Here is a 57671-nt window from a genome sequence, read left to right on the forward strand (position 1 = left end):
ACCCGATAGTCCGCCACCACAGCTTGTTTCATTTTGATAAAAACGCCAATCTATATTGTTCTTTTCCAACAACTCGGGAAAGGTTTCCCAGGTCATTTTACCATAACCGAAATCATCATTACGAATATTGACCTTCTGCAATCCATCTTTTATTTCGGTGATCTTACCTGTCCAAAAGAACGAACGATTGGGGGTTGTACTGGTCATGCCTGAACAGAAATTCTGATCACATACGGTAAAAGCATCCGCCAGTGCATAGTGGAAAGGTAAATCTTCACGTGTGAAATAACCCAGCGTCAGCGGCATTGCTGCATATTGCTTGTTACCCGATTGCTTCGCAGTCAACCATTGGTCGTATTTCCCCTGGTTATAGGCGTCCACCTGACTCGCCCTGCTATGGGGAAGTGAGCCCATCCAAGTCACCTTGCTCTCTTTGAGATTTAGCCGAAAAGGAGCAAATACTTTCCCCGCCTTATCTGTCTGATACCATACCGGTAGGTCGTTGGGTAACCGTACTGCACGTGGATCATTGAACCCCCGTACGCCGGAGAGACTCCCCAACGTATGATCAAAGGAACGATTTTCCTGCATCAGGATCACAATATGTTCCGCATCCAGAAAACTACTTCCCGGCACCGGATCTATTGCAAAGGCTTTCTGAATGGAGGCCGGCATAAAACTAGCGATACCAGCAGCTCCGGAAAATAACAAGGTCTTTCGAAGAAATTCTCTTCTGCTTTCCATAATGTTTATCTATAATTTCGATTTGAATCTACTTAGATTTCTTTTTGTTTCATATTTCTTCGTGTAAATCTTGTGTTACTAAATTATTTGCAGGAGAAGAATATGTCAAAAGGGTGGAGAATTTGTCAAGAGAAGAATATCGTAAATGGATGCGATGGATAGGGTTTGCAAAATTTGCTTACTTTTACAAAACGACAATGCATACATTTATGGTGGACATTTTGCTACTCGAAGATGACAGGGTTCTTTCTACTGAAATTAAATCCTTTTTACTAAGTCAGGGTTTCTCTTGCGACCAGGCCTTTGATGGCATTGAATTTTTGGCGCAGACGCATCAAAAAAAATACGGCTTTTACTTGTTGGACATCAATGTTCCCAAGATAAACGGTCTAGAAATCTGCAAGAAAATACGCAGTCATGATGCACTGACCCCGATTATCATTCTCTCCGCCTATGATGATATCGACGACAAAAAGGAAGCATTTCTCCGTGCCGCAGATGATTATTTAGTCAAGCCCTTTGTGCTGGATGAGTTGCTGATGCGCATCAATTCACTTCTTCGCCGGCAGCAACACAACGAAAGCAATAGCGCCAAAACGTTGGTCATCGATGATCTGATCATTTATCCTGAAGAGGCCAGGGTGCTGCGGTCAAATGAAGAAATCAACCTGACGCAGAAGGAATTTCAGTTGCTATTAATATTGGCACAGGCCAATGGACGCACCTTATCCAAACAACATATTTCCGAAGAAGTATGGCAAAATCAATTTCAGACAACACAAAATACCATCGAAGTTTACATCAATTTTTTACGTAAAAAAATTGATAAGAATTTTGAAAATAAGCTTATCCACACCAGACCTGGATTTGGCTATTACCTCGCTGCGGATAAATGACTTTAAAAAAGAAAATAGCGATCAGTTTTAGTATTGCGTTCTCCATCCTATTCGGAATCGCAATGCTCATCATCTATTATGCTAGCGTTGATTTCAGAAATGATCAATTTCGTCAGCGGCTGGTTGATAAACTGGATTATATTTCACATTATATTGCCAATACGCCTTCTTTTGATCGTGAATCGTATAAAACTTATTTTCAAGATATTGAAGATGGACTCTTTTATGAGGATGTCATCATCCTGGACAAACATAAAAAACTTATTTTCAGCACGGTAAAAGACAAAACAATTACCTGGAATCAGGCGATTATCAACCGTCTGGACAATGAAAAACGAATCTTCTACAAACAGGACCAATATGAAATATTGGGCAAATACTACCTGATCAACAAACAGGCTTACTACCTTTTGGTCAAAGCCCAGGATTATTCCGGCAACGAGAAACTAGATCACCTGGCGATCGTATTAACGATCCTATTCTTACTCAGTACCTTGCTAATCTGGATCTTTAGCTACAATCTCATTCTTCGTTTATTACATCCGTTGGACAGACTCAAAAAGGACATTACACAAATCAATGCCAGTAAGTTGACCAACCCGGTTAAATATGGCGGAAATACAGATGAGATCGCGGTATTAACCCAAGCATTCAATACCATGCTGAAACGGCTGTCCAGTGCATTTGAATCCCAAAAAGAATTTAACTCAAGTGCTTCCCATGAGCTGCGCACACCACTGGCGAGAATGTCATTCCAATTGGAGAACCTCCGGCATCAACAACAGCTTGATGAAGATGTCAGCCATGTACTTGACAATATCGCAAAAGAAACACTCCACCTTTCGGAAGTAACAAACTCGCTGATGCTGCTTTCAAAATTTGATTCGGCAACACTCCAAACCACTTATCAGGAAGAACGGATTGACGAAATCATTTTCACGGCATACGAAAAGGTCGCAAAAGCCTTCCCCGATCTGCAGCTTGATTTTTCTATTAAAGGCATCGCAGATCCTAAATTGACCCTCGTTTGTTCGACGCAGCTGATTGAAATCGCCTTTGTCAATCTATTCAAAAATGCAGCGCTGTACTCCTATCACCCTGAAGTAAGTGTTGTTATCCATGAATCTTCGACGCAACTGAAAGTACTGGTAACCAATCATGGAGCTGCGCTAAGCAGCACTGATCAAAAGCGTATTTTCGATGCGTTCAGCCGCGGCGAGAATGCCGCAGAAACCACCGGATCGGGCTTAGGGCTGCGGATCGTCAAACGCATTATGGATTCTCATCAGGCCAGCGTCGAATACAAAGCCAATACACAGCATTCGTCCCATACATTTACACTCCGATTCCCCAAGTCGACCACCGAAAACAGCGATCCCCTACCCATCCAATAGGCAGCTGAGGTAAAGAATGATCAAATTTTAAGCTTTTTTTAAGTATTTATTAAGGGGCTTTTAATCTGTGCCCGCGTTCTTTGTTGCATAAGATTCGATCATGATGACAAAGAAATCCTTACTATTTTTGCTGTTTTTAAATTCCGTTGCATTTGCACAACAGAACCCTACAATTACCTTCGATGCTATGCATTCGGAAAATACAACTGCTCGTTCTGAAAATACAACTGGCAAAACAATACAGCAGTCTTCTGGCAGAAAAATGACGCTTCTTGAATGTGAAGAAGCCTTCCGAAAAAACAACCTCTCTTTATTGGCGCAACAATATGATATCAGTCAGGCCGAAGCAGATGTCATTCAGGCCAAAATTTGGGAGCTTCCACAATTGGAAGTCGCCGTCAATGCTTATGATCCACAAAATAAAAAGGCATTCCATGTGGGAGGATCAAAAGATGCCAGCGTATCCCAATTGCTTTATCTAGGTGGAAAAAAGAAAAATGAGGTTGAGTTTGCCAAATCAAATGTTGAGCTTTCAAAATTTCAATTCAGCCAGTTGTTGGCCAGTCTACGGGCACAACTAAGGACAACATTCTATTCTCTTTATTTCGAACAGCATAAACTGGCAGACATCAATGTGCAATTGGATTACCTCAACAGTCTGTTGACCGCTTACAAGGAAGAAGGAAAAAAGGGAAACGTTTCACTTCGGGACCAAGTTCGTCTGCAAACCATGGCCATCGATCTCACCAATGAAAAAACGAGTGCCACCAATACCATTATCGGTATGCAACAACAATTAAGGGTACTGCTCTCCAATCAGGAAGATGTGCTCCCCAATCTATCGGATACCGAGGCAGATCGGGAATTAGCAATCAGACCTACAATGAGCATGGACAAGATGTTCGACCTCGCACTTGAAAATAATGCCGACTATCAATTTGCGTTAAAAACTGCCGAAAGCTCACAGCTTTTTACCAAATGGCAAAAATCGTTGAATACACCCGATATTAATCTCGGATTAGAATACAGTCAAAACGGAGGAACATTTCACAATGAACTGAATCTCAAAGCAGCGATTCCACTTCCATTATGGAAACAAAACAAGGGAAATATCATCAAGGCCAAATATGCCGAAGAAGAAGCCAAAAAGAATATCGAGGTACAACGACAGCTATTGGAATCGCAGATCCGTTCCAACTATCAGTCTTGGGAAAACCAATACAACCAATATTTCACTATTACGGCTGACGACCTGCACAATATTGCTGTTGTCTACGATGGTGTGTTCAGCAATTTCAGAAAAGGAAATATCTCCCTAGTTGAGTTCACCGATTTTATGGATAGTTATCGAATATCTATCCTCAAGCTTTATGATATGAAAAAAGAAATTATCCTCAATGCCGAGCAGCTTAACTACTTGGCGCAAACCCCTATATTCAATTCAAGCCATGCCAACTAAACAACTTCTCCTAAGCACTGTGGCCATCGTATTCTTATACGCCTGCCAGAATCATAAAGAAACCGACAATTCAGCGATTGTCAAAGGTTTTGAAATCAGCGAAACGATGCTCAAATCGACGAGTTTTGCCACTGTAAAAAAAGAAAATGTAACGGAGGAACTAAATTTCTTCGGTAAGATATCGGCTGATCAGAACAATTACATTGACATCTTTCCACTCGTTGGTGGGAATGTTGTATCCGTCAATGTATCCTTGGGTGATTATGTACATAAAGGTCAGGTACTCGCAACAATCAGAAGTACAGAGGTTGCGGGCATACAAAAAGATCTATCCGATGCGAAAACGGATGTGCTGCTTGCCGAAAAGAATTACCGTGTCGCAGAGGATATGTATAACGGTAAATTGAGTACTGACAAAGATATGCTTGAGGCAAAAGGGCAATTGACCAAAGCCAAGGAGCAACTACGCCGTTCAGAGGCCGTCAGTCAGATTTACAATGTTCGTACGGGCAATATTTACTCCGTTGTATCCCCTATTGATGGATATATCGTCCAAAAAAACATCAATAAAGATATGCAATTGCGTAGCGACCGCAGCGACAATATCTTTGATGTTGCCAACACCAAAGACGTCTGGGCGATACTCAATGTCAATGAAACGGATATCGAAAAGATCAGCATGGGCATGCCCGCCGTTGTCTCAACATTGAGCTATCCCGACAAAAAATTCGAGGGCAGTATCGACAAAATCTTTAAAATCATTGATCCACAAACCAATGCCATGCAGGCACGCGTTGTTCTGGACAACAAAGACGGCCTTCTTATTCCGGATAGTAAAGCCACGATCAAGCTGCTTCATCACTCCAATACACAGGCGCTGGCCATCCCTTCAGATGCGGTTATTTTTGATCAGAACAAGTATTTTGTGTTAATCTACAAATCACAGAATGACATCAAGATCCAGGAGATCCAACCCATGAAACAGAATGTAGAAACCACCTACGTCAGTACTGGGTTGCAGGAGGGCGAGCAAGTAATTGTCAACAACAAGCTTTTGATCTATAGAGCATTGAATAATTAACCCGTGTTAGCTTTTTACGAGAATGAACAAATTCATTAAAAATATCATTGCCTTTTCCATAAAAAATAAAGCGTTCACCTTTATTTGGGTTGGTATTTTGGCTATTGCTGGCTTTATAAGTTTCAAAAGTATGCCTATTGAGGCATTTCCAGATGTCACCAATACACAGATTACCATCATCACCCAATGGAACGGCCGTAGTGCCGAAGAGGTAGAACGCTTTGTGACCACCCCTATTGAACTGGGCATGAGTCCTGTTCAGAAGAGAACCAGTATCCGTAGTACGACCATGTTTGGGCTTTCCATTGTTAAAATCATCTTTGATGACGGGGTAGATGATACTTTTGCGCGCAATCAGGTCAACAACTTGCTGCGTTCGGTCAGTCTCCCTGAAGATATAGATCCTGAGGTGCAACCGCCATACGGTCCGACAGGAGAAATATTTAGGTATACCCTACATAGCGACCAACGAAATTCCAGGGATCTATTGACCTTACAGACCTGGGTTATTGACCGGGCATTGAGAGGTGTTCCGGGCGTTGCTGACATCAATGTGTTCGGTGGGCAGGATCTCGTTTATGAGATCAGTACCGATCCCATCAAATTAGACAAATACAATCTTACCCCTTTACAGGTTTACGATGCTGTCAGCAAAAGTAACCTCAATGTCGGTGGCGATGTGATCGAAAAAAGTGGACAGTCCTATGTCGTACGTGGTATCGGTTTGGTCAACTCCATCAATGATATCGAAAACATTACGGTGATCAACGAACGTGGAAACCCTGTATTCGTCAAAAATGTAGCGGAGGTCAAAGAAAGTTCTATGCCCCGAGTAGGGCAAGCTGGTTTTGGCAAAAGCGATGATGTTGTTGCCGGTACGGTGGTGATGCGTAAAGGAGAAAACCCCAGGGAGGTACTGACAGCCGTAAAAGCAAAAATTGCGGAACTCAACGACAAGATATTGCCCAAGGATGTCAAAATGCAAACCTTCTATGACCGCGACAACCTGATGGATTTCACGACCCACACAGTCATGCACAATTTGATCGAGGGAATTGTACTGGTCACCCTGATGGTATTGCTTTTCATGGCCGACTGGCGGACGACAGTAATCGTTTCCATCGTCATTCCCCTGGCCTTGTTATTCGCATTTCTATGTCTTAAACTGGCAGGTATGAGCGCCAATCTGCTTTCTTTGGGTGCAGTGGATTTCGGAATTATTATCGATGGTGCCGTAGTCATGGTCGAGGGTATATTTGTCATGCTGGATCATAAGGCCCATAAACTGGGGATGGAAAAATTCAACAAAATGGCCAAGGCAGGATGGATCAAACAGACCGGTACGGGATTGGGAAAAGCCATTTTCTTCTCCAAACTGATTATCATCACTTCCTTAATCCCTATATTTTCCTTCCAGAAAGTGGAAGGAAAGATGTTCTCGCCGCTGGCTTTTACCCTCGGTTTTGCCCTATTAGGTGCGCTGTTATTTACACTGACCCTGGTACCGGCACTATCCCATATTCTGTTAAACAAAAATGTCAAAGAACGGCATAATCCCTTTGTGGAGTTTTGGAACAGAATCGTGGCCAAAAGTTTTGGATTTACCTTTAGAAATAAACGTTTGAGTTTAATTGTATCATTGGTCATCTTAGGTACAGTGTTATTTTCCGCGAAATTTCTAGGAACTGAGTTCCTACCTACATTAAATGAGGGTTCACTTTGGGTAACCGCCGAAATGCCGATGAGTACTTCCTTAAAGGAATCCATCAAAACAACCAAAGTATTAAAAACGACATTGGAATCCTTTCCGGAGGTAACCGGTGTATTATCGCAAACCGGACGGAGCAACGATGGAACAGATCCAAATGGTTTTGGTTTTGTGCAATTTGCTGTAGCACTGAAACCTAAGGAAGAATGGACACGAAAGATTAACATGGATCAGCTGATCGAAGAGATGGATCATAAGCTCAAGCAGTATCAAGGGATCACCTACAACTATTCCCAGCCCATTTCGGACAATGTCGCGGAAGCTGTCGCGGGATTTAAGGCCGAGAACGGGATTAAGATCTTTGGTGACAACCTCGCTACACTGGACCGCCTATCGAAAGAGGTCTTTGCACAGATCAAGGATATACAGGGGATCAAGGAGCCCGGTATTATCCTGAATATCGGTCAGCCGGAGGTCAGTGTTATCCTGGACAGAACACGCATGGCGGCATTTAATGTGCTACCGGCCGATGCCCAGGCGGTATTGGAAATGGCTTTTGGTGGAAAGACAGCTTCCGTATTATACGATGGGGAGCGCAAGTTTAACATTCGCCTGCGTTATGCACCTGAATACCGGAAGACAGAAAAAGATATTGCCCAGCTGATGGTTCCCTGTGGTGATGGCACCTTGATCCCTCTAAAAAGTATTGCAACAATAGAAAAGGACAATGGTGCAGCCTTTATTTATCGGGATAATATCAAACGCTATATTGGTATCAAATTTTCCATCCGTGATCGTGACCTAGGGAGTACCATTGCCGAAGCACAGCAGAAGGTTAGTAAGATCAAATTGCCCGATGGCTATTCCATTGGCTGGACCGGTCAGTTTGAGAATCAACAACGGGCGACACATCGCCTGGCGCAGGTCGTGCCGATCAGCTTGGTGTTGATCTTCTTCTTATTGTTTATCTTATTCGGCAATATCAAAGACTCTTTGCTCGTTTTAGCCAACGTTCCTTTTGCATTGATCGGCGGAATTATTGCACTACATGTGACTGGCATGAATTTCGGAATCTCCGCGGGTGTGGGCATGATTGCATTATTTGGGATATGTATCCAAAATGGTGTTATCCTGATTTCCGAATTCCATCAGAACAAAAAAGATGGCCTTCCCAACGATCAGTCTATTTACAAAGGGGTCAAATCACGTACCCGGCCTGTGGTCATGACGGCATTAATGGCTTCAATTGGATTGTTGCCAGCCGCACTCTCTACAGGTATAGGTTCAGAATCGCAAAAACCGCTCGCGATCGTCATTATCGGTGGACTGATATCCGCCACCATCTTGACTTTGCTCGTGTTCCCGATCATCTATGATATCTTCAACCGGACTGAAAAAGTACAACGGAGAGTCGCAGATTAATAAAATCATCGATACTGCCTACGCCGTGAGGTGTAAGGCAGTATTTCTTTTCGAGATACATGTTGGTGTAACATTTGTATCTATTCAGGGCATAAAGTTTCAAAAACAACAAAAAGCCCTTAAGTTTACAACAAATTATCGTTCAGCTGGTATTATTCCATGCTGGATCAATAAACAAAATATATGACTATTCTCACCTTTACACTCATCCTCCTTTTGGGTGCTTTTGTTGCGGGACTCTTAGGATCGCTGACAGGCTTGGGGGGAGGGGTCGTCGTCATTCCATTGCTGACCCTTCTATTTCATGTTGATATTCGTTATGCTATTGGGGCCGCACTGCTGGCTTCCATTGCCACCTCTTCCGGGGCTGCTACAGCCTATGTCAAAGAAGGGATTACCAATATTCGGCTCGGCATGTTTTTGGAAATTGCGACCACAATCGGTGCTGTCATCGGTGCTGTTATTGCAATTTATATGCCGACCAATACGATCGCCATTATCTTTGGTGTGGTACTGATCTTTTCAGCCGCAATGACGGTGCGCAAGAAAAATGAGCATGCCTTTTCCGGCGGTTCAGCTTTAGCCGAAAAGCTAAAATTGAACAGTACTTATCCATTGGATGGCAAACTTGTCCCCTACAAACTGACCAATGTGGTCGGTGGTTTTTCATTGATGGGTGTCGCAGGTATTCTATCTGGTTTGCTGGGTATCGGTTCGGGTTCTCTTAAAGTACTCGCCATGGATAGCATGATGAAAATCCCCTTTAAAGTCAGTACCACGACGAGTAATTTTATGATCGGGGTGACAGCCGCAGCCTCAGCTGTGGTCTATCTACAACGGGGTTATATGGATCCAGGGATTGCCTTTCCAGTCATTCTGGGTGTACTTTGTGGTGCCATTACCGGTTCAAAGCTTTTGAAAAGAATGAATCCCAAGACCCTGCGTATTATTTTTGCCGTTGCTATCACATTGGTCGCACTGGAAATGATTTTCAATGGATTTCAACATAAATTTTAGGCGAATAAGCTTTACATAGTTGATATTCACCAGTATCACACAGTCGAATATCAGTTTTGAACAGTGGAAGTTCAATTACATAAAAAAATTAATGCGCTCGTTTATGCCCTTGGCCATAGACATTTAATAAATAATTATTTGCAGATGAAACAAGTATTTTCAAAAAACTATTGGAGCGATAAGGATATCTCACTTTTGGTGGGACAGATTTTACGGACAGGTGTTATCTTGGCCTCCTCCGTGTTAGTGATCGGTGGGATCTGGTATTTGATCGTCCACGGACAAGATGCGGTACCCAACTATAAAGATTTCGTCGGTGAGGGCAAATCCAATACGACCATCAGCGGTATTATCGTAGGAGCATTCAGCAAAAATATTCCCCAAATCATACAACTTGGGGTTTTACTTTTGATCTGTACACCGATTGTACGGGTGATCGGCTCCCTTTTTGGTTTCGTTATCGAAAAAGATAAGCTCTATATCGTCATCACATTGATTGTGCTGACTGTGATTATAGGCAGTATATTGAGCGGAGTCAAGGGATAATCCTGTAAAGAGATCAATCCCTTATCTCTTGGCTCTAAGCCAGGTCGATTTCTCCAGTGCATATTCAAAATTCTTCCGTTCGGGTTCGTTGACATAAGACACCATTTTTTCGGCGACTTTGCTTGCCCCCAAACGTTCGACAGCTTTTTGTGAACGGAAATTTTCAGCACCTACGTGTAAATAGATCTTATCCACAAAATTAAAGGCAAAGTCAAACATCATTTCTTTGACCAAAGGATTGATACCCGCCCCCCAATAAGCCCTTGCATAGAAGGTAAAGCCAACAAAAATAGATTTTTCGGCCTCATTCAAACCATAATATCGGGTGCTTCCAATGCATTCCCCCGTCGTTTTATCCAAAATAAGATAAGCTGCTTTGCTTTCCAATGCAGCATCAAAAAAAGACCGAAAAACCTCCTCCTTCCAGCGGTCTTTGTTGGGATGCTGCTCCCATATCAACGGATCTTTAGCTACTTGATAAAGCGTATCAAAATCACTTGGGTCAATCAACTTTAATACGACCTTATCATTTTCAAGTTTATTCGGTGCTACAAACTTCATTAGAACATGTTTAACGTTGGACTTCTACCAAAATTTTAAATTTCATTAAAAGATACCAATTATTGATGAAACTAAGTTGAATTACGTTTCCTGTTATTCAAATATTACACCAAAATGTCCAATTGACAGATTAGGATAACATATCTTTACTATTACCCTCAATAATAAATTTACCGACAAAGAACAACGAACGATTCAACGGATAAAAGATGTCTGGTTTTTTTGATTTTCATCGTTTTGCAATTGTCTCTGCACTGGAGATACAAATTCGGCTTAGGCATAAGTTTCATAAAATTGTATCATTCTAGCTGCTAATTCTACTTTATAAAGCGCAAATTTTCGTATTTTACACCCTAATGGAACAGTTCAAGGAATTTGTAAAACAACGGATCAATGTCAGCGAAGAAGAATTAAATGATATTGTATCACGTTATCATGTCAGAAAAATCAAGAAGAAGGAATACTTTTTAAGGGCTGGTGAAGTCTGCCATTATGAAGCTTATGTCGTCAGCGGGCTGTTTAAGTCATTCTATGTCACGGCTGATGGGATAGAACATATTCTTCAATTTGCCATTGAAGACTGGTGGGTGGGTGATATTGCTAGCTTCAACTATCAGGAACCGGCTTTACAAAATATTCAGGCACTCGAAGATTCAGTTGTACTCACGTTATCGAAAACGGATAAAGACAAACTCTACGAAGACCATCCGATTTATGAAAAACTTTCCAGAATTATGGCCCAACGTGCACAGATTGCATCCCAGCACCGTATTATCTCCAGCATAGGTTTTACGGCTCAGGAACGCTATCTGGATTTTATCAAGCGCTATCCTAAAATATATCCCAGGATCTCCAATATGCAACTGGCCTCCTATCTTGGGGTGACACAAGAGTTTTTGAGCCGCTTAAAAAGACAAATTTTAAAGCCTAATCGAAATTCTTGACCTACATCAATTTTTTCTATTCAAGTTTATCCCACCTTTGCAGAAGCTTGTTCAAACAAACATTTTGAACAATTAAACGTTTGATAAATAAACAAATAGAAAACAACATGAATAGATTTTTCCAATTTTTGGCAGTGGCAGCGTTAATGGTTAATGTTGCTGTAGCGCAGGTAAAATGGTCTGCTGATCCGGGACATACCAATGCAAGATTTGATGTAAAACACCTTGGTATCAGTTTTGTCGATGGTCAGTTTACCAAAGTAGAGGGAACAGTGGAAACTGCAACCGCTACAAGTTTCAACAATGCAAAAGTAAACTTTTCCATTGATGTCAATAGTGTTGACACGCGTATTGAAGCACGTGACAATCACTTAAAAACAGATGATTTCTTCGCTGCAGACAAATTTCCAAAGATGACTTTAAAATCTGTCACCTTCAAAAATGCGAAAGTGAAAGGTAAATATATTATGGTAGCAGATCTGACCATCCGCGACGTAACTAAAAAAGTAACTTTTGATGTTACTCAAAACGGTGGTGTTATTACCGATCCTTGGGGAAAAACACGTGCAGGCTTTACAGCAAAAACAAAAATTAACCGTCAGGATTTTGGGATCAAATACAATGATAAATTACCTTCAGGTGTAGAAGCAGTTGCCTCTGATGTGGACATTATTGTCAATACTGAATTGGTTTTGAACTAAGCAAAGTTTTTTAAATCACACAAAAAAAAGTGGCTACCCAAGATTTTGGATAGCCACTTTTTTTTAAGGCTTACGACTACTCAGTCATAAGCTCGCCGTTCTCATTCTCGGGCGAATTTCTTTTTTACTTTACAAGCCTTTCAACATACCACCATCCAGCGGAATATTGGCTCCAGTGAGGTAGTTGGCGTAGGTCGAGCAGATAAAGGCGACCAGGTAGCCATATTCTTCAGGCTCACCCAAACGAGCAGCCGGCACCTGTTTTAACCTCAATTGCAAGGCTTCTTCATAGGATATACCCAAGCGCTGTGCATCCATATTGGTCAAAGACTGAATTCTTTCGGTATCAAACAGCCCTGTTAATATACTATTGACTGTCACGCCATCCTTTGCAACATCATCTGAAAGCGATTTGCTCCAGCTTATCAATGCGGTACGGATGGTATTTGATAAAACCAGATTAGATACGGGCTCTTTTACAGTGGAAGACGATACATTGATAATGCGTCCATAACCATTTGCCAACATGTAAGGTAAGGCACAAGATGTCGTATAACAGTGATTTTGAAATAAAAGTTCAAAGGCATGTTGGTAATCCGCCAGATTTTTCTGATCAATCGTTCCCGCTTGTGGTCCGTTGGAGTTATTGACCAGGATATCCACTTTGTTTGATTCAAAATAACGATCTATTTGTACTTTATAGTCTTCATGATCATTGTAATCGACCAGAATATATTGGTGTACCTGCCCTTTCGAGCTGTCCAGGCTTTCCAAAGTATGCTTCAATTTCTCCTCACTACGTGATGCTAGGGTAACCGAGGCACCACAGGATGCCAAAACTTTGGCAATCCCGGCACCGATGCCGGCAGAACTTGCGCCAATCAGGGCTTTTTTTCCAATTAGATTGATTTCCATAACTATTTCGTATGCTATTAGCTTATATCAGCTAATTCGTTGTGTGTATTATTCAAAAATATAGATGAACTAGGGACGGTCATTTAATCATTATCTTTTGCCCGGATCATGGCAATAAATAAATAGACCGCAAAGACCCAGGCCGAGCCCAGGCATATCCAGGCAAAAACGGGAATGCCCCACCATTGCGGTTCAATACGCGCCACAATCACCATTCCCCCCAGTAAGTTGAGGGACATAAACATGATACCGATCACAATACGGTTGACCCCTTTACGGAGTATGGCATTGAAGGACCGGGCACTGATCAGACGATGATTCAAGGTGAAATTTCCCGTACGGAATAAGCGTACCAAAGCTCGCATATCCTCTGGAAGTTTTTCGACATCGCGTGCGAAAGACTCTATCTTATGTTTTCCTTTCTTGAAAATCGCTTCTGGTGACAGCCGCTCCATCATGATCCGTCGGGCAAAAGGCTTAATGCTCTCCATGATATTGAGATCAGGATAAAGCTGGCGGCCGATTCCCTCCATCAAAGAAATACCCCGCATGAGCTGATAGATATATTCCGGAAAATACAAGCGATTATCACCAATGATCTTCCAGAGTTTATTGAACAGCAGATCAAGACTGAGATCACCTAAGGAAACATTATCAATCATGTCAAATATTTCATATAGGGAGCGTTCAAACTGATTTCGGTCAGGGATATGACTCACTACAGCCACATCTTCAATAACATCCGCCAATCGGACTGCATCCTCGGAAATCGCTGATTGGATAAACTCCTCGAGCTGTCGTCGGTCAATTCCGAGCAATTTGCCCATGTTGCCAAAGTCCAAAAAGGCAATACGCCCATCGGGCATCACCATCATATTACCGGGGTGCGGATCACCGTGAAAAAAGCCGTGGATAATCACCTGTTCCAGATATAGATTGATCCCATTTTTCACCAAGGTTTCCACATCCATTCCCCGTCGTTTAATTTCCACGATATCCGTCACTTTGAAACCATCGAGATACTCCATACAGAGCACGCGGTCAGAGGACAGATCAGGGTACACATTGGGCACCTTGATCAGTTTGTTGCCTTTAAAATTTTTAGCAAAGCGCTCAATGTTATGGCGTTCGATGACCAGAGACATTTCCTCTTGCAGGGTCATGGCGAAAGATTCTACGATGAGGGAAAGGTTGAGATTTTCCAGTGCGTCATTGTACATGGTCAGAATCTTGGCGATATCACGCATGAGCGCAAGATCTACACGCATGACCTCATCTATTCCCGGTCGACGCACTTTTAAGACAACACTTGTACCGTCTTTTAATGTCGCCCGATAGACTTGAGCAATGGACGCTGCGGCAAAAGGTTCCGACGCGATGGTCTCAAATTGTTCGGTGATGTCTAATCCAAGTTCTTCAGCGAGGTATTCCTGAATGTCGACTTCAAAGGGCGGGACGTTATCTTCGAGCTTTTTGAGTTCCTCGACAAGATCTTTTGGGAGCAAACCTTCGCGGGTGGAAGCCGATTGTCCCAACTTGATAAAGGCTGGTCCGAGCTCTTCCAAAGCCATGCGAATACGCGTATATACACTGATTTTATCAACATCTATATTACGCTCTAAACTCGCTCTTGGCCCTTTCCATGGCAATCGGGCAATGGCATCTTTGAAACCATATTTTGCTAATATGCTTAAGATTTGGGAACTACGTTGTAACTTCTTGGTCGGATTGTACATCATGGACAAGGATTTTCGATAACAAGATACGAAATATCCAAGTTCGAAAAACACAAAGACCTTACCTTTTTCGCATCAATACCCTTATTCCGCTTCCATCTGATCCAGGTTTTCTTTGATCTGTTTGACATAATCCCCATAATAGGCACGGATCATAAACTCGGTAATCAACACGATAATAACGATCGAAATAAGTGCCGAAAGGATCATCCATAATATAAAATTGGGATCCAGCTGAAGGGTTTGTCTGAAGTTATATAATTTCTCAAACCAAGCCACAGCCCTATTTTGGCCAATCATAATGAGGTAAAGAAATAAGGCTTGCGGAATCATCACATAAGCAACAATACGATAAGTTTCGACCGCATATTTAAGGTCATAATAGAGCTTTAGTAGATGCTCACGGGACGCCAGGAGATCAATCTGCTTGGCACTTTTGATCAGGTAATAGAACCTGCGGTAATACAGCAAGCTCGACAGCGAGATCTGCACAATAAAAAAGTAATACGCAAAAGCTGCATACCCCGAGATTTTATAGATTGGCAGCATGGGTACAGCAATCAGAAAAAACATGCACACCACCCAGGAAACAAATTCAAGTTTGATATTGCGTCTCAGCTTGGCCATGATATTGCCGACCTCCTTATAATGTTTGAGATTTGGATTTTGTAAATCCTCATCTGTTGGCTGTTCCTGCCAAGATTTTTTTAATTCATCAAAATTCATAATTGTATTTTTTAATGATTTGTTGAATCCGTTCTTTTGTACGATTTAATTTGACCCGTGCATTGACTTCAGATATACCAAGGTGTGCCGCGATTTCGCGATGGCTCTGGCCTTCCAAAAACAAAAAGATCAACGCTTTTTCTACGGCATTCAGTTCATGCACCGCTTGATAGAATATTTTTAGCTGTTCGTCTTTATCCGGATTATAAGATTCGTCCGGAAAATCATGTCGTTCTTCCAGGCTATCGTAAATCTGATGTTTCTTCTCTTTCTTTAAAAATACCATCGCGGTATTCAATGCAACACGATACATCCATGTTGAAAATTTACTTTGCTGCTTAAACGTTGCGTAAGACTTCCAGAGCTGATACACAATTTCCTGATAAAGATCTTGCCGTCCATCCTGGTCATCCATATACATACGGCTCACCTTGACGATAATTCCTTTATTTTCGTCAATCAACTGAAGAAATTCTGTTTCCGAATGAGCCAATGGTAAATTTTCTTTTTAAGATCTTTTCAGGTAATAAGTATAGCAAACAAACAAAGTGTTACAGCTTAATTTAAAAATATGTAAATTGTTCATAAAAAGGAGGCAAATCACGATAATAATTATGGAAAATATATTTTATGAGGGACAGGTCATCTGGGCACAAATAGATGCCAATAGGCACATGCGTCATTCCGCCTATGCCGATATCTGTGCACAGGCACGGAGCAACATGTTGAACAAAATGGGCTTTTCTTTGGACAAGTTCGCCCAGTTTCAGATCGGACCGATTCTATTTCGGGAAGAATTGATCTACGCAAAGGAAGTACACCTGGATGAATACGTTCAGGTAAAAGTGGAATTGACTAAATACAATAAGATCAATAGTCGTTTTTCTTTTATCCATCAGGTTTATCGCCAGGATGGCACATTATGTTGTACAGTAAATGTTGATGGCGCTTGGCTTGACTTAAAGCTGCGAAAATTGACCAAATTACCGGAAGAAATGGAGCCCTATCTGGCCAAAGTACCGCGTGCAGAGGGATATGAAGAGATTGGATAAAAAAATCCCTCGGAATATTTTTGTATTCCGAGGGATCAAAACATAAACTAACCTAAAAAACTATCTTATTTGAGTATCAACTGACCATCGGTCAGGATGCGCCTATCATATGATGTTTATCATATGGGCGGCACGAACTATTTTACTTCGATCAAACGCTTTGCGATAATAGCGTCTTCTTTCTTGCCAACAGTTAAAATCAATATTCCACCTTCATAGGCTGCTTCAATATTGCTATAGTCAACCGTTTCAGGCAAGGTAAATGATCTTGAAAATGAACTATAATTGAATTCCTTCTTGCTATATAGTTTTTCTTCACTTACTTGTTCTTCTTTTTTCTCTGCAGAAATAGTAATCAGATTTTTATCCACATTGATTTTAAAATCTGACTTATCCAATCCCGGAGCTGCCATTTCGATCTTAAATGATTTTTCAGACTCCGAAATATTCACCGCTGGAACACGTGAAACTAAACGATCTGAAATAAAATTATCATTGAATAGATTGTCAAATACAGTATTTACAAATGGATTTACTGCGTCGGTATTTAAACTTTTTGTAGGGAATTTAATTAATGCCATTTTTTGTCCTCCTAATTTTTTTATTTTTTGTTAAGCTTTATTTTCTAACTCTTTTCTAGGGGATATTCAATTCACGTACCAGTCGCAAAACAAAGACAAAATGTCATTTTCAAATAATTTAAAGCGACATTTTGACACAATACATTTAAAACCGTCCATAAAAGGGCGCGATATTGTCATTGCTTGGAAGACATGATCCCACTACCCGGTATAGCATTAACGTAGCAGTAGGCAAACTGTTTTCAGGCGGATTTAATTTTACAAAACATTAACCTTGGCGCTTTACCCTTCTGGCTCTGATCTTTCTTCTTGTTCCAATGCCCTAATCAGCAAAAACTTAACAGCATCGTAGATATAATCTTTTGCCTCTGCATAGGAAACATCATAAATTCGTGATACCAATACATCATATTGCGGAAAGGGAGAAAATAGTTTAGCGTAATAGGCATCCAGCTGCGCATGAGTTGGTAATTCAAAAGCTAGGCGAAGCTGAAATCGTCGAATAATTGCTGTATCCAATATCTCGGGATGGTTGGTTGCCGCAATCAATACAGCTTCGTTGGGAAAATAATCGATCAGTTGGATAATCGTGTTCACCAGGCGGCGCATCTCCCCTACATCTTTCTCTTCACTGATCCGCGCTTTTCCAATCTGGTCAAATTCATCGAGAAACAGTACAGCCTTTTCACGTCCTGCCTTATCAAAGACCTGCTTGATATGCTGTGAAGTCTCACCAATGCGGGATGAGATCAAGTTACTCAGATTCAAGATATAGATCGGTTTGTCGAGTGCCGTCGCCAACGCTTTTGCCGTCGTTGTTTTTCCGCAACCCGAATAACCGTGTAATAGAATCTTGTTGCTTACAGGCAGACCATATTGCGAGAGCTCTCGAATATAGCGATGCTCCTTAATCAGCTGCTGCAGTTTCTGCCGGCTATCTTCCGCCAAAAAAACATCTTCTAATGCTATCTTTTCCTTATCGGCTATAACAAGATCGTAAATATTCATCTTAACAATTTGACACTTTTATACAATGGATCCGCAAATTTAGGCAGGTATTTCAAACTTTTGCTGGTCCAGTTTGAAAATTAATCATTCAGGTATTTCAAACCGACCTGCGAATAGGATAAGTCGCCGCCAAAAGGTGGATTCGATTTGCGAATGACAACCTCAATCATTACGGCATGCGGTACCCCTAGCCGAATCTGTTCCAATATTTCTGCCGCTGCAGATTCCAACAGTTTCCGTTTGGGTTGCATCACACGAGCAGTGATCTGATACAGTTCTTCATAATTTAGCGTATTACGCAAATCTTCGGTTTCTGTATTATGAAAAGGGAAAGAGACATCAATAGACACAAAAAATTCATTCCCGAGAATCTGCTCCTCCTCGTAATAGCCAATCGGCGCATAAAACCGCGCTTCTTTCAATGAGACTGTCTGTAAAATGGTTGCCATGCACAAACCTAAGCAAATTGTTCCGAAATCAAAAAATCGACAGTTTCGACGAGTTCAATAGCATCAGACCAGAGAAAAATCTCATCCAGACACAAGCAGACATTTAAATAGATCCTATTCAAAATTATAATTGTATATAAAAGCAAATTTTCCTAAGTTTAAATACACCAAAAACCCAACAGATGAACTTTTCTTTATCTTCGGCACTATGCCTAGCGATCTTATGCGGTTCCAGCGCAATCCATGCCCAAACAAATATGAAACCCAGCGATACAGAGTATTACAAACCTGTTCCGCCAACGGTAACACTCAACAAGGGAATCCCAAGTGATGCCATTGTTCTTTTTGATGGCAAGGACCTGAGCAAATGGAAGAGCGAAAAGGGGAATGCAAACTGGACAGTTGCCAATAATACGCTTGAAGTAAAACCCGGAACTGGAAATATCGAGACAACCGAGCATTTCGGCGACTTTCAGCTCCATATTGAATGGAAGAGTCCCGAGCTCATCAAGGGCGAAGGACAAGGCAGAGGGAATAGCGGCATTTTCCTGCAGGGGCTCTATGAAATTCAGGTATTGGACAACAATAACAATCCGACCTATGTCAATGGTGGCGCAGGAAGTCTTTATAAACAACGTCCGCCGTTGGCTCAAGTCATTGTAACGGACAAATGGCATGTATACGATATCATTTACAAGGCTCCCCAGTTTAACAAAGACAGTCTATTGATTAGCAAAGGCACAGTGACTGTGCTCCACAATGGCGTCCTTGTCCAGAATAACACCCAGATTGATGGCACAACAGAGTACATTGGACTTCCGAAACAGGTGAGCCATGGTCCCGGCCCCATTATCCTGCAAGATCATGGTGATCTGGTCCAGTTTAGAAATATCTGGCTCCGCAAACTATAGATCGACACAACAATTTCAGTTAGACAAGCAACAATTCTGTACTAGGTTTTATAGGGCTATTTCCCTAATTTAGCCCTATAAAATTTAAAAGCAAACTCCATCATAAGAGCAAAAAACACTTATGGTCGGCTCAGCATCATTAAAAATAAATTATTCTAATGAAAAGAATTGCGCTATTCTTCTTGTTGGCAAGTGCCTTAACCAGCCATGCCCAACGAAACCTTAATTTGGAAGAAACGGTATTCGGACCGCGCACCTATGCGCCAACATCGATTACTGCAGCTTCCTGGATACCAAAATCAAACAGCCTCACTTACCTCGATAAATCGTATCAAAATCTGCTCTCCAAAAGTGCAGCAAACAATTGGGCAGAGACGAGCTTGTTATCTAAAACTGAGCTCGAAACAGCTTTGAAAGCTGCAATTCCAAACGAAACATTCAGCTTACGCATGTTTCCTTACGACTACAAATGGCGTGATGGCAATTCACTCTTGCTTCAGGTAGATGGCAAAGACAAAGTATATACTGTCGTCTATAATCTCAAGTCTAAAAATATAGAAAGTTTTATCGGCAACGATAGCCAAGGTGCTAACCGCGAACTAAGCACAGACTTTTCTAAAATCGCTTATTTGGTGGACAATAATATTGCCATCGTTGACAAAAACGGAAAAGTAACTGCTGTAACCAACGACAGCGACAAAGGTATTGTGAATGGTAGTGATTATACCCACCGTCAGGAATTCGGTATCAAAAAAGGCATGTGGTGGAATGCTCAAAATGACAAATTACTCTACTACCGCAAGAATGAAACCATGGTCGCCAACTATCCACTCCCCCAATGGAGTCCGAAAGTTGCCGAAATCAAATGGATAAAATACCCCATGACAGGGCAAAAATCGGAGGAGGTAACACTGGTTGTCTACAACAGTGTTACAGGACAAAAAGTAACCTTACAGACCGGAGATCATAGCGAACAATACCTGACCAGTGTAACCTGGGATCCTTCAGGTAAATTCATTTATGTAGGCGTTCTCAACCGCGGCCAAAATGACCTCAAGTTCAATAAATACAATGCTGAAACCGGAGCGCTGGTTAAAACATTGTTTGAGGAAACCGCAACAACTTGGGTAGAGCCAGAAAATCCACTTACCTTCTTACCAAACACAGCGGATCAATTTCTTTACCAATCCGACAAAGACGGCTACAACCAGCTTTACCGCTACAATACGGAGGGAAAACTGATTAAAAAATTAGGCTTTAAGGACATAGTGCTAGAAAACCTATTGGACTTCTCGGCTGATGGAAACAAAATAAGTTATATCGGTGTCACCAATAATGGCATGGACCGTCAATTATTTGAGGTAGACCTCAAATCCGGAAAAACAGTACAGCTAACAAATGAATCTGGTATACACCAGGCTTCGTTGAGTGGTGATGGCAAATATATCTATGACCAATATAGTGACCTGAAGACACCCAACATAATCCAGATCAAGGAGGTCAAATCGGGTAAGGGAACTGTCCTGGTCAAAGCTGACAATCCATTCAGCGGAAAAATTAATAATCCAAAAATAGAATTTGTCCAACTTACTTCGGCTGATGGCAAATATCCCCTGACCGGCCGTATTATCTATCCAAATGATTTTGACCCTGCGAAGAAATATCCGGTCATGTATTATCTGTATGGTGGTTCTCATTCACAATTGGTTTCCAACAAATGGCTAGGTGGAGCAGGTTACTTTGATCTTTATATGGCCCAACAGGGATATATCGTCTTTACAATGGACAATCGCGGCACCAATTACCGAGGCCGTGATTTTTATACGGCTACTCACCGTAACCTTGGTCAAAATGAAATGGCCGATCAACTCAAAGGAATTGAATTCCTAAAATCAAAGTCCTTTGTCGATCAACAACGCATGGGAATCTTCGGCTGGAGTTTCGGTGGATTTATGACGACTTCATTTATGTTACATCATAACGATATTTTTAAAGCCGCAGTCGCTGGAGGTCCAGTTATTGACTGGAAGTTTTATGAAGTAATGTATGGCGAGCGTTATATGGACACACCTCAGGAAAACCCTGAAGGATATAAACTAACTTCCTTGTTGAACAAAGCAGATCAGCTAAAAGGACGCTTATTGATCATCCATGGCGCACAAGATCCAGTGGTTGTACAACAAAACAGCATGGAGTTTTTAGAAGCCTGTATTAAGGCTGGAAAACAAGTCGATTATTTCTTATACCCTACCCACGAACATAATGTGATGGGCAAAGATCGTATCCATATGTACGAGAAAATTGCGGATTATTTTAATCAGCATCTAAAAAAATAAGTAGTAACAGCTCATCATACAAAGGCGCCTTTCTTTTCGGATTGGCGCCTTTGTGTTATTAAGAACAAATTGTTCAATCGCTAATTGGGGTACTGTTCCAGTCCTTCAGAAAGGCTATACAGCGTCCAATGTTTTGCTTTAATGGCGTCAGCCTCCGTCTGGAGCAACTTAATAAAATCCCGCACCCCCAACTCTTCATTACCATTTCCATGAATCAAAACAATGCTACCATTATGCACCGGTTGCCCTTTAGCCAGCCAAGCATCAGAGCCAACGGCAATTAGACCAAAAGATAGCAGCTTTTCGATAATCGCACGATCCGAAACCAAACCTGGGCAGCGGAAAAAGACAGAAGGCATAAGTCCATTTTTCAGCATCAATTTTTCATTGGCCAGTATCTCATAACTCAAATCAGTACCTGGAGATAACAAAAAATTAGATACCAGAGGCTTACTATTAAAAACATGATCATAGGTATGATTAATCCAAGTGATCTCGATCCCCTTTTTCTCCAAAGATTTCAACCAGGCTAAGTCATCGGGGTGATTTAACAGCCATTTTCCTGACACAGACACCGCCAATGGCAGTGTACTGTCCAACCCCTTAAATGCAGATAGTACATCTTCAAAAATATCCTTGTCTAAAGGTTTATGGGAAGGACACAAGTCAATCGTTAGGTTTATTCCGGATTCTTTCGGCAGTCTAAAATTCAGTCCCGCATCCTGCAGATTATTTTCTGTTTTCCTGACGATGGAGAAGCAACGTTCATACACCGTTCCATTTAAGCTTTTGTTGACCTGTACAGAATCTCTACTGCGGACTTTAAGCAACTTACTATCCACAATACGAGTCTCTAGTGTCATTGGATCTACTATGAGATAATATTTACTTCCCATGACCGTAAAACTTCGTATCCCGATCAGCGGTCGGGCATTTTCCTCTAAGGCAATCCATTCTCTTTTATAATTATCCAGATCCCCATGGGGAATCTGGGCAAAAGCGAAACTGAAGAAGAAAAGGAATACGATCGTAAATACAAGCTGTTTCATCATTAATTACCGCTTGTCCTTTTGGACTGTAAATTTGTTGGCCAAGCCATTTGTTTACCAGTTTTATCCACAGGTAATACGATTTTCTCTCTTGACACCAATGCAGGCTCCTCACAAGCAAGGTAAGTTAATACCGCAACAATAATCGCATTCTGCTTGACTTCGTCGAAGACAATTTTATCGTAGGTATCCCGATTCGTATGCCAGGTTACTTTTCCATAATCCCAGGAAGTGGAAGAAAGGCCAAAGGCCGGAATCCCTTTTTGTACAAAAGAAGAGTGGTCACTTCCACCCGTTCCCGGCATTCCCGGAAAGCTGGTCTGGATCTCGTTACGAAATTCTTCGGGTAGATATTGTAACCAACGGCCGATATATTCATATGCCTTTTCAAAACCACTGCCGCCGATACGCACAATACGTCCTGTTCCATTATCCTGGTTCCATACCACCTGAATATTTTTTGCGATATCAGGATGATCCTCCACAAAAGCCGAAGAGCCGTTCAAGCCCTGTTCCTCACTCCCCCAGTTGCCGACCAGGATCGTTCTTTTATTTTCGGGATATACTTTCCGCAGGATACGAACTGCTTCCATCATTGTAATCACCCCCGTTGCATTATCTGTCGCACCCGAAGCACCATCCCATGAATCTAAATGTGCAGACAAAACTACATACTCATTGGGCTTCTCTTTTCCTTTGATCTCGGCAATGCTATTATAAGTTTTTGCTGTACCAAGTTCCTTGGATTTACCCTGCAAGAGTATACGCGGTTTGACGCCACGCACAGCCATACGATGAAGGAGGCTATAATCCTCCAAAGCAATATTAAAAACAGGAATCTGCTTCGATTTCGCATCAAAAATCCGTGTAAGCCCCGGCAGTTCTGTCCAGTAAGAATCGATCACACCTACAGCACCAGCGGTTTCCAATGCCAATGGTAGTGTACGTCGTGTACTTCCAGTATAGGTCATACTGAGCTCCCATTGCTTGAGCTGTTCACTCTTTAAGGCCTGATATTTTTCATAACCCTGGGCAGAGGCAGATTCCTTCCAGTTGGCATCCGAACGACCCGAGATCGGGTTCATGCCAATCAGGACAATTTTACCTTTTACCGTCTTTAACCAAGATTGGAAATCAGCCTGAGAACTAAACAAAGGCATCGCCACCACTTCTGCTTCTACACCTTTTTCCTTCGTCATCGGACTAAAGGCTAATTGCGTCCCTTCGAGTGATTTGATCCGTGGATAGGTCATCGTCACCGCTGAGGTCCCTCTTTCCCAGGAACGCCATTCTCCATAAGGTTCATTTCGTGCATCCGCACCAAGTGCGGTGTATTGTTTGACCACCCAGTCGTGTGCCTGCTGCATCTGTGGACTCCCCACCAAACGTGGACCGATCATATCAACAAGTTCAAAAGCATAGTTTTCGAGCTGGGAGTTTGCCTGAGCTTCCTGAACAATAGCCGCAACAACAGCATCTTTATTTTGTGCAAAAATCGCTGAGCTACTCAATAGCATAAATGCCAACCCAAAAGACTTCAAATTTCTCTGTTTAGTATATAGTTTCATTTGTAATTTAATTAGTTCACCATTCCGTAGGTTCGGTTGGTTTGGTTTTTTTCGAAAATTACTAAAGATAATTCAAAAAACATATTCCAAAAAAATAGGGATGCCTTTGGACATCCCTATTACAACATTAGTATATGGTTGGTTGATTATCTACACAGCTTCTACTTTGGATTTTTCGTAGCTCTCCTGATGCACAGAGGCTACTGCTCTTCCAGATGGATCATTTAGATTTTGGAAAGAAGCATCCCAAGCAAGGGCTTCCGGTGTGCTACAAGCAACAGATTTTACTGAAGGAACAGTCTGTGCAGCAGCTGTGGAAGGAAAATGCGATTCGAAGATTGTTCTATACAAAAACTCTTCCTTGTTCTTTGGTGTATTGATTGGGAAACGTTCGGCTGCTGCTGCAAATTCCTGATCAGAAACCTTGCTTTCTGCCTGCTCTTTTAAGGTATCTATCCAGCTATAACCGACACCATCCGAGAACTGTTCTTTTTGACGCCAGGCGATGCTTTCCGGAAGATAATCCTCAAAAGCTTTACGCACGACCCATTTCTCCATTTTACCATCACGGATCATTTTATCGGATGGATTGATACGCATGGCAATATCCATAAATTCTTTATCCAGGAAAGGTACACGTCCTTCGACACCCCAGGCTGCCAGCGATTTATTTGCACGTAGACAGTCATAGAGGTACAGTTTTTTCAGTTTACGAACAGTTTCCTCGTGAAACTCCTGTGCATTAGGCGCCTTGTGAAAATACAAGTAGCCGCCAAAAAGCTCATCGGATCCCTCACCAGACAGCACCATTTTGATGCCCATGGATTTGATCACACGTGCCAGTAAGTACATCGGAGTCGAAGCGCGGATAGTCGTCACATCGTAAGTCTCCAGGTGATAGATCACATCGCGGATGGCATCCAAACCTTCCTGAATGGTGAAGTTGATTTCATGGTGGATTGTTCCAATATGATCAGCAGCCTTTTGTGCTGCAATTAAATCAGGTGCACCTTTCAAGCCAACAGCAAAAGAATGCAATTGTGGATACCAGGCATCCTCTTTATCGTCAGTTTCAATACGTTTAGATGCAAATTTTTTGGTCACTGCAGCAATCACAGAAGAGTCAAGACCTCCCGAAAGCAATACACCATAAGGAACATCAGACATTAATTGGCGATGTACTGCATCTTCCAATGCTTTACGCAATACGGCGATATCAGTCTCCTTATCTTTCACCGTGTCATAGCTTTCCCAATCGCGTTGGTACCAACGTTGCGGTGTTGTACCTTCTTTACTATATAAATAATGTCCCGGAGGAAATTGCTCAATCGTCTCGCAGAAACCTTCCAAAGACTTTAATTCAGAAGCGACAAACAGTTGTCCTTGCGCATCCTTTCCGTAATACAATGGGATAATCCCCATATGGTCACGGGCAACAAAAAATGAGTCATCACGCGAATCATATAATGCGAAACCAAAGATACCGTTCAACTCATCGACAAACGATGGCCCCTTGGCTAAATACAATGCCAATATTACCTCCGAGTCACTCTGTGTTGCGAACGCATAATCCGGAAGGCTATTCCTTAATTCATGGTGGTTATAGATCTCGCCATTTACAGCCAATACAACTTTGCCATCCGGACTGTACAAAGGTTGACTACCTGATTTCGGGTCAACAATAGCTAATCGCTCATGAGCCAATAAAGCTTTCTCGCCCGTAAATATGCCAGACCAATCTGGACCACGGTGACGAATACGTTTTGACATTTCCAATACTTGGGATCTCAATGAGTCTGCAGGTTGCTTCAATTCAAAAGCGCCAATAATTCCACACATATTATGAAAATTTTAAATATTTCGTTTTTACATTATGTTCTTGATACAAAGTAAAACAATTAAAAACTAAATTCATAATAATTTTTAATTTTTATTATGTTTTTACTAATAAACACCATTTAAACAAGTAAAATTAGCAACAAAACAACTATTTATTTACAATAATCACACAATAGATTAACAACAGCTTTCAAGATTTATCATTAAATTCACTCAGTAATCAAATAAACCAAGGACATGGATCTAATAGGAACTTTTTACAGTGATCTCGCAATTACGCCTGATGAACTGAATTCCATAAAAGAGAAACACCAAGCCATTACGATAAAAAAAGGTGATTTTATACTACACAAAGGACAGGTTTCAAATGCCTACTATTTAATAGAATATGGCCTTACACGATCTTTTTTGCACGACTACGAAGGCAACGAGGTCACGATTGGCTTTTGCAGCGACAACGATGTGGTTATTGAAGTTGCATCTTTTTTCCAGCGTACGCCCACAGTGGAAAATATTCAGGCGCTTACAGACACCAAGCTTTGGAAAATACGATTTGAAGATCATCAGGAACTATTCCATCGTATTCCTGAATTTAGGGAATGGGGGCGTTCATGGATGGCAGCAGAACTGGTACACAGCAAAAACAGAGCTATTGCCATGATCACCGAACCCGCGACCAGCCGATACCTGCGTCTGATCAAAGAAAAACCAATCCTGATCCAGCAGGCTCCTTTAAAACATATCGCCTCTTATCTCGGCATCACAGATACCTCATTGAGCCGTATCCGAAAGGAAATTGTTCACGGCAATTAAAGATTTTTCCTGTCAGCGAAGGTCCATTTTTCAAATCTTGCCTTAGGGCAAGATTTTTATCAAAACTTCAGCTTAATTTTATCTTCACATCCAAAGACAGTCCTCCTGGTTACTGCTCATTGGGGAGAAATTTGAGAAGATAAGGTATAACGCGAATCTTTAGCCGTATTAACGCAAAAAGATACGCATCAAGAAATAATCAATATATTCAAAAATTAGAAATCATGGCAAAATTACACGCTTATTTAAATTTCGATGGGAACTGTGAAGAGGCTTTCACATTTTATGAGAAGGTTTTCCAAACCAAAAATCCGGGATACATGCGTTATGGTGACATCCCCACAGATCCACAAATGCCAGCAATTCCAGATGAGGCCAAGAACAAAATCTGTCATACAGCCATTTCCATCAATGGCGAGAGCATGCTTATGGGTGCAGATGTCGTTCCAGCTTTCGGTCAGCAGTACGTACAGGGCAATAATACTTATGTGATGTTGATGTGTGACAATGCTGAGGAAGCAAAAACCTTACATACCGCGTTAAGCGCCAATGCAAAAGTAGTGGAAATGCCCTTGGGAGAAACATTTTTTGCGGAACTCTACAGCTCATTCCAGGATCAGTTTGGCATCTGCTGGATGGTCTATTTTGGTGGCAGTAAAGACGAAGATTGCGAAAGCAAAGGTTAATATAGACAGGTGCGCTGTACTATAAATTAGTTTACAAAAATAGGGGCTTCTTTCGAGGCCCCTATATATTTGATCGGATCGTGTACAGATCCTGCAATGGCAGTTGGCTTATATTTGATTCAAATGAATGATCACATCCCCGACTTATTTATCAGTCAATACATCCGCCTCAAAAACAACCCCATCCCAGCCATTTGCCATAAACTGGCGGATATTTTGATGCCCCTCACCTACGGGGTTATCCAATACATTCTGATAATGCTCAGCAAACAAGAGCAGGGTATCTGCGACTGAAAGCTCATTTAGTTTGGCAAAATGCAATACTTTTGCGCTCCCCTGATTTTCCGTTGCAGAGTTTTTCAGATTTCCATTTTGAAATGGCGTTGGACTATAGGTATACTGTTCTGCGATATGATCCAAAACTTCCTGAAACTGAAGCTGGCTTCCCTTTGACTTCGCTAATAATTCTTCTGTTTTCATCAGATTAAATTGTATATGCTTTTTGCTAATTGTTTATTAAAGTTCTTTGTCTTTAGCCTTTCCTACTGAATTTCTAAATAATTCCATGGAGTGACCCGCCTTTTGCACCCAATTGATCAACCCGTTTTTCAACAACTTCATCTTTAATCAATGCGGGTGCATGATGCGGTTTAGTGCGTGCGTCAATAATAATCGGCCCTTCACAGCCCCAATGTTTGAACGTTGTAAAACTCTTAATCCCATAGATATCAAATGCTGGGTTACTTCGTGTAAAGGTTGTCCAGACAAAGTTATTAACTGTCTCTGCTGTAAAACTGGCATCGTCGCACAGTACCAGCAGCGGAAAACCTTCCCATGCCAGCCCTTCAGCCGCACGGCACCATTCCCCGATTATCGCAGTTTCATCTCCATAGGCCGTAAAAGCTTGCCCATCGATCGCCAAGACACCCGGCATCACCAGCTTCGCTTGGTTAAATGGCCTTGGCAGATCAAAATTTGCAGGTAGCTCTCGTGCAAGCTCCCTTTTCTTTGTTCCCGCAGCTGCAAATACGACCTTCGAACCCGCATTTAATCCATCGCCCGAATAATCCAAAGTATCTATGGTTGTATTTGTTTGAAAATGAAGATCCCGCGCAGGATCAATCCGTTCCAGAATATGTCCAAAAAATGCTGGAATATCATAGATATCCAATTTGGGATTATCCTCATATGCCGAAATAAAAAGATATTTGGCCAAGCTCAGTTGGTTTTTTCCAAGAATCTGATTGGCAATGGTTAAAATCTCCTGTGGACGGTCCACACGTTGATAAGGAGTATAACGCTCTGATCCTATCGCAAACAATAAGGGATGTACCCCTGCCGCGTCCACCGCATTGACGGCATGCAGGCCTGAGATTTCCTGAGGAATTGCTGCCCCTGTGATTTCGTGAATAAGCGCTCCAAAGCTAGTATCTTCCTGCGGTGGTCGCCCTACCACTGTAAATGACCAGATCGGATCCTTCTTATGGTATACATTATGCACCTTCATCAAGGGGAAAGGATGGGTAAGACTATAATAGCCTATATGATCCCCAAAAGGTCCCTCCGGTTTATTCTCATTAGGATAAACGGTACCTGTAATCACAAAATCCGCATCCGCTGAAATACAAAAACCTTCGTCGTCGTAAAAATAGCGGAACCGTCTATTGCCTAAAGCACCAGCGAAGATCATTTCAGAAAGACCTTCTGGAAGTGGCATGACTGCAGACAGAGGATGCGCAGGTGGGCCACCCACAAAAATACTTACCTTAAGCGGCACACCAAGTTCATTGGCCTTTGTCTGATGAATACCGATTCCGCGGTGCAGTTGGTAGTGCAATCCTATTTCCCGGTCCGGAATATAATCGTTGCCTGAAAGCTGAATCCGATACATCCCCAGGTTGGCATGCATGATCCCCGGCTTATTTACATCTTCCGTATAGACCTGTGGCATGGTGACAAAAGCACCACCATCCATTGGCCAGTTAACAATTTGAGGAAGCTTACTGATGCTTGTTTTACCGTGTAGGATTGGAGCGCCCGACTTCTTTTTCCAAGGCAAGGCACCTAGCGCAGTCATGGATGAACCGATATATTGAAATGGATTTTTTAACACAGCACCCGGGTTCATCTTGACATCCACCAACTTTTTAAGATGATCCAACGAATCACGAAACATAAACTTCGAACGGTCCAATGTACCAAAGAGATTGGATACAGCCGGAAATTCCGAACCTTTGATATTTTCAAAATACAATGCTGGTCCCTCGACATCAAACACCCGCATATGAATTGCAGCCATTTCGAGGTAAGGATCGACTTCCTCTTTAATCCGGATTAAATGACCATGTTTTTCAAGATCCGCAACACATGCTGCTAGACTATTGTATCCCATATATTAAATCTGTATCAACGCGTTAATCCACAAATTTAACAGAATAATTTAGAAGTAAATAATTATTCACCCCTGTTTATCTCCATGGGAACTACAAATGCTTTATATAAAAAGCATAAACTCACAAACCAAAAAAAACTTATAGCGACAAGCATCAAAAGCAAGCAAAAAAGCATCAAAACGAAGCATGCAGCAGGTTTTCGTTAGTCGTTAGACCATTCAGAAAAACTCAGGTATCCATACTGACATAGGCTTTCAGTGGCGTAAATTCAAAGGACTGGACCTTCTGCCAAGTTGAATTGTCCACATTTTTTTCATAATAGAGTACCCGTCTAAATTCATCGATATCTTCCTTATTGATATCGTTGAACCGGCTCAGCAATAGCTTCGCAAAAAATTTGTTCACGCCGATCTCGCGTTTTTGTGTATCGGAAGTATAATTGAGAAATTGATAAAATAAATTCCTAAAGGTCACCTCTTCATGTCCACCGAGGTAAATCACCTCAGATATAAAGTTACCTTCCCAGGGCATTTCCCGAAGCCAACGGTAGACATCCAATAAGGGTAAGGGATGAAATTTCAGGGAGGCGACCCAGTTCCAATAGAATATCGTCTGCCGTTTAGCAAGTTTGCTAAAAATTCGGTTCAGCACACTTTCCTTACCAATAACGCTACTTTTAACCACAATGGTGTACTGTACGCGCAAAGCTTCCAATAGATTCCGGACAGGTTCTAAAAAATGCTCATCCATCAGCCGGGCCACATAGATTACACGGTTATTGCCCGCCCGTCTACAGATTTCAACAAAATTACGAAGACCCAGTAGTTCCAGCTGAAGCTGGATATCGTTATCCAAGGTCGGAACCTGCGTAAAATAAATTCCGAAGTTCAGGTTACTGATCTGAAAATTATCATAAGCGGGTCCCTTCCGCAACAAATCAAGTTCAAAAAGTCTTGCTGTCACTTTCTCCTTCACAATTTTATTAAAAATAGACAAGTTGCGCACCAAACCTGTAACATCAAAATCCTTCGTTTGTAAATAGCATGACGCCCGTCGTCCCAAATAGGTATTTAGCCCACTAATTAACACCTTTTTCATTCTTATAATTATTTCTGAGCACTCGCTTTCAATGGTATAAATGTGCTAGTTGCAGCCTTTTTTATTATTATTTTTTAAGTTAAGCATGAGACTACCTTTGGTTTTAATGAGTAACCAAACGATCGGCTGGATCTCATTTTAACTGTCCTATAGATTGCAAAAGCCCATGCTAGTTTTTCTCTTCAAATACGTTGACTAACTAATATCATAATTCTCTAATTTTAGAACAGAGAAACATCAAATAAGTTTAACACTATTTTTATTTTTCTATTTGAGCACCTGCCGTCAAGTCGATCAACAAGACTGTGGTCTATATGTTGGAGCACAAGACCGAGGTGGCGGAGTAGCTTTTTTTTCCCTGATAAAGAAGCAATCATTGATCGTTTAGACTATTTTCTATACATGATTTAAGCAAAATGAAACTGTTGTCAGAAATTTATTACATGTAGCAATTCTGTCTAAAACCTATTCTTTGTCCTTTTTATGTCAATTCACGCCTAAATATTTTCACAAACACAATATCCTTATATATTTGTAAATCTTCTGAAAATAGGCTGCACTAAAAAGTATTTATCTTCACCTCTATGGACAAAAGGGCTACAATGATCTGGTTTAGAAATGATTTAAGACTTCATGACAATGAGGTATTTTATCAAGCCTCTGAGAAGAGTTCCTTCATCATTCCTGTCTATTGTTTTGATCCCCGTTATTTTGACCGCAATCAGTTTGGCAATTTAAATACAGGTGTGCTGCGCGCAGCATTTGTGATCGAAGCTGTCACTGCCTTAAAAGAAAAATTAAAAAGCCATGGAAGTGACCTACTGACCTATATTGGCAAGCCTGAGGATATTATCCCGCGTATTGCCCAAAAATATCAGGTTAATGAAGTCTATCATCATCGGGAAGTTGCACTGCGCGAGACCTCTATTTCCGAAAAAGTAGAGAGTGAACTCTGGAACAGCAAAATCAACCTTCGTCATTTTATTGGACATACACTTTACCATAAAGAAGATCTCCCTTTTCCGATCAAAGATATTCCAAATGGATTTTCCGTTTTCAAGAAAAAGGTGGAACGTGAGAGTTCGGTCCGTCAACCGATTCCTTTTCCCTCAAATTTCCTGACTCCCCCACATCTTGAAGACACCAAGATCCCCACATTGAAGGACTTAGGTTATTCAGACGAGGAGATAAAATCTGTTGATGACATCTATCTATTGGGCGGAGAGGATACGGCATTGAGTATTATGCATTCGGTCTTGTCCACTTATCCGGAAACGGAGCAGGATCCTGTCATATTAGGTCCTTTTATCGCTGCTGGAGCTTTATCCCCGATCCTTCTTTACAACAACATAAAAAAATTAGGGGAAGGAAAAAAAGACAAACGATTTGAAAAAATAATAGATATCTTACTTTGGCGGGATTATTTCCGTTTTATGCTCAAAAAATATCCTAATGTATTTTTCAAATCGCTGGGTACAAAAAACAGTACTACAGCAGATATTCCGGCGTTAACGATGAATGAGGAACTATTCGAAAAATGGAAATCCGGTCAGACAGCGCATGATTTCATCAATAGTACCATGATACAATTGAAAAAGACGGGTTATATCCCCTATCAGGCGGGATTGATCGCCGCCAGTTACTTGGTACATGAATATCAGGTCAATTGGTTAAAGGGAGCATCCTGGTTTGAAGAACAGCTTTTGGATTATTCTCCAGCCACCGTATACGGACAATGGTCCCATGTCGCTGGTGTAGGCACGAGTGAAAAAGATAACAAGGCTTTGGATTGGCAGAAATTGATCAAAACCAACTTCCCAAACGGTCTTCCAAAATTGGATGAATTATTCGCTAAATAAATCTTCGGCAGAAATAGATAATTTCAAAACAAAAGAAATTTGTAGGGCCCTGTGGGGCACTTTTAAATCATGCTAAAAATGTTAAGAATTGGATAGATTTATTGATTAAATTATTCAATTTCAGTATTAGAAACTCTTTTTTTATTCATAACTTTGACAAATTTCATAGTTTTAATTGTAAATGGACAATCTGACATATTTGAGTAATGCTGATTCGGCTTATGTCGATGGCTTATATCAATCGTACAAGCAAGATCCCCAATCGGTAGATTTCGGATGGCAAAAATTCTTTGAAGGCTTTGATTTCGGTCAAAATGCTGGTGGAACAACAAGTTCAGTAGGCGAGGCAACTCCTGAGCACGTATTGAAAGAAATCAATGTGCTGAACATGATCAACGGTTACCGTGACCGTGGCCACCTCTTCACTCACACTAACCCTGTTCGCGAAAGACGTAAGTACTACCCTGGAAAGGAATTGGAAACGTTTGGTCTTGCTGAGGCAGACATGAACACCGTTTTCAATGCTGGTGTTGAAGTTGGCTTAGGTCCAGCAACATTAAAAGATATCCGTCAACTGGTTGAAGACACCTATTGCCGTTCTATTGGTGCAGAATTCAAATATATCCGTAATCCAGAAAAGATTAAATGGTTGCAGGACCGCATGGAAGCGGACCGCAATATGCCAAAATTCTCTTTGGATACAAAAAAGAGAATACTGAACAAACTGAACCATGCTGTTGTATTTGAGAACTTTTTGGGCACTAAATTTTTAGGTCAAAAACGTTTCTCTTTGGAAGGTGCAGAAAGCTTAATCCCTGCGTTGGATTCAGTTATCGAAAAAGGTTCAGAAATTGGCATCCAAGAGTTTGTAATCGGTATGGCTCACCGTGGTCGTTTGAACGTATTGACCAATATCATGGGTAAATCTTACAAATCCATCTTCTCAGAATTTGAAGGTAAAACCTATGCAGACGATCCTGAGGTAAACTTCGGTGGTGACGTAAAATACCATTTGGGTTTCTCTTCAGAGGTAAAAACCAACGATGGCAAATCGGTTCACTTGAGTTTAGCGCCAAACCCTTCCCATTTGGAAACAGTAGATCCAATTGTAGAAGGTATGGTACGTTCTAAAATCGACTTCAAATACGATGGTGATTCATCGAAAATTGCACCGATCATTATCCATGGTGATGCTGCAATTGCGGGTCAGGGCGTGGTATACGAGGTAACTCAAATGTCCAAACTAGATGGTTACAAAACTGGCGGTACAGTACATATCGTTATCAATAACCAAATCGGATTTACAACAAACTATAAAGATGCACGTTCTGGAACATATTGTACAGATGTTGCAAAAATCACTTCTTCGCCTGTATTCCATGTCAATGGAGATGATGCAGAAGCTGTAGTTTATGCGATTAATTTGGCTGTTGAATACCGTCAAAAATACAAAACAGACGTATTTATCGACTTATTATGTTACAGAAGATTTGGTCACAATGAGGCTGATGAACCGAAGTTCACACAACCGTTGTTGTACAAAATCATTGAAAAACATCCGAATCCAAAAGAAGTATACGCGAAAAAATTAATCTCCGAAGGAAGTATTGATGAAGCGTATTCAAAAAATATAGAAAAAGAATTTAAGGCGGAATTGCAGACGAAACTTGAAGAAGCAAAAACTATTGAAGTATTGACTGAAGATCTTCCGATGTTTAAAGGTGCCTGGGAAGGATTACGTCCGGCGAAAAAAGGAGAAGTATCGACAACTACGGATAAAACTAAAGTTGCAAAAGATCTTTTCTTGAAATTGGCGAAAGAGATCACAACTTTACCTTCGGACAAAAAATTCTTCCGTAAGATTACTCGTCTGTTCGAAGATCGGGCAAAAATGATCAGCAATGATGCATACGATTGGGCAATGGGTGAATTAATGGCTTATGCGACTTTATTGGATCAAGGCAACCGTGTTCGTATCTCAGGTCAAGATGTACAACGTGGTACATTCTCACACCGTCATGCAGTATTGACTTTGGAAGATTCTGAAGAGAAATATATTCCATTGGCAAATATCAAAGGTGGCGACAAATTCTCGATCTACAACTCCTTACTTTCAGAATATGCTGTTTTAGGTTTTGAATATGGCTATGCCTCTTCAAATCCAAACTCGTTAACAATTTGGGAAGCACAATTCGGTGATTTCTACAATGGTGCTCAAATCATCGTAGATCAATACCTGTCGAGTGCGGAAACAAAATGGAGACGTTCAAACGGCTTAGTGATGATGTTGCCACATGGTATGGAAGGGCAAGGTCCTGAGCACTCTTCGGCACGTATCGAAAGATTCTTGGAACTATGTGCAGATGAGAACATGATCTTGGCAAACTGTACCTTACCAGCCAACTATTTCCACTTGTTACGTCGTCAATTGGTACGCGAATTCCGTAAACCATTGGTGATCTTTACACCGAAATCATTGTTGCGTCACCCGAAAGTTGTTTCTCCATTGAAAGACTTTACAGAAGGTGTATTCCAAGAAGTCATCGATGATGCAAATGTAGCTGCAAAAGATGTAAAACGTGTATTGTTCTGTTCTGGTAAAGTTTATTATGACTTATTGGAAAAACAAGAAACGGACAAACGTAAGGATGTAGCCATCGTTCGCATCGAGCAATTGTTTCCAATCCCGGCTGAGCAGTTGAAAGCGATCCGTAAAAAATACAACAAAGCCAAAGAGTTTGTATGGGTGCAAGAGGAAAATGAGAACATGGGTGCATGGTCTTACTACTGCCGCAAACTGATGGGTACTGAAATTGCATTTACAGGTTTCGTAGCGCGTAAAGAAAGCGGAAGTACAGCAACAGGTTATATGAAACAACACGTTGCTCAACAAGCAGAGATCTTAAATAAATCATTCGAATAAAAACAATTTAAAATCAATTGCGTCTTATGTATAGGACGCAATTGTCAATAAAGAACATTATATATGAGCTTAGAAATTAAAGTACCAACCGTAGGTGAATCTATCACGGAGGTAACCTTATCACAATGGTTGAAACAAGATGGCGATTATGTGGAGATGGATGAAAACATCGCCGAACTGGAGTCAGACAAAGCGACGTTTGAATTACCAGCTGAAAAAGCAGGTATCTTAAGAATCATTGCACAAGAAGGTGATACTTTAGAAATCGGTGCTGTCGTTTGTACAATTGAAGAAGGTCAAGCTCCTGCTGGTGGTTCAGCTCCGGCTGCTGCGCCTGCTGCTGAGGCATCATCTACTGCAGCTCCAGTTGCTGCTGCTGCTGCAAAAGACGAAGATCCAGATAGCTACGCTGCTGGTACAGCTTCTCCTGCTGCCGCAAAAATTTTGAGAGAAAAAGGAATTGATCCTTCAACTATAAAAGGAACAGGTAAAGATGGCCGCATCACAAAAGAAGATGCTGACAAGGCTCAACCTGTTGCAAAAGCTGCAGCTCCAGCTGCGAAACCTGCTGCTCCTGCCGCTACAACTACAGCTGCACCAGTTGCTGGTTCCAGAAATGAGCGTCGTGAGAAATTATCTTCTTTACGTAAAACTATCGCAAAACGTTTAGTAGCTGTTAAAAACGAAACAGCCATGTTGACAACTTTCAACGAAGTCAATATGCAGCCGATCATGGATCTACGTGCTAAATATAAAGATACGTTCAAAGAGAAATTTGGTATCGGTCTTGGTTTTATGTCTTTCTTTACAAAAGCAGTAACTACAGCATTGGCAGAATGGCCAGCAGTGAATGCTCGTATCGAAGAAAATGAAATCGTGTATTCTGATTTTGCAGATATTTCAATTGCAGTTTCTGCACCTAAAGGGCTTGTTGTTCCTATTATCCGTAACGCAGATGCGATGTCATTGGAGCAAATCGAGAAAGCGATTGCTACATTGGCGGGTAAAGCACGTGATAACAAATTAACGATCGACGAGATGACAGGTGGTACATTTACAATCACTAACGGTGGTGTATTTGGATCAATGATGTCAACGCCTATCATCAACGCACCACAATCAGCAATCTTGGGTATGCACAACATCATCCAACGTCCTATCGCTGAGAATGGTCAGGTTGTGATCCGTCCAATGATGTACATTGCACTTTCTTACGATCACCGTATTATTGACGGTCGTGAGTCAGTAAGCTTCTTGGTTCGTGTAAAACAATTATTAGAAGATCCAGCTCGTTTATTGTTGGGCGTATAATTTTAATAAGAAAATAAGATCGATGTTTTGTTTAGCGTGATTTCTACACTTTGAGCGATTTCATCAAATTAAATAAACAAGAGCCCGGTTTAGATCGGGCTCTTGTTTATTTAAAACAAAATTATTCATATCCCCTCGCTGCTAGTAATATACTTGCAAACAAATTCGATGAAGGCTCTTTCTCCTTCATATCAGAACAGTAACCTTCTAATCCTTCAAAAAATTGGTCAATAAAACCATTTTTCTTGCTGTTGGCATGAACAGGGGTAGCTATAAAACTCGGATATCTAGCTGAGCCAGAATGAAAGTGCCAGCTTTTGGATAGGAATCCTGACAGACCTACAATCGCGGAACCTAGAGGATATACTGATTACAATGACAGATAATTTCAATGGTTACTCCCCTACTATACGAAGGGTCTTTCCTAAGTGCTATATTTTAAATCATTTAGCAATTAACTAGACGAACACAGCAACAAACAATAAGAGTAACACGACAGCAAACAATAAGACTAACACGACAACAAACAATAAGATTAACACAACAACAAACAATAAGATTAACACAATATTTGCTAACTTTATCATTCGAAAAAAAGTATCATATAATCCATCTTAACATGGCAACTCCGAAAGAGAGATTTATAGAGGCTTTACAAGTATTAAAGGAGCTACAAGATCAAGGCATTGTTGGTATACACACCAATGACTTCCCAAGCAGAAGGTATAGAGAAATTCTTATTAAAAATGGTTTCTTAAAAGATGTGAGCAAAGGGTGGTATATATCATCAGATCCAAATGAAAAGGAAGGAGAGACAACTTCATGGTATACATCTTATTGGGATTTTATCCCAAGATTTATTACCCATAAATATGATAAAAACTGGAGCTTATCTGCTGACCATTCTCTATTAATTCATGCTGGAAATTGTTCAGTCCCACAACAACTTATTATTTTATCACCAAAAGGCAATAACAGCAGTATCCCCTTCCGTCATAACACGTCATTATTCAGTTTACGAAAAGATCCTCCTTTACCGCAGTACCGGATAACTACGAATAAAGGAATTATCATGTATAATCTTCAAGCGTCTTTAGTTTATGCTTCACCAAGCTTATATACCCATCATCCTATTGATATGCGAACTATTTTGTCACTGATCAAGGATTCGTCTGAAATATTATCAATCCTATTGGAGAATGGACATACTACAATCGCAGGTCGATTGGCAGGAGCATTTAGAAATATTAAAAAGGATAAAATTGCGGATCAGATCATTGACACTTTTAAACAAGCGGACTACGATATCCGTGAGGAAGATCCTTTTGATAGTAAATTGGAACTAACTCTTTCCAGCAGGGAAATGTCACCTTATGCGAACCGTATCAAGCTAATGTGGTCAGAAATGCGGAAAGTAATAATTGCATCTTTCCCGCCTGCACCGGGAATACCTTATGACAAGAAAGCGTATTTAAAAACTATTGAAGATATATATATAACAGATGCTTATCATTCCCTATCGATCGAACGCTACCGTGTAACTCCTGATTTGATAGCTAAGGTAAGCTCCGGTGAATGGAACACAAAAGAGAATGAAGAGGATCTCAACCAACGAGACGCCATGGCTGCACGTGGATATTATCTAACATTTCAATCCGTAAAAGAAACAATAAAAGCAATATTAGATGGGAAGAATGCAGGTACAGAAGTCGATAAAGATCACTCTAAATGGTATAGAGATATGTTCAGTCCAAGTGTAACTGCCGGAATACTCAAACCGTCTGATCTTGCCGGTTACCGAAATCATCAAGTTTATATTGGTAACTCCAAACATATGCCTTTAAGCGTTGAAGCAATGCGGGATACTATGCCAATATTATTTGAACTATTGGAACAAGAGCCGGAAGCGTCTGTACGAGTCGTTCTTGGACATTTCATTTTTGTCTTCATTCATCCATATATGGACGGAAATGGCCGTATGGGACGTTTTTTAATGAATGCTATGTTAGCCTCCGGAGGTTACCCATGGACAGTCATACCTGTCGAAAGCCGAAAAATTTACATGGAAACCCTCGAAAAAGCTAGTGTTGAAAACAATATAGAACCATTTTCGCGTTTTTTAGGAGATTTGGTAGAAAAAGGCTTGCGAGGAGAACAAGTTGCCACGTTACCTTCATAAATGTACCAAAATATAACAAGCCACTCCTAATCAATGCAGTTTGCCAAAATATAAAGAGAGATTTACCTTTCTGAAAGTAAAAACTCGCCAGATATTAATTTGTGATAAAAATCATCCTCCCGCTACCCCATCTCCTATGGCTTTTGTGAGATTTCTGCCTGCGAATATAAATCCAGATTTTTTTTCATCTTTTTATTTTATACTTTCACTTCCAGTTATTTGTTTGCTAATAGATTATCAGCGAATTAAATAAGCTAACGAGGTTCATTTTTTTGACCAGCGGAATGGAAGATGCATTAAATAAACAATTATGAACACTAAGATAATAGGTCTAACGATTATTCTTTTGCTCGCTGCGTTGGCACTCTCAGCCAATATGGCCAATCCTTTTGGTCCTCATAGCATCACAGCACAACTGGTTCCTTCGGGTAAAGCAAAAGTACTTCGCGAGCGAATAGATATCCAACTTGTGCAAGACACACTGGATTATGATTATCAGAGCCAATTCAATATCGAGTATATTATCCATGCGGAGGAAAATATGGACTTCCCTTTGGTATTCCTTGCCTTCAATTTAGATGGATTAGAAAAGGTGACTGTTAACCAAAATGAGATTAAATCCCTCCCCTTGGATCCATCAAACACAAAATTCCCTTTCCTACGGCTCAAAGATGGTTATTATGAGATCAGCTATGGAAAAGCGGAATGGGAACGAATTAACCTGAATGATGCCTTTTATTTTACCGCCAAACTTCACAAGGGTGAAAACAGCATCAAAGTTCAGTACCGTGCTTTAATGAAGTATGACCGACGGGATATCCTCACAAAATATGAAATTGAATACCTTTTATTTCCCTCCAAGTATTGGTCTTCCTTTGGCCCAATTGATCTGTACCTGCATACGGGAGATAAGATGAAGGCTTACGCACAGAATTTGGGCGTTCCTAAACAGCAAACGGACACACTCGTACATTGGGTCATTGAATCCGTCGGAAAACAGGACAGTTTCAAAATTGAAGTTGGGGAAAAGACCTCATTTTTAGCAAGCGTCATCCTCTGGATCAGTCCAGGGCTCCTCGCATTCATCAGCTCCCTAGTGCTATTTTATTTACACATCAGGTATATCTATAAAAAGTACAAAATCGGTCGGTACCGTTATGCGTTGCTCATTGGAAATCTGATCGTACCGCCATCATTCTATAGTTTTTGCTGGTTTTGGAGCAGTTTGGCAAATTACCTGGTCAATGGTATTTTTGCAGATAACAGTCGGGGGTTTATTCTATTGGTCATTGTTACCTTGCCATTTATCTATATCATTTATGATCTGGTTCTTTTTGTCATCGATAGAAGCATCCGGATCAAATTTCAAAAACAGCAATCGAATTAAGCTGACCTATTTTTTATAGGTCAACTTATTTTCAATCATCCGATTGTTATATTGTTGAATGAAAGCTTTCATCTTGGTTTCCATCGTATCCAGGACAGCTGGATGTTGTTTTATCAGGTCCTGTTTCATCAAGCGATCTTGCTTCATATTATAAAGAGATAATGGTTTAAGACCATCGTAAGACATCATATAGTCTTTGTAGTAAAAATTATAGCTTCCTGCATTATTGTTCAGCACAAAATTATCCCTTCCCGGCTTAAATGCATCTGATCCAAAGGCAAAATAAGGTTCGTCATAATGGAGGTAATTTAAGACCGTTGGCATAATATCGATCTGTTGCACCAGTTTATCGGCCTTGCCGACCAAGCCATCGCCCGGCGCATAAAATATAATCGGGATCTGGAAGCCCCCGGCTGTGGTCTGATACTCGGGAAGGTAACTTACAGTTGCGTGATCAGCACAGATCACAAATAAGGTATTGTTGAACCAGGGCATTTTAGATGCCGTCGCAAAGAATTCGCGAAGTGCATTATCGGTATAGCCAATAGGTTCCTGCACGGGTAGCGGTCCTTTCGGAAATTTTCCTTGATACTTCTCTGGCACCTTAAAGGGATGGTGCGAGGAAAGCGAAAAGAAGCTCGCAAAAAACGGTTGTTTTAACGTATTGATTTTATTCGCAGTAAACTGTAGAAAAGGTTCATCCCAAATTCCCCAGATACCATCAAAATCCCGATCATTGTTATATTCGTTTTTACCAAAATAATGTTGAATTCCGGCTAACTTCATATAGGCGGAAAAACCCATACTTCCATTCGGAGCTCCGTGGAAAAATGCTGTTTCATACCCTTTTTTCCTCAGGAGTTTAGCCAAGCTCGTGGTTTCATTACCCGAATACACCGAAAGTACAAAGGGTTCGCCAATGGAAGGAATACCAGTAATCACCGAAGGCAAAGCGTCGATGGATTTGCGACCATTCGCATAGGTATCTGTAAAAGTATAGCCGTTGCGAATCAAAGAATCTAAAAAAGGAGTATAACCTTTATATTTCCCACCTTGAATATCTTTATTCAGTTCACCAAAATGTTCCTTCGCGAAGCTTTCCAAAATCAAGACAACAACATTCTTTTTATTGAAGGGTTTGTCCGTTTGTGGAAAATGGATTGGATCATACAACTTGCTCAGCTCTTGCTCTGGATAATAGTTCACCGGCTTGAGACTAACAGCTTTTAAGGTTTTCAATATACTAAATGGCGTATTCAGTACAATATTCATTTCTTCGGGGGTGTCCACATAGTCACCGGCATTGCTCAATGTAATCGGACGGGTACTGTGTGCCCAGCCGCCACGAACGCCACCTATAAAAAGAAAAGCGGTCAATAAAAAGAAAGGAACCTGAACAAGGAAAGATTTCCAGGAATAACGTTTTGGTCTTTCCAGTTGGATCAATTGATACGATTTTGATAAGCCATAAACGAGCAGTGCAAATACCAGCAGGAGATACCAGTAATCAAGACAAAAGTCAAATGCCAATTTAAACAAGTTGGACTCATTTGAAAACTGGCTCAATACCGTACCGGTGGTCCGTTTTAGTGTAAACGGGTAATAGGCATAGTCAATCAGGTTCAAGGCGATCCCTAGTGAATTGACTACGACAAAGATCCATTTGGAAATCCGTTGATAGATTGGATTAGCTATGAATGGTCCGGGGACCGTCTGCATAACAATGTAAAGAATATTCAGATAAAGCAAAGCAACTGTATCAAAACGCACACCTCCACCAAACATCACAAACAGTTTCCCTGCATTTACATTAGGAAATAATGAGGCATTAAGCAGGTAAAACCCCCATCTAAGCAGGGCGTAAACGATTAAAAGAAAGGCAAAGCGAATGGCGACTGCAAAATAGGGTGCTAATATTCCTCTTAACTTCATCAGGTTAATATTTTAGAAATTCACGATAAACCTGCTGATAATACGCTTTGGCAATATTCAATATACTATCGGTTTTGGCAGCAGGATATTCTTTATTGGATCTATAATTGATGATACGGCCAACATTATCAAAAGATACCGACTGTTCAGGTGTAACTGCTCCAAAGGCATCTTTGGAATTATAGAAAGCGATCTGTGGTGTCGTCGGATTAAATAAATCCCGACTCCAGTGATATCTATTGGTCGGAAGTTTCAACTGCGTCAACAGCGTCGTGGCTAAATCCGTTTGGTTTCCGATCCGATTGAAGATCTTACCCCGGTATTCCGGTTTGATAACATCACCGAAAAAGATCAATGGGATATGGAATCTATTTGGATGGAAAAGCTCCCATTTTTCCGACGGCAAGCGATGGCCATGATCCGCAACTATCACAAAAAGGGTATTTTTGTACCAGGCTTCTTTCTTGGCTTTACCAATAAAATCGAAAACAGCCGAGTCCGTATAATTCGCCGTGCTTCTGAACTTATCGGCATTGTTGGTACTGCCAAATTTATAACCGTGCTTTAATTCAAATGGTTCGTGATTAATCAATGTAAATATCGTTGAGAAAAAAGGCTGTTTCTCCTTGTTAAAATCATGAATCATCTGGTTGAACACCACATGATCGTAGACTCCCCAGGAAGCCCGCTCGGCATCCAAACCAAAATTAGCGTTATCAACCACTCTGGAAATACCATGTGTCAACATATAGGACTTGAAATTATAAAACTCACTTTGTCCACCATGATAAAAAGAAGTTTCATAACCTGCATGGTCAAATTCCTGCCCAATAGCAGGCATATTTTCGTGCTTGTCGATATATTTAATAATACTTTCCGGTCCCTGCGCCGGAAATCCACTGAGTATAGCAACCATCCCCTTATCCGAACGATCGGCGGCAGAATAGATGTGATCAAATAAAATTCCACCTTTGATCAATTCTTCCATATGTGGCGTTATGCCCTTCTCTCCTCCCAAAGACTGGATGAGGTCACCGACAAAACTTTCCAACATGATGATAACAACATTGGGGCGTGTCGTAGATAAAACTTCGACCGCAGAATCAGGTTGACTTTGGAAGGCAGGCTTCAACTGCTCCTGAATGGCTTGTTGGTCTGAGCCGTAGAAATCATAAGGGCTTTTCAGTTTTGTGCTCTTGGTAAAAAAGTCGCGCAAAAGCGACCATTGTGTATTCACAGCCGCATGATTATAAAAGGTAACCTCAGAATAATAAGCTTTACTAGGGTTTAGTGTTGCGCGGCCATAGCCCCCACGGATAAAGGTAAAGAGAACAAAAACGCCGACGGCCAATTTTAAAAAGTTGCCAATCGGTGATTTAACATTAAAAAAATACACTTTTTTGAACATCCAACGGTAGAGAAAATACCCACAAAATATCCCCACCAACATCCCGAGGATCGGAAGAAAAACAGGTGTAGACTCTGCAGAAGCTACCGCACCGGATGGTGATGCCAGGAAAGCATCTATAGCTCGTTTTGATATTTTATCCCCCCATTCTCGATAGATATTAACATTGATAAAACTCGTCACAAAAAATAAAACCAGTACAACAATTGTGTAAATATCAAGGATGATGCGTTTTGGCTGAACCTTTGGGAAAAAGCTTAGTATGCAATAAACAACAAATGGAATAGCACATATATAGGATACGGCTGAAAAATCAAGGCTTAATCCATGAAAATAGATTCTAAAAATCTCCGTAAAATTGGCTGTTCCTATTTTCTCAAAAAAAGCAGAAATAAAAATAAATCTATCTATAAAACAGATAATTAGCCAAAACAAAAAATATTGTGTTAACGCTCTAAGTTCGTTCGCAAATCGTTGCATCCCTTCGTGTAAAAATAAAACAGGCAAATTTACATTAATTTACATTAAAACTAGGCTAATCGACTAGTAATATGAAGAAAAGATTAAAAAAGTGTTAAGGGTTGAGTATTGAGTAGCTAGTAGTGAGTATTGAGATGTGGGTAAGCGCTGATCTTTAATCATTACTCCTTAACGTTGATCCTTCCCCCCTTATCCTTGGTCCTTGATCTACAATCAATAACAAGATCAATGATAACAAGGAAAATAACATAGAATTCCTTACTTTTGTATTCCTTAAAAAATTGAATATAGAATTTAAAATGAGCATAGCGAAAACTTACAATCCAAAAGAAGCTGAAGAAAAATGGTACAGCTATTGGAAAGCGAACGGATTTTTCCGGTCTACTCCTGACGAACGTGAACCTTATACGATTGTAATGCCGCCACCGAATGTCACTGGCGTATTGCACATGGGTCATATGCTGAACAATACGATTCAAGACGTTTTGATTCGCCGCGCACGTATGCAGGGTAAAAACGCTTGTTGGGTACCGGGGACAGATCACGCCTCCATTGCCACTGAAGCTAAGGTCGTCGCTATGTTAAAGGAACAAGGCATTGACAAAAGATCCTTATCCCGTGAGGATTTTTTAAAGCATGCTTGGGAATGGAAAGAAAAGTACGGTGGTATTATCTTAAAGCAACTGGAAAAACTAGGCGCTTCCTGTGATTGGGATCGTACCCGTTTTACCATGGATCCTGAATTGTATCAATCGGTGATCCGCGTATTTGTTGACCTTTACAACAAAGGGTTAATCTATCGTGGTTACCGCATGGTTAACTGGGATCCAGAAGCCAAAACCAATATCTCTGACGAAGAAGTTGTTTACAAGGAAAAGAACGGTAAATTATACCATCTGAAATATCAGGTTGAAGGAACGGACAAATATATTGTCGTTGCCACAACCCGTCCTGAAACGATCTTTGGTGATACAGCAGTATGTATCAATCCAAACGACGAACGCTACACCTGGTTAAAAGGAAAACAAGTGATCGTACCAATCGTCGGACGTAAAGTGAATATCATTGAAGATGAATATGTGGATCTTGAGTTTGGTACTGGCTGTCTTAAAGTAACTCCGGCGCACGATATCAATGACTACGAACTAGGTAAAAAGCATGATCTGGAGTTTGTCGACATCTTTACCGATGAAGCGAAATTAAACGACAACGGCTTACATTATGCTGGTATGGATCGCTTCAAAGTACGTAAAGAGATCGAAAAAGAACTGGAAGAAAAAGGATTATTGGAAAAAGTAGAAAACTACACCAATAATGTCGGAACATCTGAAAGAACAGGTGCTGTTATTGAGCCTAAGATCTCTAACCAATGGTTCCTGAAAATGGAAGACCTGGGAAAACCTGCACTGGATAATGTCATGGATGACACGATTAAATTCCATCCGACAAAATTCAAAAATATCTACCGCAACTGGATGGAAAATGTAACAGATTGGAACATTTCAAGACAATTGTGGTGGGGACATCAAATACCTGCTTACTTCTATGGTGATGGTAACGATGATTTTGTTGTTGCACAGACTGCCGAAGAAGCGCTTTCACTGGCACAGCAAAAATCGGGCAATGCGGGTCTAACGCTTGCAGATTTGCGTCAGGACGAAGATGTGCTTGACACTTGGTTTTCAGCTTGGTTATGGCCAATTTCTGTATTCAACGGTATCAATGAGCCTGAAAATGAAGAGATCAACTATTACTACCCAACGCAGGATCTAGTCACTGCACCAGATATTATTTTCTTCTGGGTAGCACGCATGATTGTATCGGGTTATGAATTCCGTGGACAGCTACCTTTTGAAAATGTTTATTTTACAGGTATTGTACGCGATAAATTAGGGCGCAAGATGTCAAAATCTCTGGGTAATTCACCTGACCCTATTGATTTGATGAACGAATATGGTGCTGATGCAACACGCATGGGCATGTTATTGACAGCTCCTGCAGGAAATGACTTACCTTTTGACGTTGAGCTTTGTGTACAGGGCCGTAATTTTGCCAATAAAATCTGGAATGCCTTCCGTTTGGTAAAAGGCTTAGAGGTTATCGATGCTCCAGCTTCAGCATCAGACAAAATCTCTGCTGCATGGTTTGATGCACGATTCAACCAAGCATTGACTGAAATTGAAGAAAACTTCAAGCATTACCGTTTATCAGATGCCTTGATGACAACTTATAAATTGGTATGGGATGACTTCTGTGCCTGGTACCTTGAACTGGTGAAACCAGCTTATGGTTCACCTATTGCTTCGGAAACTTTGGAAATGGTAAAATCCTTCTTCCAACGTATATTGACTTTGGTACACCCTTTTATGCCTTTCCTAACGGAAGAACTGTGGCATGATGAGTTATTCGGCACAAAAGCGGAAAAAGACTGTATCATTGTCGCTGAATTTCCAAAAGTTAGTGCATTTGATGAGCATATTATCAAAGATTTTGCTGTAGCACAACAGATCATTTCCGAAGTTCGTAATATCCGCAATTCGAAAGGTATCTCACCAAAAGTAGCATTACCTTTGGCAATCAACCAACAGTCTGACATTGATCTGGCACAGTATATTGCGATCATCACGAAAATTGCCAACCTAGAAGCTGTGACATTTGTGACAGAAAAAGTAGCTGGTGCTACAAGTTTCTTAGCTGGTAAGGATGAATGTTATGTACTCTTGGAAAACAATATTGATGTAGATGCAGAACGCGAACGTATTGAAAAAGAACTGGACTACCTGAAAGGATTCTTGGTGTCTGTAGACAAAAAGCTTTCAAACGAACGTTTTGTACAAAATGCAAAACCAGAAATCGTTGAAAACGAAAAAAGCAAGAAAGCTGATGCAGAAGCTAAAATCAAGATTCTTCAAGATAGCTTGGCCACTTTAGGTTAAAACGATCGACAATATTTCTCCATAGGGGCTGTCCAAAAAGAAAATCGGACAGCCCCTATTTTCTTTACGCCTATTCGTATCTCTCATCCTATTCCTATCCAAACAGCTCAGGGTTCGTTTTTACTTTTGGGGACTTCTCTTTCTTCACTTTCATACCCACATCTGATGCGATGGAATGATAAAAACTTTATGCTATTGCCTATCTGCCGATTTTTAACTTTATAAGAATTCCTGTAAAAAAATGAATAACTTTATAAGAGCGAACTTAAATTATAGCATTATGGGATTCAAGGAAACATTTCAAATCAACGGTGAAAACCTTTTACAAAAGATCAAAGACATCATTGCAGAGGGCAATGTAAATAAAATCAGTATTTCGGACAAACATGGCAAAGAAATCATGAGTTTTCCAATTACTGTTGGCGCAATAGGGCTGATTTTAGCACCTGTATTTGCGGCTATTGGTGCAGTAGCTGCCCTGCTCACCGAGTGTACAATTACTGTGGAGCGAAACAGTGAAAAGAAAGAAGAGGAAAAGCCGGACGATTCTGCTGAGCCTCCAACAACAATCACCGTTAAATAATTGACCCTTAAATTTTACGATCATGAACATCATAAAGAATATCCTTTGTGTTTTGTTTGGCCTTCTTTTTGTCAATGCGGGCTTAGATAAAATCTTTCATTATATGCCTGTTCCACCTATGGACATGGATATGCAAAAGGTATTTCAGGCATTCATCACGATAAAATGGCTAATGCCGCTCGTTGCAATCATCGAAATCCTGGGCGGCTTATTATTTCTCCTCCCAAAGACGAGAACCTTAGGCGCATTGGTTATCTTTCCAATACTCATCGGCATTTTTACACATAACATGATTTTTTATAGTCAAATGGGATTAATTATCTGGGCTGTACTTTTTATCATTTGGTTATGGGTGATTTTTGAAAATTGGGGTAAATATAAAAAGCTAATGGAGTAATTTCCTTGACAAATTGATCGATATTAGGTGCTTTTGTTAGCATAAAATTAAAAAATAAAAAACTTTATACTCCAAAAATGGTTTGGTCAATTATTTGATGTGTTTTATATGCTATCCCTTCAATCACAAAGCTTTTAGGGATAAATGGGGAATTGTCTAAAATTTGCATACATATGTTGCACAAATTAAACTTGCATATACAAGCAAATTTATCTTAGTTTGCTTAAATGGCGGCGATATAAGTTAATATCTGAAAAACTTTGCAAACTTTTTTCCGTTTTAATTTTTATTAGTAGATACTTAAATCAAATTATACGTTGAACAGATTTACCCGAATTGCTTTCAAAACAATATTGTGGATTATTGGAGTAATAATTGCGCTGGTTATTCTAGTTGTATTTTTAATCCGAATACCCTCGGTTCAGAACTATATTGCAGGAAAAGTAACTCATTATGTTGAAGGAAAAATAGGTACACCGGTAAAAATCGGTTATATTAATATTGATTTTCCAAAAAAACTAGTGTTACAGGACATCTATCTGGAAGATCAGAGTAAGGATACCCTTGTTGCTGGAAAAAGCATCGCTGTGGATATCAATATGCTCAAACTATTGAAAAACACGGTCGAGATCCAAAGTATCGAAGCGGAAGGGATCACAGCAAAAATTCGCAGAACACTACCGGACAGCTCCTTTAATTTTGATTATATCGTCAAAGCATTTGCATCCGAAAAGGAAAGCAAGCCTACAGCCGATACCACTTCTGCCTTGCTGTTCAATCTCGATAAAATAAAGCTTGATAAATTTCATATCGTTTACGCTGATGACGTTATCGGAACAAGTGCTGACGTCTATTTGGGTACACTAAACACCAATATCAAGAAATTTGACCTGACCAAAAACATGGCCTTCAATCTGCCAAAGGTAAAAATAGACGGCTTAAGCGCAACCGTAAAACAATGGAAACCGGTCGTAGATGGCACGGCTCCATCCGTCAAAGACTTTGGTATCACAGACAAAACCGCACAAACCACTACCCTGCTTCCGGATGTGGGGATACAGATTGCCGACTTGGCCAATATCCTTGTCCGCTATGAAGATCAATCCAGCTCGCTTAAAACAAAGTTCAACATTAAAAATCTCCGTGCAGATATCAACAAGATTGATTTAAACAAGGAGCTTGTTGATATTCAAACCATTCATCTCGATGGCTCCGACAATGAAGTCCTCTTTGGAAAAGTAGCCAAGAAAACGCAGCCTACAGGCAATGCCACCGCTGATACCACAAAAATCAAATGGGTTGTCTCAGCCAAAGACATCAATATTAACAATACAAGTCTAGCTTACCGGGATGACAATCAAGCCCGTATGAAAGGCTTCGATTATTTCAATATCAAGATTCCGGGAATAAAAACAAATCTGACAGATTTATATTATAGCGCGGATTCGATCAGTGGATCATTAAATGAACTGACCGCATCAGATCACTCGGGCCTTGTTATCAAACAGCTTAAAGGGGACTTTAAATATACCAATACAGGAGCAGAGATTAAGAACCTCTATGCGGAAACGCCACGTACACTCATTCGGGACTACCTAAAAGTAAGCTACCCTTCACTGGATATCATTACCAAAAAGCCGGAATTGATCTACGTGAATGCAACAGTCAAAAAGAGCCATGTCGATATGCGCGATATTTATTTCTTTGCACCGTTCCTTGACACGATGCAGGTCATGAAACCGTTGATGGACAAAAAATTCAATATCGACGGTCGCGTAGTGGGCAAACTTAATGATCTGAATATTCCAAGTATTGATTTTCAGACACTCTCTAATACACGGGTTATTGCAAGTCTGCGCCTAAAGGGGCTGCCGGATGTAGATAAGATGTCCATGGACCTTAATCTGAAAAAATTAACAACAGGTCGCTCGGATATTGAAAAACTTGTCGCCAAAACCATGTTGCCAACAGGTCTTCAACTGCCAAATACGATCGGACTCACGGGGACATTTAAAGGCGGGATGACCGCTTTTGACACCAATCTTTCGTTGGTTACTGAAAAGGGAACGGCCAAAGTTGATGGGAAAGTGAGCATGGCGGGCAGAGATACGACCTACGATGCTTTTGTTAGCATCCGTGATTTTGATATTGGCCAGATCATGAAAATGGATAGCACCCTGGGCATTCTTTCCTTTGAAGGAAAAATAAAAGGACATGGAACAGATCCCAAGAAACTTGTCGCCAATTTCGACGGTAAAGTAAACCGTATGGATGCCATGGGTTATCGTTATCAGAATATCGATATGAACCTCACTGCAGACAAAGGAGATATTAAAGCTTCCGTAGTGAGTCCTGACCCCAATATTAAGTTAAAGCTGGATGCCACGGCCAATATGAAATCTAAATATCCGCAAGTGGATTTTGAACTGATGGTGGACACCATCAACCTCAAAAATCTGAAACTCATGGAAGACGATTTTAAATACCATGGTAAGATGGTCGGGCATTTTACTTCAGCTGATCCAAACTTTCTGAATGGGGAGGCACATATCACCAACTCTTCTATCGCGTACAACGATGCTTATTATTCCCTGGATAGCATCTCGTTGATTGCAAAATCAGATACATCGAGAAATTTGCTGCTTTTAAAATCTGCCTTTTTCAATGCCCATTTGGTTGGAAAGTACAAGATTCTGGAACTACAAAATGCCATTCAGGATATTTTGCAAGTTTATTATCAACCCGGACAACCTGTTAAGGTACCTAAATATGAGCCACAGAATATCGAATTTTCAGCGCAGTTGACCCGTACCAAATTTGTGCAGGATTTTGTTCCGGAATTGACCGAAATGAAAGATGTCACACTGGATGGAATGTTTAACAGTGAAACAAAAACAATATTGGCCAAATTGGATGCCCCAAAAATAGTCTATAGTGGGACAGAGATAAACAATGTTACCTTGGATATCAATACCTTGGATAGCACCCTTTACTATTCGGCACTGATCAATAAAATCAAGGTCAACAATATTGAACTTGTCAATACGGTATTTAGTGGTTCCGTCATTCAGAATAATCTGGATTTTGGCTTGTGGATAAAAGATAGAAAAGAGAAGGAACAGTACCACCTGGGTGGGGATATGGCTGTCGACAATGGTGCTTTTGTATTCAGTCTCCATCAAGACGGTTTGATGCTGAACTACGACAAGTGGAATGTAAACCCTGCCAATGTGCTTAAATTCGGAAGTACGGGTATTCAGGCAAAAGATTTTGTTCTGAGTAGTAAGGGGCAAGAATTGAGTATATCGTCACAGGACAGTGTATTGAATTCACCGGTAAATATTTCCTTTAAGAACTTCCGTATTGAGACCCTAAGTAAAATGCTGGAGAGCGATATTATGGATCTAGGTGGTGGCATCAATGGCCAGGCAACAATATCACGTTTGGAAAGCAACCCTGTATTTGTTTCGGATTTGCTCATCGACAAATTCTATGTCGGAAAAGATACCGTTGGAAATGTGAATATCAAAGTCAACAACGAAAAAGAAAATACCTATAGTGCAAATGTCAGTATCAGTGAAAACGGCAATAATGTTATATTAAACGGTGATTTTATTAGCCCACCGAAAGGCGAATCGAGCCTGGATTTCACGCTGGATATTCAGCCATTGACTATGCAGACTGTGCAAGCATTTAGCCTGGGCTATTTGAAAGATTCAAAAGGAAACCTTGAAGGTAAGCTGAAAATTACAGGATCACCTTCAAAACCGCTGATAGATGGTGATGTCAAGTTTAAAGATGCACAGTTCAATATCGCGATGTTGAACGCCCTTTTCAAAGCAAAGGATGAAACTGTTCATTTTGATAATAGCGGAATCAATTTCACGAAGTTCGCGTTAGAGGATAAAAAAGGAAATATTGCCAAAGTTACCGGTTCGATCGATACAAAAACCTATACTGATTTTGATTTTAATCTGAACGTGAATACGGATAATTTTGAGGTACTAAACTCCACCCAGACGGACAACGACATGTTCTATGGAAAGATGTACCTGACATCCAACCTACGGATCAGAGGAAATCTGGACAAACCTGTTGTCGATGGAACAATCAAGGTCCTTGGTGATACCGATTTCACCTTTGTTATGCCAAATGAGAACCCAGGTATGGCAGACCGTAAAGGGGTAGTCGAATTTGTTGATAAGAGTGATACTACACGCGCGAATATATTTGCGAAGTTGGATTCGATGACTGTCACCAAATTGACCGGAATGGATGTGGATCTGAACCTACAGACGGATAAAGAGGCTAAATTTAAGATTCTCCTGGATGCAGGTTCTCAGGACGCTTTAAATATCCAGGGTCAGGCGGAATTAAATGCCGGTATAGACGCCAGCAGTAAAATTACCTTGTCGGGAACATTTACCGTAGACAAAGGAAGCTATTCGTTTAGTTTTGGCCCCGTAAAAAAAGATTTCACCTTCCAAAAAGGAAGTACCATCACCTGGAATGGGGATCCATTGGATGCGCGACTTAATATTACGGCAGCATATATGACCAAAGCGCCTACCTTAGAACTGGTGGCGACGCAACTGGGATCAGAAAATGCCAATCTGTACAAACAACGTGTTCCGTTCAATGTTTTACTAAAAATTACAGACAAGCTCTTCCAGCCACAGTTGGGTTTTGATATTGATCTGGACGAGAATAACTCCATCGTATCCCAGGATGTCGTCAGTAAGGTAAACAATGCCTTGACTACCCTCCGTGAAAATCCGTCTGAACTCAACAAGCAGGTATTCTCCCTCATCGTATTGGGACGATTTATGTCGACCAATCCGTTTGAAAGTTTATCCGGTGGCGGTGGTACAGAAGCTATCGTTCGGAATAGTATCAGTTCGTTCCTGAGCGGACAGTTAAACCGTTTGGCTTCAGAGTTGATCACCGGTGTAGAACTGGATTTCAACTTAACCTCCGAGCAGGACTATGCAACTGGAGCTGGACAAACCCGGACCGACTTAAATATCGGTGTATCAAAAATGCTCCTGAATGACCGCCTGAAAATTACTGTAGGTTCCAATTTTGAAGTCGAAGGCAATACGAGACCCGGTGAAACCGCCAATAATATTGCGGGCGATATCCAACTGGATTATCAACTGTCTCAAGACGGTCGCTATTTTGCACGTGTTTATCGCAAAAACCAATATCAAGTGACGCTTCAGGGGCAATATGTTGAAACAGGTATCGGGTTTATTATCAATATGGACTATAATAAGTTTAAAGAGATCTGGATGAGTTCCAAAAAACTTAAGGAATACTATGATACCGACAGCAAAGGGTTTAGAAAACGCTTTAATGTGGAACGGATGGAAACGGATTCCGTCTATCGGGACAGCGTACGTACGGTTATCAGAGACAGTTTGATGCTCCACAGCCCGGAGTATAGAAAACGTATTGAAGAGCGTGAAAAAGAAAAACGTAAACAACAATTGGACTCAAGTAAAAATGCACCAAAAAATCCAAGTCCAAAAACAAATTTAGATACGATCAGAACGACAGCAATTAAAAATGAAGATGAGGAAAGGAGTTATCATGCGAGCTAAACTGAAATTTGCTATCGGAATATTGACACTGGGCACAATAATAGCCTCCTGTTCTTCCACCAAGAATTTGAAAGAAGGGGAAAGCCTGTATGTCAAAGGCAATGTGATTATAGATTCGGATACCATTTCAAAGGAGAATAAGGAAAAGCTTGCAACCTATCTTCAGTCGGCATTGATGCCCAAACCCAATAAACGTCTGGCAGGTGTTCCGTTTAAGCTTTATTTTAATAATATGGCCGGTGATTCCGCCAATAAAAACATGATCAAGAGATTCTTCAAGAAAATTGGTGAAGAACCCGTTTTGTTGAGTGATGTCAACCGTGAATACAATGAGAACTTGTTGCGGAACCGTATGGAGAACATTGGTTTTTTCAATGCTGAGGTAAAATCCGACACACTGGTAGAGGAAAAAAAAGCCACCGTAAATTATACTGCCAAACCAAATATCATCTACAAAATCCAGTCGGTCAAATTTAATGTAGATAGCAACAGCCAATTGGGTCGGGATATCCGTTCATCTTCGGACAAGAGTCTTTTGCAGGTGGGTAAACATTACAGTCTTGATGTTGTGCTGAATGAGCGTGACCGCATTGACAATGATCTTAAAAACAAAGGTTATTACTATTTTAGTCCAGATTATATTTTGGTTGAAGTCGACAGTTCGCATCGGAACAACAGGGTTGACATGTATGTAACCGTGAAAAAGGAGACACCGCCGCAAGCGAAGGTTCCATCCAAAATCAATAAGATCTATATTTTCCCGAATTACACGGAGACCAGCTCAGGCTACCAACGGTCGACCCGAAATGCAGAATTATTTGACAGCAGCTACTATTTTATTGACCGGAGAAATACCTTTCGCAAGCCTGTTATCGCAAAACATATCTTCTTCCATCCCGGAGATACGTACAACCGTACAGCGCACAACCAGACGATCAGCCATTTGGTCAATCTGAACAGCTGGAAATTTGTTAAGAACAACTTTGTGGATAGTAAGGAGATACCCAATGCACTCGATGTCTATTACTATCTCACACCCCTGCCAAAAAAATCCTTGCGGGTAGAACTGCTGGGAAAAATGGCATCGGTCTATAATGGTACGGAAGTCAATGTCAACTGGACCCTGCGCAATGCATTTAAGGGTGCCGAGCAATTGAGCTTTAATGTCTTTGGAGGATATGAAACTCAAACGGGAGGAAATGCCGATCTGAATTCCAGCTATTACCGTTACGGAATGGAAGCGACCCTGACATTTCCTCGGATCCTATCTCCTTTTGGCAGTATTAACCCCTCACGTCGATTTATCCCCAAAACCTATGTCAAGGGACGTTATGAATTCTTAAATCGTCGTAAGGCCTATACACTCAATTCAATCGCCCTAGATTATGGTTATATCTGGCAAGAATCGGAGGAAAAGCAGCATGACCTTGCCTTGCTGGAAATTACCTATGTACAGCCTAAAGGTATTTCGGAGAATTATCAAAGGCAGATGGATACCATTCCCGCTTTGCGACATGCCATTGACCCACAGTTTACGATCGGACCAAACTACAACTTCACGTTCCAGAATACGATGAAGCAGCACTTGAAGAATACGTTCTATTTCAAAGGAAATTTGGATCTTTCGGGTAATATTCTGGGCTTAATTAAAGGAGCAGATTTCAATAAGGGCAAGACATTCAAACTGTTCGATGCCTACTTCTCCCAGTATATTAAATTAAGCGGCGACGGAAGGCATTATATGAAACTGTCTGAGAATTCCCAATTGGCTTCCCGAGTGAGTCTCGGCTTGAGTTATTCTTATGGAAACTCGCGGTCCCTCCCCTATTTGAAACAATACTATGTCGGTGGGCCAAACAGTATCCGTGCCTTTGGTGCCCGTGCGATAGGTCCGGGAACCGTTGCTCCAGAGAAATTGAGCAATGGGTTATTTTATGCTGATCAGACCGGAGATATCAAATTGGAAATGAATACTGAATATCGTTCTAAACTGGCTGGTTTTGTCCATTGGGCAGCGTTTATTGATGCAGGTAACGTCTGGTTACAACGAGAAGATGTGAACAAACCCGGCGCTAAGTTCAGCAAAAACTTTTTGAATGAACTTGCTGTAGGTGGTGGTGCCGGCTTGCGTTTCGACTTTACCTTCCTAATTATCCGGACCGATTTTTCCATTCCATTCCGTATCCCCTACTTACCTAAAGGGGAACGTTGGGTATTTAAGGATATAGATTTTGGCAGTTCGCAATGGCGCAAAGATAACCTGATGTTCAATCTGGCCATTGGCTATCCGTTCTAAAACTGAGTCATACGATTGGGATGAAATTTGAAATCAGTAAATGCTCATTCGAAAATTCACCTCAAACAAAAAAAAGACTGTCTTTTAGGACAGTCTTTTTTTTGCCTTTTGGTTCTATAAGCATCCACATCCATTAGTAAGCAATAAGAAATTATACCATGATAGTGCCACAAGGGTATCACGATTAGCATAATCCGGATGAGCGTTTCTATTATCTTTTTAAAAACAAGTTATTCCGGTGAAATTGATTGATTTACTGACAATAATTCGTTAAATTCAAGCATTATTTACTAATCCACATAAATGCTCATGAAATATCCATGTCAAAAAACAGCACAAGCATTCGTGAAAATGGACTGGATATTCCATATGGCCATTAAAAAACAAATAATTTACATATGAAAGTAACTATTGTTGGTGCTGGAGCTGTAGGAGCAACTACAGCGGACAATTTAATCCGTCGAAATGTCGCCGAGGAGATTGTGTTATTGGATATCAAGGAAGGATTTGCAGAAGGAAAAGCGCAAGATATGGCCCAAACGGCGGCCCTACTGGGTTTTGAATCCAAAATCAAAGGAGTAACCAATGACTATCTGTCTACTGCGGGTTCTACTGTTGCTGTCATCACCTCAGGTATTCCCCGTAAACCGGGAATGACCCGTGAGGAATTGATCGGGACAAATGCAAATATTGTCAAATCAGTTGTAGAGAATTTGGTAAAACACTCTCCGGATATCATTATTG

General features: G+C 40.8%; 43 protein-coding genes (2 of these 43 running past the window's edge). 26 read left to right on the forward strand and 17 right to left on the reverse strand.

The genetic code is table 11. The features are described 5' to 3' along the window. Nucleotides 1-744: the beginning of a phosphocholine-specific phospholipase C gene (locus tag DFQ12_RS26875; RefSeq protein WP_120262097.1), read on the reverse strand. It extends 1770 nt beyond the left edge of the window; 744 of the gene's 2514 nt are visible here — the first part of the coding sequence; the start codon lies at nt 742-744; its stop codon lies off the left edge, out of view. Between the two features lie 197 nt (nt 745-941). On the opposite strand from DFQ12_RS26875, the gene DFQ12_RS26880 reads away from it, so the two are divergent. The 7 genes from DFQ12_RS26880 (at nt 942) to DFQ12_RS26915 (ending at nt 10267) form a co-directional block, all read left to right on the forward strand. Further along, nucleotides 942-1640: a response regulator transcription factor gene (locus tag DFQ12_RS26880; RefSeq protein WP_208642633.1), complete on the forward strand. Its 699-nt coding sequence runs from the start codon at nt 942-944 to the stop codon at nt 1638-1640. Further along, nucleotides 1637-3034: a HAMP domain-containing sensor histidine kinase gene (locus tag DFQ12_RS26885; protein WP_120262098.1), complete on the forward strand. Its 1398-nt coding sequence runs from the start codon at nt 1637-1639 to the stop codon at nt 3032-3034. The genes DFQ12_RS26880 and DFQ12_RS26885 overlap by 4 nt, the downstream gene beginning before the upstream one ends. 100 nt (nt 3035-3134) lie before the next feature. After that, nucleotides 3135-4493, forward strand: a complete 1359-nt coding sequence (locus tag DFQ12_RS26890; RefSeq protein WP_208642634.1) for a TolC family protein — start codon at nt 3135-3137, stop codon at nt 4491-4493. After that, entirely contained in the window at nt 4483-5574 is a 1092-nt protein-coding gene (locus DFQ12_RS26895) for an efflux RND transporter periplasmic adaptor subunit (protein ID WP_120262099.1), read from the forward strand. The genes DFQ12_RS26890 and DFQ12_RS26895 overlap by 11 nt, the downstream gene beginning before the upstream one ends. Before the next feature lie 22 nt (nt 5575-5596). Continuing rightward, on the forward strand, nt 5597-8704 hold the full coding sequence (locus tag DFQ12_RS26900) for an efflux RND transporter permease subunit (protein ID WP_120262100.1): 3108 nt from the start codon (nt 5597-5599) through the stop codon (nt 8702-8704). 183 nt (nt 8705-8887) lie between these two features. Then, nucleotides 8888-9721, forward strand: a complete 834-nt coding sequence (locus tag DFQ12_RS26910; protein ID WP_120262102.1) for a sulfite exporter TauE/SafE family protein — start codon at nt 8888-8890, stop codon at nt 9719-9721. A 144-nt stretch (nt 9722-9865) separates the two neighbouring features. Further along, the gene (locus tag DFQ12_RS26915; protein ID WP_120262103.1) at nt 9866-10267 is read left to right on the forward strand and encodes a DUF1634 domain-containing protein; all 402 of its coding nucleotides are present in this window, start codon (nt 9866-9868) and stop codon (nt 10265-10267) included. 21 nt (nt 10268-10288) lie between these two features. Here DFQ12_RS26915 and DFQ12_RS26920 read toward each other — a convergent pair whose 3' ends face one another. Continuing rightward, entirely contained in the window at nt 10289-10828 is a 540-nt protein-coding gene (locus DFQ12_RS26920; protein ID WP_120262104.1) for a GNAT family N-acetyltransferase, read from the reverse strand. A 356-nt stretch (nt 10829-11184) separates the two neighbouring features. Here DFQ12_RS26920 and DFQ12_RS26925 point away from each other — a divergent pair, with 356 nt between their 5' ends. After that, nucleotides 11185-11772 (forward strand): Crp/Fnr family transcriptional regulator, encoded by a 588-nt coding sequence (locus DFQ12_RS26925; RefSeq protein WP_120262105.1) that lies wholly within the window; start codon nt 11185-11187, stop codon nt 11770-11772. A gap of 107 nt (nt 11773-11879) precedes the next feature. Continuing rightward, the gene (locus DFQ12_RS26930; protein ID WP_120262106.1) at nt 11880-12473 is read left to right on the forward strand and encodes a YceI family protein; all 594 of its coding nucleotides are present in this window, start codon (nt 11880-11882) and stop codon (nt 12471-12473) included. Between the two features lie 129 nt (nt 12474-12602). Here the strand turns inward: DFQ12_RS26930 and DFQ12_RS26935 are convergent, their stop codons facing one another. From DFQ12_RS26935 to DFQ12_RS26950, 4 genes are all read right to left on the reverse strand, one after another. Beyond that, on the reverse strand, nt 12603-13388 hold the full coding sequence (locus DFQ12_RS26935; RefSeq protein ID WP_120262107.1) for an SDR family oxidoreductase: 786 nt from the start codon (nt 13386-13388) through the stop codon (nt 12603-12605). A gap of 83 nt (nt 13389-13471) precedes the next feature. Beyond that, nucleotides 13472-15127, reverse strand: coding sequence for an ABC1 kinase family protein (locus DFQ12_RS26940; RefSeq protein ID WP_120262108.1), 1656 nt, complete (start codon nt 15125-15127; stop codon nt 13472-13474). A gap of 81 nt (nt 15128-15208) precedes the next feature. Further along, nucleotides 15209-15850, reverse strand: coding sequence for a hypothetical protein (locus DFQ12_RS26945; RefSeq protein ID WP_120262109.1), 642 nt, complete (start codon nt 15848-15850; stop codon nt 15209-15211). Beyond that, nucleotides 15840-16343 carry an RNA polymerase sigma factor gene (locus DFQ12_RS26950; RefSeq protein ID WP_120262110.1) on the reverse strand — a complete coding sequence of 168 codons (504 nt, stop codon included), beginning with the start codon at nt 16341-16343 and terminating at the stop codon, nt 15840-15842. Before DFQ12_RS26950 ends, DFQ12_RS26945 begins: the two co-directional genes overlap by 11 nt. A gap of 121 nt (nt 16344-16464) precedes the next feature. Here DFQ12_RS26950 and DFQ12_RS26955 point away from each other — a divergent pair, with 121 nt between their 5' ends. Then, entirely contained in the window at nt 16465-16902 is a 438-nt protein-coding gene (locus DFQ12_RS26955) for an acyl-CoA thioesterase (protein ID WP_120262111.1), read from the forward strand. A 137-nt stretch (nt 16903-17039) separates the two neighbouring features. Here DFQ12_RS26955 and DFQ12_RS26960 read toward each other — a convergent pair whose 3' ends face one another. From DFQ12_RS26960 to DFQ12_RS26970, 3 genes are all read right to left on the reverse strand, one after another. Next, the gene (locus DFQ12_RS26960) at nt 17040-17483 is read right to left on the reverse strand and encodes an Hsp20/alpha crystallin family protein (protein ID WP_120262112.1); all 444 of its coding nucleotides are present in this window, start codon (nt 17481-17483) and stop codon (nt 17040-17042) included. 282 nt (nt 17484-17765) lie between these two features. Next, nucleotides 17766-18491 carry an AAA family ATPase gene (locus DFQ12_RS26965; protein WP_120262113.1) on the reverse strand — a complete coding sequence of 242 codons (726 nt, stop codon included), beginning with the start codon at nt 18489-18491 and terminating at the stop codon, nt 17766-17768. A gap of 80 nt (nt 18492-18571) precedes the next feature. After that, nucleotides 18572-18940 carry a dihydroneopterin aldolase gene (locus tag DFQ12_RS26970; protein WP_120262114.1) on the reverse strand — a complete coding sequence of 123 codons (369 nt, stop codon included), beginning with the start codon at nt 18938-18940 and terminating at the stop codon, nt 18572-18574. A 182-nt stretch (nt 18941-19122) separates the two neighbouring features. Here DFQ12_RS26970 and DFQ12_RS26975 point away from each other — a divergent pair, with 182 nt between their 5' ends. Together DFQ12_RS26975 and DFQ12_RS26980 are read left to right on the forward strand one after the other, a co-directional pair. After that, the gene (locus DFQ12_RS26975) at nt 19123-19851 is read left to right on the forward strand and encodes a 3-keto-disaccharide hydrolase (protein WP_120262115.1); all 729 of its coding nucleotides are present in this window, start codon (nt 19123-19125) and stop codon (nt 19849-19851) included. Between the two features lie 158 nt (nt 19852-20009). Next, nucleotides 20010-22187: a S9 family peptidase gene (locus DFQ12_RS26980; RefSeq protein ID WP_120262116.1), complete on the forward strand. Its 2178-nt coding sequence runs from the start codon at nt 20010-20012 to the stop codon at nt 22185-22187. An 80-nt stretch (nt 22188-22267) separates the two neighbouring features. Here the strand turns inward: DFQ12_RS26980 and DFQ12_RS26985 are convergent, their stop codons facing one another. The 3 genes from DFQ12_RS26985 to asnB all read right to left on the reverse strand — a co-directional run bounded on the left by DFQ12_RS26985 (nt 22268) and on the right by asnB (nt 26643). Continuing rightward, the gene (locus tag DFQ12_RS26985; RefSeq protein ID WP_120262117.1) at nt 22268-23239 is read right to left on the reverse strand and encodes a polysaccharide deacetylase family protein; all 972 of its coding nucleotides are present in this window, start codon (nt 23237-23239) and stop codon (nt 22268-22270) included. Beyond that, complete coding sequence (locus DFQ12_RS26990) at nt 23239-24804, reverse strand: M20/M25/M40 family metallo-hydrolase (protein ID WP_120262118.1); 1566 nt, start codon at nt 24802-24804, stop codon at nt 23239-23241. Before DFQ12_RS26990 ends, DFQ12_RS26985 begins: the two co-directional genes overlap by 1 nt. Before the next feature lie 150 nt (nt 24805-24954). After that, entirely contained in the window at nt 24955-26643 is a 1689-nt protein-coding gene (asnB, locus tag DFQ12_RS26995) for an asparagine synthase B (protein ID WP_120262119.1), read from the reverse strand. A 237-nt stretch (nt 26644-26880) separates the two neighbouring features. Here asnB and DFQ12_RS27000 point away from each other — a divergent pair, with 237 nt between their 5' ends. Beyond that, complete coding sequence (locus tag DFQ12_RS27000; RefSeq protein WP_120262120.1) at nt 26881-27456, forward strand: Crp/Fnr family transcriptional regulator; 576 nt, start codon at nt 26881-26883, stop codon at nt 27454-27456. Nucleotides 27457-27680: 224 nt separating this feature from the next. Then, nucleotides 27681-28142, forward strand: coding sequence for a VOC family protein (locus DFQ12_RS27005; protein WP_120262121.1), 462 nt, complete (start codon nt 27681-27683; stop codon nt 28140-28142). A 144-nt stretch (nt 28143-28286) separates the two neighbouring features. Here the strand turns inward: DFQ12_RS27005 and DFQ12_RS27010 are convergent, their stop codons facing one another. From DFQ12_RS27010 to DFQ12_RS27020, 3 genes are all read right to left on the reverse strand, one after another. Then, the gene (locus DFQ12_RS27010) at nt 28287-28622 is read right to left on the reverse strand and encodes a HopJ type III effector protein (protein WP_120262122.1); all 336 of its coding nucleotides are present in this window, start codon (nt 28620-28622) and stop codon (nt 28287-28289) included. Between the two features lie 73 nt (nt 28623-28695). Beyond that, a complete protein-coding gene (locus tag DFQ12_RS27015; protein ID WP_120262123.1) occupies nt 28696-30534 on the reverse strand; it encodes a UbiD family decarboxylase in 1839 nt (612 codons plus the stop codon). A 229-nt stretch (nt 30535-30763) separates the two neighbouring features. Beyond that, nucleotides 30764-31633, reverse strand: coding sequence for an NAD(P)-dependent oxidoreductase (locus DFQ12_RS27020; protein ID WP_120262124.1), 870 nt, complete (start codon nt 31631-31633; stop codon nt 30764-30766). Between the two features lie 602 nt (nt 31634-32235). Here DFQ12_RS27020 and DFQ12_RS27025 point away from each other — a divergent pair. The 6 genes from DFQ12_RS27025 (at nt 32236) to DFQ12_RS27050 (ending at nt 41292) form a co-directional block, all read left to right on the forward strand. Continuing rightward, nucleotides 32236-33492 carry a deoxyribodipyrimidine photo-lyase gene (locus DFQ12_RS27025; RefSeq protein WP_244211862.1) on the forward strand — a complete coding sequence of 419 codons (1257 nt, stop codon included), beginning with the start codon at nt 32236-32238 and terminating at the stop codon, nt 33490-33492. Nucleotides 33493-33673: 181 nt separating this feature from the next. Continuing rightward, nucleotides 33674-36415 carry a 2-oxoglutarate dehydrogenase E1 component gene (locus DFQ12_RS27030; protein ID WP_120262126.1) on the forward strand — a complete coding sequence of 914 codons (2742 nt, stop codon included), beginning with the start codon at nt 33674-33676 and terminating at the stop codon, nt 36413-36415. A 63-nt stretch (nt 36416-36478) separates the two neighbouring features. Further along, nucleotides 36479-37726 carry a 2-oxoglutarate dehydrogenase complex dihydrolipoyllysine-residue succinyltransferase gene (gene odhB / locus DFQ12_RS27035; protein ID WP_120262127.1) on the forward strand — a complete coding sequence of 416 codons (1248 nt, stop codon included), beginning with the start codon at nt 36479-36481 and terminating at the stop codon, nt 37724-37726. A 291-nt stretch (nt 37727-38017) separates the two neighbouring features. Then, a complete protein-coding gene (locus tag DFQ12_RS28715) occupies nt 38018-38188 on the forward strand; it encodes a transposase (RefSeq protein WP_120262128.1) in 171 nt (56 codons plus the stop codon). 157 nt (nt 38189-38345) lie between these two features. Next, a complete protein-coding gene (locus DFQ12_RS27045) occupies nt 38346-39905 on the forward strand; it encodes a Fic family protein (RefSeq protein ID WP_120262129.1) in 1560 nt (519 codons plus the stop codon). A 310-nt stretch (nt 39906-40215) separates the two neighbouring features. After that, nucleotides 40216-41292 carry a hypothetical protein gene (locus DFQ12_RS27050; RefSeq protein ID WP_147420489.1) on the forward strand — a complete coding sequence of 359 codons (1077 nt, stop codon included), beginning with the start codon at nt 40216-40218 and terminating at the stop codon, nt 41290-41292. Nucleotides 41293-41298: 6 nt separating this feature from the next. On the opposite strand, the gene DFQ12_RS27055 is transcribed toward DFQ12_RS27050, so the two are convergent. Next, the gene (locus tag DFQ12_RS27055) at nt 41299-43224 is read right to left on the reverse strand and encodes an LTA synthase family protein (protein ID WP_167457362.1); all 1926 of its coding nucleotides are present in this window, start codon (nt 43222-43224) and stop codon (nt 41299-41301) included. A gap of 4 nt (nt 43225-43228) precedes the next feature. Beyond that, nucleotides 43229-45112 carry an LTA synthase family protein gene (locus DFQ12_RS27060; RefSeq protein ID WP_120262132.1) on the reverse strand — a complete coding sequence of 628 codons (1884 nt, stop codon included), beginning with the start codon at nt 45110-45112 and terminating at the stop codon, nt 43229-43231. A 299-nt stretch (nt 45113-45411) separates the two neighbouring features. Here DFQ12_RS27060 and DFQ12_RS27065 point away from each other — a divergent pair, with 299 nt between their 5' ends. From DFQ12_RS27065 to DFQ12_RS27090, 6 genes are all read left to right on the forward strand, one after another. After that, entirely contained in the window at nt 45412-48048 is a 2637-nt protein-coding gene (locus tag DFQ12_RS27065; protein WP_120262133.1) for a valine--tRNA ligase, read from the forward strand. 241 nt (nt 48049-48289) lie between these two features. Further along, nucleotides 48290-48631: a DUF4342 domain-containing protein gene (locus DFQ12_RS27070; protein ID WP_244211863.1), complete on the forward strand. Its 342-nt coding sequence runs from the start codon at nt 48290-48292 to the stop codon at nt 48629-48631. Nucleotides 48632-48653: 22 nt separating this feature from the next. After that, nucleotides 48654-49028: a MauE/DoxX family redox-associated membrane protein gene (locus DFQ12_RS27075; protein ID WP_120262135.1), complete on the forward strand. Its 375-nt coding sequence runs from the start codon at nt 48654-48656 to the stop codon at nt 49026-49028. A 317-nt stretch (nt 49029-49345) separates the two neighbouring features. Further along, entirely contained in the window at nt 49346-54631 is a 5286-nt protein-coding gene (locus DFQ12_RS27080; protein WP_120262136.1) for a translocation/assembly module TamB domain-containing protein, read from the forward strand. Beyond that, on the forward strand, nt 54603-56927 hold the full coding sequence (tamL, locus tag DFQ12_RS27085) for a translocation and assembly module lipoprotein TamL (protein WP_244211864.1): 2325 nt from the start codon (nt 54603-54605) through the stop codon (nt 56925-56927). Before DFQ12_RS27080 ends, tamL begins: the two co-directional genes overlap by 29 nt. Nucleotides 56928-57325: 398 nt before the next feature. Then, a protein-coding gene (locus tag DFQ12_RS27090) for a malate dehydrogenase (RefSeq protein WP_120262138.1) crosses the window boundary here: on the forward strand, nt 57326-57671 show its 5' portion. Its footprint extends 593 nt past the window's final position; only the first 346 of its 939 coding nucleotides appear in the window; it begins with the start codon at nt 57326-57328; the stop codon falls past the right edge of the window.

The sequence above is a fragment of the Sphingobacterium detergens genome (assembly GCF_003610355.1).
GTDB lineage: Bacteria > Bacteroidota > Bacteroidia > Sphingobacteriales > Sphingobacteriaceae > Sphingobacterium > Sphingobacterium detergens.

Excerpts from the sequence above, each read along its gene's own strand:
- DFQ12_RS26880 (WP_208642633.1), top strand. The coding sequence starts at position 942 with ATGCATACATTTATGGTGGACATTTTGCTACTCGAAGATGACAGGGTT.
- DFQ12_RS26885 (WP_120262098.1), top strand. The coding sequence starts at position 1,637 with ATGACTTTAAAAAAGAAAATAGCGATCAGTTTTAGTATTGCGTTCTCC.
- DFQ12_RS26890 (WP_208642634.1), top strand. The coding sequence starts at position 3,135 with ATGATGACAAAGAAATCCTTACTATTTTTGCTGTTTTTAAATTCCGTT.
- DFQ12_RS26895 (WP_120262099.1), top strand. The coding sequence starts at position 4,483 with ATGCCAACTAAACAACTTCTCCTAAGCACTGTGGCCATCGTATTCTTA.
- DFQ12_RS26900 (WP_120262100.1), top strand. The coding sequence starts at position 5,597 with ATGAACAAATTCATTAAAAATATCATTGCCTTTTCCATAAAAAATAAA.
- DFQ12_RS26910 (WP_120262102.1), top strand. The coding sequence starts at position 8,888 with ATGACTATTCTCACCTTTACACTCATCCTCCTTTTGGGTGCTTTTGTT.
- DFQ12_RS26915 (WP_120262103.1), top strand. The coding sequence starts at position 9,866 with ATGAAACAAGTATTTTCAAAAAACTATTGGAGCGATAAGGATATCTCA.
- DFQ12_RS26920 (WP_120262104.1), bottom strand. The coding sequence starts at position 10,828 with ATGAAGTTTGTAGCACCGAATAAACTTGAAAATGATAAGGTCGTATTA.
- DFQ12_RS26925 (WP_120262105.1), top strand. The coding sequence starts at position 11,185 with ATGGAACAGTTCAAGGAATTTGTAAAACAACGGATCAATGTCAGCGAA.
- DFQ12_RS26930 (WP_120262106.1), top strand. The coding sequence starts at position 11,880 with ATGAATAGATTTTTCCAATTTTTGGCAGTGGCAGCGTTAATGGTTAAT.
- DFQ12_RS26935 (WP_120262107.1), bottom strand. The coding sequence starts at position 13,388 with ATGGAAATCAATCTAATTGGAAAAAAAGCCCTGATTGGCGCAAGTTCT.
- DFQ12_RS26940 (WP_120262108.1), bottom strand. The coding sequence starts at position 15,127 with ATGATGTACAATCCGACCAAGAAGTTACAACGTAGTTCCCAAATCTTA.
- DFQ12_RS26945 (WP_120262109.1), bottom strand. The coding sequence starts at position 15,850 with ATGAATTTTGATGAATTAAAAAAATCTTGGCAGGAACAGCCAACAGAT.
- DFQ12_RS26955 (WP_120262111.1), top strand. The coding sequence starts at position 16,465 with ATGGAAAATATATTTTATGAGGGACAGGTCATCTGGGCACAAATAGAT.
- DFQ12_RS26960 (WP_120262112.1), bottom strand. The coding sequence starts at position 17,483 with ATGGCATTAATTAAATTCCCTACAAAAAGTTTAAATACCGACGCAGTA.
- DFQ12_RS26965 (WP_120262113.1), bottom strand. The coding sequence starts at position 18,491 with ATGAATATTTACGATCTTGTTATAGCCGATAAGGAAAAGATAGCATTA.
- DFQ12_RS26970 (WP_120262114.1), bottom strand. The coding sequence starts at position 18,940 with ATGGCAACCATTTTACAGACAGTCTCATTGAAAGAAGCGCGGTTTTAT.
- DFQ12_RS26975 (WP_120262115.1), top strand. The coding sequence starts at position 19,123 with ATGAACTTTTCTTTATCTTCGGCACTATGCCTAGCGATCTTATGCGGT.
- DFQ12_RS26980 (WP_120262116.1), top strand. The coding sequence starts at position 20,010 with ATGAAAAGAATTGCGCTATTCTTCTTGTTGGCAAGTGCCTTAACCAGC.
- DFQ12_RS26985 (WP_120262117.1), bottom strand. The coding sequence starts at position 23,239 with ATGATGAAACAGCTTGTATTTACGATCGTATTCCTTTTCTTCTTCAGT.
- DFQ12_RS26990 (WP_120262118.1), bottom strand. The coding sequence starts at position 24,804 with ATGAAACTATATACTAAACAGAGAAATTTGAAGTCTTTTGGGTTGGCA.
- asnB (WP_120262119.1), bottom strand. The coding sequence starts at position 26,643 with ATGTGTGGAATTATTGGCGCTTTTGAATTGAAGCAACCTGCAGACTCA.
- DFQ12_RS27000 (WP_120262120.1), top strand. The coding sequence starts at position 26,881 with ATGGATCTAATAGGAACTTTTTACAGTGATCTCGCAATTACGCCTGAT.
- DFQ12_RS27005 (WP_120262121.1), top strand. The coding sequence starts at position 27,681 with ATGGCAAAATTACACGCTTATTTAAATTTCGATGGGAACTGTGAAGAG.
- DFQ12_RS27010 (WP_120262122.1), bottom strand. The coding sequence starts at position 28,622 with ATGAAAACAGAAGAATTATTAGCGAAGTCAAAGGGAAGCCAGCTTCAG.
- DFQ12_RS27015 (WP_120262123.1), bottom strand. The coding sequence starts at position 30,534 with ATGGGATACAATAGTCTAGCAGCATGTGTTGCGGATCTTGAAAAACAT.
- DFQ12_RS27020 (WP_120262124.1), bottom strand. The coding sequence starts at position 31,633 with ATGAAAAAGGTGTTAATTAGTGGGCTAAATACCTATTTGGGACGACGG.
- DFQ12_RS27025 (WP_244211862.1), top strand. The coding sequence starts at position 32,236 with ATGATCTGGTTTAGAAATGATTTAAGACTTCATGACAATGAGGTATTT.
- DFQ12_RS27030 (WP_120262126.1), top strand. The coding sequence starts at position 33,674 with ATGGACAATCTGACATATTTGAGTAATGCTGATTCGGCTTATGTCGAT.
- odhB (WP_120262127.1), top strand. The coding sequence starts at position 36,479 with ATGAGCTTAGAAATTAAAGTACCAACCGTAGGTGAATCTATCACGGAG.
- DFQ12_RS27045 (WP_120262129.1), top strand. The coding sequence starts at position 38,346 with ATGGCAACTCCGAAAGAGAGATTTATAGAGGCTTTACAAGTATTAAAG.
- DFQ12_RS27050 (WP_147420489.1), top strand. The coding sequence starts at position 40,216 with ATGAACACTAAGATAATAGGTCTAACGATTATTCTTTTGCTCGCTGCG.
- DFQ12_RS27055 (WP_167457362.1), bottom strand. The coding sequence starts at position 43,224 with ATGAAGTTAAGAGGAATATTAGCACCCTATTTTGCAGTCGCCATTCGC.
- DFQ12_RS27060 (WP_120262132.1), bottom strand. The coding sequence starts at position 45,112 with ATGCAACGATTTGCGAACGAACTTAGAGCGTTAACACAATATTTTTTG.
- DFQ12_RS27065 (WP_120262133.1), top strand. The coding sequence starts at position 45,412 with ATGAGCATAGCGAAAACTTACAATCCAAAAGAAGCTGAAGAAAAATGG.
- DFQ12_RS27070 (WP_244211863.1), top strand. The coding sequence starts at position 48,290 with ATGAATAACTTTATAAGAGCGAACTTAAATTATAGCATTATGGGATTC.
- DFQ12_RS27075 (WP_120262135.1), top strand. The coding sequence starts at position 48,654 with ATGAACATCATAAAGAATATCCTTTGTGTTTTGTTTGGCCTTCTTTTT.
- tamL (WP_244211864.1), top strand. The coding sequence starts at position 54,603 with ATGAGGAAAGGAGTTATCATGCGAGCTAAACTGAAATTTGCTATCGGA.